56 protein-coding genes, 1 other RNA gene and 3 other annotated features (2 of these 60 only partly in view) are annotated in these 57,671 nt (G+C 39.0%); of the genes, 51 read left to right on the forward strand and 6 right to left on the reverse strand.

Features of this window, described 5'->3' with window-relative positions; genetic code table 11:
* The 22 genes from V1L66_RS07265 to V1L66_RS07370 all read left to right on the forward strand — a co-directional run.
* On the forward strand, window positions 1-894 hold the 3' portion of the coding sequence (locus V1L66_RS07265; protein WP_333004861.1) for a valine--tRNA ligase. The gene continues 1,746 nt to the left of window position 1, outside the view; the window shows 894 of its 2,640 coding nt (coding positions 1,747-2,640); its start codon lies beyond the left edge, outside the window; the stop codon is at window positions 892-894.
* 265 nt (window positions 895-1,159) lie between these two features.
* On the forward strand, window positions 1,160-1,558 hold the full coding sequence (locus V1L66_RS07270; protein WP_016991882.1) for a hypothetical protein: 399 nt from the start codon (window positions 1,160-1,162) through the stop codon (window positions 1,556-1,558).
* A 134-nt stretch (window positions 1,559-1,692) separates the two neighbouring features.
* Window positions 1,693-2,973: a folylpolyglutamate synthase/dihydrofolate synthase family protein gene (locus V1L66_RS07275; RefSeq protein ID WP_333004889.1), complete on the forward strand. Its 1,281-nt coding sequence runs from the start codon at window positions 1,693-1,695 to the stop codon at window positions 2,971-2,973.
* On the forward strand, window positions 2,970-4,220 hold the full coding sequence (locus tag V1L66_RS07280; protein ID WP_333004859.1) for a folylpolyglutamate synthase/dihydrofolate synthase family protein: 1,251 nt from the start codon (window positions 2,970-2,972) through the stop codon (window positions 4,218-4,220). The genes V1L66_RS07275 and V1L66_RS07280 overlap by 4 nt, the downstream gene beginning before the upstream one ends.
* A gap of 166 nt (window positions 4,221-4,386) precedes the next feature.
* Complete coding sequence (locus tag V1L66_RS07285; RefSeq protein WP_333004857.1) at window positions 4,387-5,031, forward strand: hypothetical protein; 645 nt, start codon at window positions 4,387-4,389, stop codon at window positions 5,029-5,031.
* A 98-nt stretch (window positions 5,032-5,129) separates the two neighbouring features.
* Entirely contained in the window at window positions 5,130-5,723 is a 594-nt protein-coding gene (locus V1L66_RS07290; RefSeq protein ID WP_036075793.1) for a nucleoside triphosphate pyrophosphatase, read from the forward strand.
* A 33-nt stretch (window positions 5,724-5,756) separates the two neighbouring features.
* Window positions 5,757-6,428 carry a RadC family protein gene (radC, locus tag V1L66_RS07295; protein WP_176408531.1) on the forward strand — a complete coding sequence of 224 codons (672 nt, stop codon included), beginning with the start codon at window positions 5,757-5,759 and terminating at the stop codon, window positions 6,426-6,428.
* Between the two features lie 581 nt (window positions 6,429-7,009).
* On the forward strand, window positions 7,010-8,029 hold the full coding sequence (locus tag V1L66_RS07300) for a rod shape-determining protein (RefSeq protein WP_004226654.1): 1,020 nt from the start codon (window positions 7,010-7,012) through the stop codon (window positions 8,027-8,029).
* A gap of 13 nt (window positions 8,030-8,042) precedes the next feature.
* Window positions 8,043-8,957 carry a rod shape-determining protein MreC gene (gene mreC / locus V1L66_RS07305; protein ID WP_258859794.1) on the forward strand — a complete coding sequence of 305 codons (915 nt, stop codon included), beginning with the start codon at window positions 8,043-8,045 and terminating at the stop codon, window positions 8,955-8,957.
* Window positions 8,957-9,481, forward strand: coding sequence for a rod shape-determining protein MreD (gene mreD, locus V1L66_RS07310; protein WP_004226656.1), 525 nt, complete (start codon window positions 8,957-8,959; stop codon window positions 9,479-9,481). The genes mreC and mreD overlap by 1 nt, the downstream gene beginning before the upstream one ends.
* Window positions 9,482-9,508: 27 nt before the next feature.
* Window positions 9,509-10,177 carry a septum site-determining protein MinC gene (minC, locus tag V1L66_RS07315; protein ID WP_036075798.1) on the forward strand — a complete coding sequence of 223 codons (669 nt, stop codon included), beginning with the start codon at window positions 9,509-9,511 and terminating at the stop codon, window positions 10,175-10,177.
* 1 nt (window position 10,178) lies between these two features.
* Window positions 10,179-10,976, forward strand: a complete 798-nt coding sequence (minD, locus tag V1L66_RS07320; protein WP_004226660.1) for a septum site-determining protein MinD — start codon at window positions 10,179-10,181, stop codon at window positions 10,974-10,976.
* Between the two features lie 94 nt (window positions 10,977-11,070).
* Window positions 11,071-11,625: a peptidoglycan DD-metalloendopeptidase family protein gene (locus tag V1L66_RS07325; RefSeq protein WP_036075799.1), complete on the forward strand. Its 555-nt coding sequence runs from the start codon at window positions 11,071-11,073 to the stop codon at window positions 11,623-11,625.
* Window positions 11,615-12,226: a stage IV sporulation protein FB gene (locus tag V1L66_RS07330; protein WP_333004850.1), complete on the forward strand. Its 612-nt coding sequence runs from the start codon at window positions 11,615-11,617 to the stop codon at window positions 12,224-12,226. Before V1L66_RS07325 ends, V1L66_RS07330 begins: the two co-directional genes overlap by 11 nt.
* A gap of 45 nt (window positions 12,227-12,271) precedes the next feature.
* Window positions 12,272-12,349: a sequence feature (ribosomal protein L21 leader region), on the forward strand.
* 14 nt (window positions 12,350-12,363) lie between these two features.
* Window positions 12,364-12,672 (forward strand): 50S ribosomal protein L21, encoded by a 309-nt coding sequence (rplU, locus tag V1L66_RS07335; protein ID WP_004226667.1) that lies wholly within the window; start codon window positions 12,364-12,366, stop codon window positions 12,670-12,672.
* Window positions 12,673-12,688: 16 nt separating this feature from the next.
* A complete protein-coding gene (locus V1L66_RS07340) occupies window positions 12,689-13,045 on the forward strand; it encodes a ribosomal-processing cysteine protease Prp (protein ID WP_333004847.1) in 357 nt (118 codons plus the stop codon).
* Window positions 13,042-13,341: a 50S ribosomal protein L27 gene (gene rpmA, locus V1L66_RS07345; RefSeq protein WP_024363181.1), complete on the forward strand. Its 300-nt coding sequence runs from the start codon at window positions 13,042-13,044 to the stop codon at window positions 13,339-13,341. The genes V1L66_RS07340 and rpmA overlap by 4 nt, the downstream gene beginning before the upstream one ends.
* A gap of 179 nt (window positions 13,342-13,520) precedes the next feature.
* Window positions 13,521-14,048: a Spo0B domain-containing protein gene (locus tag V1L66_RS07350; RefSeq protein WP_016991893.1), complete on the forward strand. Its 528-nt coding sequence runs from the start codon at window positions 13,521-13,523 to the stop codon at window positions 14,046-14,048.
* 5 nt (window positions 14,049-14,053) lie between these two features.
* Window positions 14,054-15,343 (forward strand): GTPase ObgE, encoded by a 1,290-nt coding sequence (gene obgE / locus V1L66_RS07355; protein WP_016991894.1) that lies wholly within the window; start codon window positions 14,054-14,056, stop codon window positions 15,341-15,343.
* A gap of 24 nt (window positions 15,344-15,367) precedes the next feature.
* Window positions 15,368-15,823: an ACT domain-containing protein gene (locus tag V1L66_RS07360; RefSeq protein ID WP_004226679.1), complete on the forward strand. Its 456-nt coding sequence runs from the start codon at window positions 15,368-15,370 to the stop codon at window positions 15,821-15,823.
* Between the two features lie 165 nt (window positions 15,824-15,988).
* Entirely contained in the window at window positions 15,989-16,867 is an 879-nt protein-coding gene (pheA, locus tag V1L66_RS07365; RefSeq protein ID WP_036075807.1) for a prephenate dehydratase, read from the forward strand.
* A gap of 24 nt (window positions 16,868-16,891) precedes the next feature.
* Entirely contained in the window at window positions 16,892-17,284 is a 393-nt protein-coding gene (locus V1L66_RS07370; protein ID WP_036075808.1) for a thiol-disulfide oxidoreductase DCC family protein, read from the forward strand.
* Between the two features lie 132 nt (window positions 17,285-17,416).
* Here V1L66_RS07370 and V1L66_RS07375 read toward each other — a convergent pair whose 3' ends face one another.
* On the reverse strand, window positions 17,417-17,950 hold the full coding sequence (locus V1L66_RS07375; RefSeq protein WP_333004833.1) for a transcription repressor NadR: 534 nt from the start codon (window positions 17,948-17,950) through the stop codon (window positions 17,417-17,419).
* Window positions 17,951-18,091: 141 nt separating this feature from the next.
* Here V1L66_RS07375 and V1L66_RS07380 point away from each other — a divergent pair, with 141 nt between their 5' ends.
* The 7 genes from V1L66_RS07380 to yajC all read left to right on the forward strand — a co-directional run bounded on the left by V1L66_RS07380 (window position 18,092) and on the right by yajC (window position 24,537).
* Window positions 18,092-19,138, forward strand: coding sequence for a LysM domain-containing protein (locus V1L66_RS07380; protein ID WP_312124301.1), 1,047 nt, complete (start codon window positions 18,092-18,094; stop codon window positions 19,136-19,138).
* A 34-nt stretch (window positions 19,139-19,172) separates the two neighbouring features.
* Window positions 19,173-20,006: a phosphotransferase gene (locus V1L66_RS07385; RefSeq protein ID WP_081977449.1), complete on the forward strand. Its 834-nt coding sequence runs from the start codon at window positions 19,173-19,175 to the stop codon at window positions 20,004-20,006.
* Window positions 20,007-20,117: 111 nt separating this feature from the next.
* A complete protein-coding gene (gene ruvA, locus V1L66_RS07390; RefSeq protein WP_004226690.1) occupies window positions 20,118-20,738 on the forward strand; it encodes a Holliday junction branch migration protein RuvA in 621 nt (206 codons plus the stop codon).
* A gap of 18 nt (window positions 20,739-20,756) precedes the next feature.
* Window positions 20,757-21,761 carry a Holliday junction branch migration DNA helicase RuvB gene (ruvB, locus tag V1L66_RS07395; RefSeq protein ID WP_016991899.1) on the forward strand — a complete coding sequence of 335 codons (1,005 nt, stop codon included), beginning with the start codon at window positions 20,757-20,759 and terminating at the stop codon, window positions 21,759-21,761.
* A gap of 17 nt (window positions 21,762-21,778) precedes the next feature.
* Window positions 21,779-22,819 (forward strand): tRNA preQ1(34) S-adenosylmethionine ribosyltransferase-isomerase QueA, encoded by a 1,041-nt coding sequence (gene queA, locus V1L66_RS07400; RefSeq protein ID WP_016991900.1) that lies wholly within the window; start codon window positions 21,779-21,781, stop codon window positions 22,817-22,819.
* A 56-nt stretch (window positions 22,820-22,875) separates the two neighbouring features.
* On the forward strand, window positions 22,876-24,021 hold the full coding sequence (gene tgt / locus V1L66_RS07405) for a tRNA guanosine(34) transglycosylase Tgt (RefSeq protein WP_036075815.1): 1,146 nt from the start codon (window positions 22,876-22,878) through the stop codon (window positions 24,019-24,021).
* Window positions 24,022-24,270: 249 nt separating this feature from the next.
* Window positions 24,271-24,537 (forward strand): preprotein translocase subunit YajC, encoded by a 267-nt coding sequence (gene yajC, locus V1L66_RS07410; protein WP_004226696.1) that lies wholly within the window; start codon window positions 24,271-24,273, stop codon window positions 24,535-24,537.
* A 73-nt stretch (window positions 24,538-24,610) separates the two neighbouring features.
* Here yajC and V1L66_RS07415 read toward each other — a convergent pair whose 3' ends face one another.
* Window positions 24,611-25,456 carry a polysaccharide deacetylase family protein gene (locus tag V1L66_RS07415; RefSeq protein WP_333004829.1) on the reverse strand — a complete coding sequence of 282 codons (846 nt, stop codon included), beginning with the start codon at window positions 25,454-25,456 and terminating at the stop codon, window positions 24,611-24,613.
* Window positions 25,457-25,593: 137 nt separating this feature from the next.
* Between V1L66_RS07415 and V1L66_RS07420 the strand changes: the two genes are divergently transcribed.
* Complete coding sequence (locus V1L66_RS07420) at window positions 25,594-26,229, forward strand: DUF421 domain-containing protein (RefSeq protein ID WP_036075818.1); 636 nt, start codon at window positions 25,594-25,596, stop codon at window positions 26,227-26,229.
* On the opposite strand, the gene V1L66_RS07425 is transcribed toward V1L66_RS07420, so the two are convergent.
* Window positions 26,226-27,743: an oligosaccharide flippase family protein gene (locus V1L66_RS07425; protein ID WP_016991903.1), complete on the reverse strand. Its 1,518-nt coding sequence runs from the start codon at window positions 27,741-27,743 to the stop codon at window positions 26,226-26,228. The two genes, V1L66_RS07420 and V1L66_RS07425, sit on opposite strands and share 4 nt — an antisense overlap.
* A gap of 93 nt (window positions 27,744-27,836) precedes the next feature.
* On the opposite strand from V1L66_RS07425, the gene V1L66_RS07430 reads away from it, so the two are divergent.
* On the forward strand, window positions 27,837-28,145 hold the full coding sequence (locus tag V1L66_RS07430; protein WP_036075819.1) for a post-transcriptional regulator: 309 nt from the start codon (window positions 27,837-27,839) through the stop codon (window positions 28,143-28,145).
* Between the two features lie 344 nt (window positions 28,146-28,489).
* Window positions 28,490-30,757: a protein translocase subunit SecDF gene (gene secDF, locus V1L66_RS07435; protein ID WP_333004825.1), complete on the forward strand. Its 2,268-nt coding sequence runs from the start codon at window positions 28,490-28,492 to the stop codon at window positions 30,755-30,757.
* Window positions 30,758-30,862: 105 nt separating this feature from the next.
* On the opposite strand, the gene V1L66_RS07440 is transcribed toward secDF, so the two are convergent.
* Window positions 30,863-32,551, reverse strand: a complete 1,689-nt coding sequence (locus V1L66_RS07440; protein ID WP_333004824.1) for a methyl-accepting chemotaxis protein — start codon at window positions 32,549-32,551, stop codon at window positions 30,863-30,865.
* 320 nt (window positions 32,552-32,871) lie between these two features.
* Window positions 32,872-33,112 (forward strand) — a binding site (T-box leader).
* 99 nt (window positions 33,113-33,211) lie between these two features.
* On the opposite strand from V1L66_RS07440, the gene V1L66_RS07445 reads away from it, so the two are divergent.
* The 8 genes from V1L66_RS07445 to V1L66_RS07480 all read left to right on the forward strand — a co-directional run bounded on the left by V1L66_RS07445 (window position 33,212) and on the right by V1L66_RS07480 (window position 41,993).
* Complete coding sequence (locus V1L66_RS07445; RefSeq protein ID WP_333004822.1) at window positions 33,212-34,540, forward strand: chorismate-binding protein; 1,329 nt, start codon at window positions 33,212-33,214, stop codon at window positions 34,538-34,540.
* Window positions 34,540-35,568, forward strand: coding sequence for an anthranilate phosphoribosyltransferase (gene trpD / locus V1L66_RS07450; RefSeq protein WP_333004821.1), 1,029 nt, complete (start codon window positions 34,540-34,542; stop codon window positions 35,566-35,568). The genes V1L66_RS07445 and trpD overlap by 1 nt, the downstream gene beginning before the upstream one ends.
* Entirely contained in the window at window positions 35,568-36,359 is a 792-nt protein-coding gene (trpC, locus tag V1L66_RS07455) for an indole-3-glycerol phosphate synthase TrpC (RefSeq protein ID WP_333004820.1), read from the forward strand. Before trpD ends, trpC begins: the two co-directional genes overlap by 1 nt.
* Window positions 36,356-36,970 carry a phosphoribosylanthranilate isomerase gene (locus V1L66_RS07460; RefSeq protein ID WP_333004819.1) on the forward strand — a complete coding sequence of 205 codons (615 nt, stop codon included), beginning with the start codon at window positions 36,356-36,358 and terminating at the stop codon, window positions 36,968-36,970. Before trpC ends, V1L66_RS07460 begins: the two co-directional genes overlap by 4 nt.
* On the forward strand, window positions 36,970-38,181 hold the full coding sequence (gene trpB / locus V1L66_RS07465; protein WP_004226717.1) for a tryptophan synthase subunit beta: 1,212 nt from the start codon (window positions 36,970-36,972) through the stop codon (window positions 38,179-38,181). The genes V1L66_RS07460 and trpB overlap by 1 nt, the downstream gene beginning before the upstream one ends.
* On the forward strand, window positions 38,178-38,969 hold the full coding sequence (gene trpA / locus V1L66_RS07470; protein WP_333004817.1) for a tryptophan synthase subunit alpha: 792 nt from the start codon (window positions 38,178-38,180) through the stop codon (window positions 38,967-38,969). Before trpB ends, trpA begins: the two co-directional genes overlap by 4 nt.
* 157 nt (window positions 38,970-39,126) lie before the next feature.
* Window positions 39,127-41,445, forward strand: a complete 2,319-nt coding sequence (recJ, locus tag V1L66_RS07475; RefSeq protein ID WP_333004815.1) for a single-stranded-DNA-specific exonuclease RecJ — start codon at window positions 39,127-39,129, stop codon at window positions 41,443-41,445.
* Window positions 41,446-41,480: 35 nt separating this feature from the next.
* On the forward strand, window positions 41,481-41,993 hold the full coding sequence (locus tag V1L66_RS07480; RefSeq protein ID WP_016991635.1) for an adenine phosphoribosyltransferase: 513 nt from the start codon (window positions 41,481-41,483) through the stop codon (window positions 41,991-41,993).
* 36 nt (window positions 41,994-42,029) lie between these two features.
* Here V1L66_RS07480 and V1L66_RS07485 read toward each other — a convergent pair whose 3' ends face one another.
* On the reverse strand, window positions 42,030-42,488 hold the full coding sequence (locus V1L66_RS07485) for a MarR family winged helix-turn-helix transcriptional regulator (RefSeq protein ID WP_036075828.1): 459 nt from the start codon (window positions 42,486-42,488) through the stop codon (window positions 42,030-42,032).
* Window positions 42,489-42,672: 184 nt separating this feature from the next.
* On the opposite strand from V1L66_RS07485, the gene V1L66_RS07490 reads away from it, so the two are divergent.
* The 7 genes from V1L66_RS07490 to V1L66_RS07520 all read left to right on the forward strand — a co-directional run bounded on the left by V1L66_RS07490 (window position 42,673) and on the right by V1L66_RS07520 (window position 51,211).
* A complete protein-coding gene (locus tag V1L66_RS07490) occupies window positions 42,673-43,923 on the forward strand; it encodes an MFS transporter (RefSeq protein ID WP_333004814.1) in 1,251 nt (416 codons plus the stop codon).
* Between the two features lie 113 nt (window positions 43,924-44,036).
* A complete protein-coding gene (locus V1L66_RS07495) occupies window positions 44,037-45,128 on the forward strand; it encodes a carbohydrate kinase (RefSeq protein WP_016991634.1) in 1,092 nt (363 codons plus the stop codon).
* A 4-nt stretch (window positions 45,129-45,132) separates the two neighbouring features.
* The gene (locus V1L66_RS07500) at window positions 45,133-46,047 is read left to right on the forward strand and encodes a pseudouridine-5'-phosphate glycosidase (protein WP_333004813.1); all 915 of its coding nucleotides are present in this window, start codon (window positions 45,133-45,135) and stop codon (window positions 46,045-46,047) included.
* Window positions 46,048-46,252: 205 nt separating this feature from the next.
* Window positions 46,253-48,448, forward strand: coding sequence for a bifunctional (p)ppGpp synthetase/guanosine-3',5'-bis(diphosphate) 3'-pyrophosphohydrolase (locus tag V1L66_RS07505; protein ID WP_016991633.1), 2,196 nt, complete (start codon window positions 46,253-46,255; stop codon window positions 48,446-48,448).
* Between the two features lie 32 nt (window positions 48,449-48,480).
* On the forward strand, window positions 48,481-48,921 hold the full coding sequence (dtd, locus tag V1L66_RS07510; RefSeq protein ID WP_333004809.1) for a D-aminoacyl-tRNA deacylase: 441 nt from the start codon (window positions 48,481-48,483) through the stop codon (window positions 48,919-48,921).
* Between the two features lie 71 nt (window positions 48,922-48,992).
* On the forward strand, window positions 48,993-49,208 hold the full coding sequence (locus tag V1L66_RS07515; protein WP_016991632.1) for a DUF2642 domain-containing protein: 216 nt from the start codon (window positions 48,993-48,995) through the stop codon (window positions 49,206-49,208).
* A gap of 596 nt (window positions 49,209-49,804) precedes the next feature.
* Window positions 49,805-51,211, forward strand: coding sequence for a YfcC family protein (locus tag V1L66_RS07520; RefSeq protein ID WP_036075835.1), 1,407 nt, complete (start codon window positions 49,805-49,807; stop codon window positions 51,209-51,211).
* Window positions 51,212-51,254: 43 nt separating this feature from the next.
* Here the strand turns inward: V1L66_RS07520 and V1L66_RS07525 are convergent, their stop codons facing one another.
* Entirely contained in the window at window positions 51,255-52,841 is a 1,587-nt protein-coding gene (locus tag V1L66_RS07525) for an SH3 domain-containing protein (protein ID WP_036076239.1), read from the reverse strand.
* Between the two features lie 164 nt (window positions 52,842-53,005).
* Window positions 53,006-53,249 (forward strand) — a binding site (T-box leader).
* A gap of 233 nt (window positions 53,250-53,482) precedes the next feature.
* Between V1L66_RS07525 and hisS the strand changes: the two genes are divergently transcribed.
* The 4 genes from hisS to V1L66_RS07545 all read left to right on the forward strand — a co-directional run.
* Window positions 53,483-54,751 carry a histidine--tRNA ligase gene (gene hisS, locus V1L66_RS07530; protein ID WP_258859807.1) on the forward strand — a complete coding sequence of 423 codons (1,269 nt, stop codon included), beginning with the start codon at window positions 53,483-53,485 and terminating at the stop codon, window positions 54,749-54,751.
* 65 nt (window positions 54,752-54,816) lie between these two features.
* Window positions 54,817-56,586, forward strand: coding sequence for an aspartate--tRNA ligase (gene aspS, locus V1L66_RS07535; protein ID WP_004226768.1), 1,770 nt, complete (start codon window positions 54,817-54,819; stop codon window positions 56,584-56,586).
* 139 nt (window positions 56,587-56,725) lie between these two features.
* Window positions 56,726-56,925, forward strand: a non-coding RNA gene (gene ssrS, locus V1L66_RS07540) — 6S RNA.
* A gap of 584 nt (window positions 56,926-57,509) precedes the next feature.
* Window positions 57,510-57,671 carry the 5' portion of a GntR family transcriptional regulator gene (locus V1L66_RS07545; RefSeq protein ID WP_016991628.1) on the forward strand. The gene runs 561 nt beyond the window's last position, so only the first 162 of its 723 coding nucleotides appear in the window; its start codon is at window positions 57,510-57,512; the stop codon falls past the right edge of the window.

Raw genomic sequence — 57,671 nt, forward strand, 5'->3', positions numbered from 1 at the left:
TCACGTTTTGCGCTTATGAATATGGATGGTATGACATATGATGAGATCGATTTAACTGGTGAAAAATCAGTAGCTGACAAATGGATTTTAACGCGCTTAAATGAAACGATTGAACGCGTTACCTCTCTTGCAGAGCGTTATGAATTCGGTGAAGTTGGCCGTGAATTATACAATTTCATTTGGGATGATTTCTGTTCTTGGTATATTGAAATGGCAAAATTACCTCTTTACGGTGAGGATGAAGCAGCTAAAAAGACAACTCGCTCTATTTTAGCTTACGTACTAGATCAAACAATGCGTCTATTACATCCATTTATGCCTTTCATTACAGAAGAAATTTGGCAGCATTTACCACATGAAGGTGAATCTATTACAGTGGCAGCATGGCCAACAGTACGTAAAGATCTTCATTTTGCTGATGAAGCAGATAATATGAAGCTCCTAATGGATATTATACGTTCAGTACGTAATATTCGTGCGGAAGTAAATACCCCAATGAGCAAAAAAGTACCGTTGTTTATTTCAGCGAAAGATGCAGCAACAGCAGCTGTACTTGAAGAGAATCAAGCATATTTAGAAAAATTCTGTAATCCTGATACTTTAACAATTGGTGAAGGTTTAGAGGCTCCAGGACAATCAATGACGGCTGTTGTGACAGGAGCACAGGTTTTCCTACCTCTTGTTGGACTGATCAATCTAGAGGAAGAAATTGCTCGCCTTGAAAAAGAATTAGAGAAATGGGCAAAAGAAGTGAAGCTTGTTACAGGTAAGTTATCGAATGAAAAGTTTGTATCGAAAGCGCCGGAAGCGTTAGTTAACGCAGAACGTGAGAAATTAGCAGATTATGAAAGCAAGCATGCAGTTGTGTTAAAACGTTTAGAAGAATTGAAATAAATGTAAAGTTGAAGCAGTGGATGACGAAAAAGTCATCCATTGCTTTTTTTTTTATAGATCTAAAGATATGCATTGTATTAGGAAAAAATATATAGTATTATTTAAAATAAATCAGACTAATAGATGTCGTGCAGGGTTGATTTGGTAGGAAACAAAACCTAATTCCGTATTATTTAGCCGTGAAAAAAGCTTGGGAGAATGGACGGTTTTTTTAGATAGACAGTCTTTTTCATTAAAAAAATAAGAGCCAATGGGGGTGTTGGGAATGTCAGGAAATATTGCAACCATTATTACAAAAGTCAACAAAGCATGTGATGAACTAGACTTTGTAAGCGCGAGAGTATTGATCGAAACGAATCTCTTAAAATTATCCGAAGCAAAGTATTATCGTTTATTGAATACAAGTGGCCGTGTCCTTATTAAGCACATATTAGCAAATAGTAATCCTCAGCAGGATAGCATTAAATTATCAAGGACTGATTTATTAACAATCCAAAAAATTAATGAGTATTGCTCAGACTTTGATATATCTATGCTAAAAAGAACGTTAAAAAACGCTTTTGAATTAGTGCAACGTCCAGATGTACATCCGTTATTAAATAGTGATGCAAAAACTATTTTAAACAATATGGGTGCTTTATTAGGTGCTCACAAGGTACACTAATATAATATTAATATGAACACGCAGTCGCTAGCTGCGTGTTTTTTGTATTTTACCATTTTGCTATGTTATTAAACGTTACTTGTACTAAAATAAAGATATTGCAGTAAGAGGGAGTGTTTATTTTGTTTCACACAATGAACGAATGTACAAAATTTATTTTTACATTAAAAGCAGTTGATCATAAACGTGCACCACTTGTCCTTATGCGTGAAGTACTAGGACATTTAGATGAGCCTCACAACAAGCTAAGAGTAATCCATGTAGCAGGTTCAAACGGTAAAGGCTCTACGGTGAACGCATTAAGAGAAATGCTACAACATGCAGACTACACAGTAGGGGCATTTACGTCTCCGCATTTAGAGCGAGTCAATGAACGTATGACCATTAACGGCCGCCAAATTTCAGATGAGCAATTTCTCTACTATTTCAATAAACTTGCGAAAATTATAGAAGAGCACTACAATGGCGATTTTCCAAGCTTTTTTGAGGTAGTTACATTGATTATGTTTCAATATTTTGCACATGAAGGAGTAGATATAGCACTTATTGAGACAGGGCTTGGAGGACGTTTGGATGCGACAAACGTCGTAAGGCCGCTTTTATCTATTATTACAACGATTTCGCTAGAGCATACAGCCTTTTTAGGTGACACCTTCGCAAAGGTTGCCACTGAAAAAGCTGGTATCATCAAAGAAGGCATCCCAGTTGTTGTAGGCGTTCAAAATGAGGAGGCATTGGCTGTCATTAAAGCTACTGCAGAGGAACGACATGCATCATGCTTTGTTTTAGGACAAGGCTTCACGGTGACAAATAGTTGGCAGAGCACTGACTATCAGCACTTTACATATGAAAAGGCTCATGTCTTGATGAGGGATGTACCATTAAAAATGGCTGGTCAACATCAAATAAATAATGCAAGTTTGGCCATCACAGCCATGCTAACATTACGTGAACAGGGGGCAATTGCCATTGCTGATGATTCTATTTGTCAGGGTCTACAGTGTGCGCAATGGGCAGGTCGCTTCGAGCAATGGCCGAATCAAATTGTGCTAGATGGTGCTCATAATTCCGAGGGTACAGCTGCTCTTATCCAAACACTAAAAAACGTCTATCCAAGAAACAATTATCACTTTATTTATGCGGCATTAGCAGACAAGGATCATGCCAACAGTATAGAACTAATGGATGCTGTTGCCACCTCGATCACTTTTACACAAATAGACCTACCGAATGCAATGCCTGCTGAAAGCTTAGCGAAGTTGTCGACACATGCCAATAAAACATATCATACAGAGTGGCTAAAAAGCCTTCAAACTATATTACAAGGACGCCATAAAGAGGATATTATTGTCATAACAGGCTCTTTATACTTTATAGCACAAGCTCGACAGTGGCTACAGGAGGAAGGACAATGATCCCAAACTTTGATCATTATAAAGAGAAATGGCAGGTTAAAAGTGATGATGTAATTAAACCAGGTCTTACAGCGATTGAAGAGGCTTTATCATTAGTGGGTAATCCTGAACAAACTTTGCATGTCGTCCACTTAGCAGGCACAAATGGCAAAGGCTCTACGTTAACGTTTCTAGAGGCTATTGCACAAGAACATGGCTTACGTGTGGGCAAATTTATGTCACCCTGTATCGTAGATGTTCATGACCAAATTCAAATAGCTGGTCAACCTATTAAAGAAGCTGAAATGGATCGAGTTTTTCAACAGATGCATGAGGCTGGGCTTAGTAGTAAACTAACCGATTTTGAATTGCTGACGGTGGCGGCATTTTTACATTTTGTGAATGGCAGGGTGGATATAGCACTGATTGAAGCGGGAATGGGTGGCTTATTGGATAGCACAAATGTGGTAACACCCATTGTCTCTGTTATCCCAAGTATTGCTTTAGAACACACAAAGTTTTTAGGGAATACGCTTGAAAGCATTGCTCACCATAAAGCAGGTATTATTAAGCAACAACGTCCAGTTATTATTGGTGATTTGCCAGATGAGGCGATGCGTGTTGTGGATGAAGTAGCCAATCAAAAAAAAGCCACGCTATTTGCATTAGGTAAGCATTTTGCCATAAAGCCGACAACTGATGGAGAAAGCTATACGAATGACGTACAGCAGTTCCAAATTGCGAACCTAACTCGTTCTATGAAGGGAGCACATCAGGGGAACAATATGGCACTCGCCATTACAGCCTTTTTCGAAGTGGCGTCAGTATTAGGCGTGTCTATGGATAAAACAGCTATTCGTCAAGCTGTGCAAAAGGCCTCTATTTTGGGACGCTTTGAAGAAATAATGCCTTTCGTTATTTTGGATGGTGCACATAATCCTGCAAGTGCCGAAAAATTAGTAGAAACGATCCAGTGTGAATATCCAAATGAGCAGATAACATTTGTCATTGGCATACTAGCAGATAAAGATGTTCAGCAGATTCTCAGGCTTTTAGAGCAGGTGAGTGATGATTTTTACTTCGTTGATTTTGCTAATTCACGAGCAATGCCAGCCCATCAAATGGTCAAACTTTCTCATGCAGCATCGAAAACAACCTTGGTTGACTATGCATCCTTTATACAGGCACAATCATATAGACAGCAAAGAACCATTGTATCAGGCTCGTTATATTTATTAACAGAGGTTCGTAATAGATTAAAACAATGAAACGACTAGGACTCTTGATAGTGAGTCCTAGTTTTTTTTATAAAGGAGCCTTTATCAAAAAATAATAAATTCGCATTTACCCTTCGGAATCTACATATACTTATACCATATGAAGTTGGCAACGTTACTAGTGCATAGATAGGTGGAAGGATGAGGTGATAGTTGAATGAAAATTGTAAGTCATGTGATGAAAAAACAAATATTTCGAGCAATGATTATTGGTGGATTTGTTGGTCTATTAGGTGTAGCCATTTTTTTGGGCGTTTTACAAGCCAGTACACAGTTACCATTAAAGAAAAATGGCAGTGAAGTGGCAAATAATCAATCACAAACAGAAACGATTCCAACTGCCGGTGAGACAACCAATACATCTAATGCATCAATGTTTTATGCTAGCCAGGCTGGCGTGTATTCAAACTATGAGAGCGCTAGTTCATTTGTTGCTGAGTATCCTGCCTTAAAAGAGAGCGCGATTGTTCAAGTTGATGACAAGTTTTATGTTTGGACAAGCATGGTGACGGAGGAAAGTCAGCTCCAATTTTTACAGGACCCTGCTACCTTTAAAAAGGCATTTAGCATCAGTGGTGAAAGCTGTAAAGAGCCGACCCTTGCAGAAATCCCAACTGCTTTAGCAGATAAAAATGCAGCAAAATTAAATTTTAAGGAAAATGGCAAGGACTCAACACTACCAGAGGATTGGCAGTCCATTGGAGCAGCGGCCTCTACTATTTCCAACGATATCAACATCATTCGTCTGCATGTTTTTGCACATTATCAATCTAAAAATACGTGTCTTCAGGTGAAATTTTAACGTCAAATAATAGCGAAATCATCATTATCTTGTTTTTTTGAAAATTTTCAAATTGTCCATTCTTCTGTATCATAAGGATAAGGAGGAATGATCAGATAATGTTGAAAACAAATCATAAGCTTGTCCTTGCTTCTGCTTCCCCTAGGCGCAAGGAATTGCTAAGCATGCTAGCGCTTCCCTTTGAAGTCTTGACAAGTGAAGTGGAAGAAACAAGTGTACAAGCTAATACAATGCAGGATTATGTAAAAGAAGTAGCTTTATTGAAGACGCGTGATGTAGCCAAAAAAGCAGCTAATGCCACGATTATTGGTGCAGATACGATTGTTGTTTACAATCAAGAGCTACTACATAAACCAAAGACGCGTGAGGAAGCTATTTCTCACTTATTACGTTTGTCAAATAACAAACATAGTGTGATGACAGCCGTCGCCATAATCGAACCGAATGGAAAGGAAACGACCTTTGTGGAAGAAACCACAGTTGTTTTCCACCGCCTATCGCAGGAATTAATCGAAGCTTATGTAGATTCAGGAGATCCTTTTGATAAAGCGGGTGGTTATGGCATTCAAACGATTGGCACACTATTAGTTAAACGAATTGAAGGAGATTATAACAATGTTGTAGGTCTACCACTTGCAGCTTTGTTTTCGCAATTGGTGGATCTACAGATAGTCCAATTTGCGAAGGAGTGAATATTTTTGCTGGAAGACGCTTTACCAACTTTGATGATACGTGATGTCAATATAGAGGATCGCCCCCGTGAACGGCTATTACGACAAGGGGCTGAAAGTTTATCCAATCAAGAGCTACTCGCTATTTTATTGAGGACAGGTACAAAGGAAGAATCTGTGCTTGTTCTTGCAAACAGGGTATTAAATGTTTTTGAACGACTCCATCATTTGAAGCACGCAACCATCGAAGAAATGGTGGCTATTAAAGGAATCGGTGAGGTGAAAGCCATTCAATTAATAGCTGCCATTGAACTTGGTAGAAGACTGGCTCAAAAACATAATGATGAGAAATTCACAATACGTTCTCCTCAAGATGCAGCAACTTACTTAATGCCTGATATGACTTCGCTTAATCAGGAGCATTTTGTTGTGCTTTTTTTGAATATTAAAAACCAAATTATTCATAAGCAGACGATTTTTATTGGCAGTTTAAACGCCTCCATCGTTCATCCAAGGGAAATTTATCGAGAAGCTGTCAAAAGGTCTGCCGCTTCCATTATATGTGCCCACAACCATCCAAGTGGGGTACCAACACCAAGCACAGAGGACATTGAAGTAACAAAGCGAATTGTTGAAGCAGGCTATATTATAGGGATAGAGTTAATTGATCACGTTATTATCGGCGATCATCAATATATTAGTTTAAAGGAAAAAGGATATTTTTAACTCTGCATACAATATGCAGAGTTTTTTATGATGAATTCATTTTGTTGTATTGAAGATTTTATTGCTATAATGACCTTATTTACAATCAGTCATAAAAATTTTGTATTTTTTTGTGGTATATTGGAGAACCTTTTTTCTTACATAACGTTAATGTATTCATAGAAAAGCAATTATCTTCACAAAAATTGGTAGCCTGATACACATTGTCTTATGAGAATAAAAATTATATGCTAATCTATACGTACTATTTTTAGTTTAAGAGGGAATTAAAATAGTATCTTTTCTGTGAGATGAAGTATGTGATACTACAAATTCTTGCGTTTTTCCGTTATAATGAACGGTATGAATTTTATCTTTATTTCAGGGAGGACTCCCATCGAAATTGGTGGTGAGGTGAATGAGTGTGTAGTTTTTTCAAGGGTGTAAACCACCAACTGATGAAGATGAAAAAACTTTGACAGATGTTATGGACTTTGAAAGGAGTCAATTGTGTATTTACACAATTCAATTTCCTATACATTGTCGTCAAATATATTGGATGTCAACGAAAGTATGGCTTATATAGAAAGGGAGTACACAATTTGTTTGGACTAGGAAGCAAAGATGTCGGGATTGACCTCGGCACAGCGAATACATTAGTGTTTATTAAAGGAAAGGGAATCGTATTACGTGAACCTTCAGTTGTAGCAAAAAATACAAAAACAGGGGATATCGTTGCCGTTGGTAATGATGCGAAAAATATGATTGGTCGTACACCTGGCTCAATCGTAGCGATTCGTCCAATGAAAGATGGGGTTATTGCTGACTTCGATATTACAACAGCAATGATCGAGTATTATTTAAAAGAAGCATGTAAAAACTCGGGAGGCAATTGGAAAAAGCCGAATGTGATGATTTGTGTGCCTTATGGCATTACATCCGTTGAACAGCGTGCTGTTATTGATGCAGCACGACAAGCAGGTGCAAAAGAGGCATTCACAATCGAAGAGCCATTTGCAGCAGCAATCGGTTCAAATCTTCCAGTGTGGGATCCTACTGGTTCAATGGTTGTTGATATCGGTGGTGGTACAACAGAAGTAGCCGTTATTTCTTTAGGTGGTATTGTAACAAGTGAATCTGTACGTGTTGGTGGGGATGCGATGGATCAATCCATCATCTCGTATATTCGTAAAACGTATAATTTAACAATTGGTGAACGTACAGCGGAAGCCGTAAAAATGGAAATCGGTACAGCATTGGCAGAAGGACCAGAAGCACGAATGGATATTAGAGGACGTGACCTGTTAACAGGTCTACCGAAAACAATCGAAATCTCTTCACAGGAAATTTCTGAATCATTGCGTGAAGCGGTTGCCTCTATTATTGACGGTGTTCGTAAAACATTAGAACAAACACCTCCAGAATTATCTGCTGACGTAATGGAGCGCGGTATTGTATTAACTGGTGGTGGTGCACTGTTAACAAACTTAGACAAAGTAATCAGCCAAGAGACAAATATGCCAGTATTCATCGCAGAAGATCCTTTAGACTGTGTTGCAATTGGTACAGGTAAGGCATTAGATCATATCGACTTAATTCGTCAACAACAAGTTAAAGGGTAAGGAGGTTTAGGCAATGCCACACTTTTTTTTCAATAAGAAAGTAATTTTGCTGCTCGTAGGCATGGTTTTTCTTGTGGCATTGATTAGCTTCTCATTACGTGATCGGACGAATGCAACTTTACCAGAGCAAATTATTAAAGATACGGTCGGCGTCGCGCAATCCATTGTTGCGAAGCCGGCGAATTATATTAATGGTATTTTTAATAGTATTGACTCCCTCTTAAACACGTACGAAGAAAATAAACGTTTAAAAGCACGCTTAGAAGATTTTGCAGTTGTACAAGCTGAAGCAACGGATTTAAAATCAGAAAATAACAAGCTTCGAGAGCTATTGGATAAAACCGAGAGCTTGAAGGCATTTAATCCAATTCATGCAACAGTGATTGCTAGAAATCCTGATCAGTGGGAAGAGAAAATTATTTTAGATAAAGGATCTTCTCATGGTGTCCAAAAAAATATGGCAGTTATGACGGCGAAAGGGTTAGTGGGAAAAATTACACTAGTAACACCTTTCACATCTGAGGTAGAGCTTTTAAATACAAATAATCCAAACTATCGTGTATCTGCGATGGTGCTAGGAGAAAAAGAAGCATACGGTTTAATCGAGGGCTTTGATGAAGAACGTAATGATCTCATTATGAAGCGAATCGATTCTAGCTTGAAGGTGAAAGAAGGCGAGCTAGTAGTTTCTTCAGGGCTAGGTGGTATTTTCCCTAAAGGTGTCCCAATCGGAGAAATTACAGAGGTTAGTACAGATGATTATGGCTTAACAAAAATGGCTTATGTCAAACCATCAGCTGATTTTTCAATTTTAGAACATGTTGTGATTGCTAAGCGCACATCAACAGTTATTGATGGCTCAGATGGCAACGCAACGAATGAGGATTTATCGAATCCGCAAGAGGCGAGTAAAGAGGAGGCGGAGTGATGGTTCGATTTCTCATTCCCTCTGTGGCGGTTTTACTATTCCTGTTAGAACCAGAATTTGCTATGCTTTCCCCGATTGAAATTAAAGGGGAAGTCTATTTTTTGGTACCGCGTTTTTTAATCTTATACCTAATTTTTATATCCATCTATTACAGCCGTCAACGAGCGGTAATGTATGGACTTTTTTTTGGTGTCTTGTATGATGTGTTTTACATTGATATTATTGGATTATATTCCGTACTTTATCCACTTATATGTTTTTTGGCAGGGTCTATCGTGAAAGTTATACATCAGCACTTAGTTGTAACAACTACAATTTCAGTTGTACTAGTAGCGATTTTAGAATTTATTCTCTATCAATTCTTTTTCCTAATCGATTTTACAGCAATTCCTTTAGCGGATTTCTTACGTTCACGACTACTCCCAACAATCATTGCGAATGCTTTATTTTTAATGATTCTTGGTTGGGCCTTCAAGTATCTAATTAATGCGCGTGTCTTACAGAGAGCACGTGAGGTTTCTTAACAAAGAACAACGTGAGGTGAGGCATTCATGAAAAAACAGTTAGTTAATATGAAGGGAACGAAGGACGGTTTTGTACTACGCCTAGACGACCAATGTGCGTATGGTGAACTAGTGGAAGAATTAAAGAATAAGGTTTTAGAGGGCGGTATCGATGGTAAAGTTGATGTACAATTATACTTAGGCTATCGATACTGTACTGAAGAACAATTAAATGAACTTATAAAAATTATTGAAGAAACAGAGCAGCTTATTGTATCGAAGGTGCAAAGTGAAGTACTGACTGTCCACGAAAGCAACCAGAAGATGTTTGAAAGCCAACAAGATACATATATAGGAGTGGTCAGATCAGGACAAATTCTGCGTTCATCAGGAGACATTACCATCATAGGAAATGTGAATCCAAACGGTCGTGTTGAGGCTGGAGGTAATGTATATGTCCTAGGTAGACTTAAAGGGATTGCACATGCGGGTGTGCAAGGCAATAAAGAAGCAATCATTGCAGCATCTCGATTTGAAGCTACGCATATCATGATTGCCGATCAAGTTCAGGTAATGTCAGATGAACATGTAAAAGCGATAAATCAAGTAGAAATGACTTGTGCATTTATTGGCTACGATGGACGCATTACGTACGATCAAATTCATGCCTTAAAAAATATTCGACCATTGTTAAATGTGTCTAAGGGAGGAAGCTAGTGTGGGAGAAGCGATCGTCATAACTTCTGGTAAGGGCGGTGTCGGTAAAACAACGACAACGGCTAACCTTGGGACTGCATTGGCTCTACAAGGTAAAAAAGTATGTTTAGTGGATACAGATATTGGCCTACGTAATTTAGATGTGATTTTAGGCCTTGAAAATCGTATTATTTATGACCTGGTTGATGTGGTGGAGGGACGCTGTAAAATTCATCAAGCATTGATTAAGGATAAACGCGTAGACGAAAAACTATTTTTATTACCTGCTGCTCAAACAACAGATAAAAATGCTGTTACCCCTGAGCAAATGAAGAGCTTAGTAGAGGAATTGAAAAGAGACTATGATTATGTATTAATCGATTGCCCTGCGGGAATTGAACAAGGCTATCGTAACGCTGTTGCAGGTGCAGATCATGCGATTGTAGTCACAACACCTGAAATTTCTGCTGTTCGTGATGCTGATCGAATTATCGGTTTACTGGAGCAGGAGGAGATCACAGCACCTAAGCTCATCATTAATCGTATTCGACAACATATGATGAAGAGCGGTGACACGCTGGATGTCAATGAAATTACAACTCATTTATCAATTGATTTATTAGGCATTATTATAGACAGTGAAGGCGTTATCTCATCTTCTAATAAAGGTGAACCAATTGTGATGGACCCTTCAAATAAAGCGTCATTGGGCTATCGAAATATTGCCCGTCGTATCCTTGGTGAGTCCGTGCCATTAATGGCTATTCAAGATGAGCAAAGAGGGATGTTTTCCAAACTTAAAGCGCTTTTCTCAAAATAAATTAAAACCTTTTCGTGCGAGTGTACGAGAAGGTTTTTTTCTTGTGCATGTTTGGACATGCAGTCACATATAGTGAGGAAAAAAGGATGAGGGCTTGTTTAAAAAATGGAAATGGTTCGTCACGATACTTCTTGTGGCAGCAATTATGCTTGTAATTCGTTTAGAGGATCAGGGCGTAGTGGATACCCCTGTTCGGAAGCTTGTAACAACCTCTGCTGATTTAACGTATTTAAGTGAGCTCGGTCAAAGCTGGTTCGAGAAAGAAAAAGAGACCATCATGGTTTCTAGTGATGTAGGGCAAGCAGATCTTTTAACATTTGCGAATGCCCAAGTATTTAAAGAAGGCTATCTTTTGCAATATGATGTAGGCTTACCCATCTATGCTGGTCAGAATGGGTTAGTCGTTTTTACTGGCCATACAAAATACACAGGTAAGACCATGACCATCAGCTATGAAGATGGTACAACTGTTTCCTATGGTATGTTAGATAGTTTAGCTCAACTACCCTACACATCTATTCAAGCAAATGATTTAATTGGCATGAAAGAAGCGGGTCAACTTTATGTGTCCATCGAAAAGGGAGATGCCCATTTTGATTTAGAGCAAATTGTACAATGGCTTGAGACCTCGGAGACCAATGAGGATTAAATTACATCTTTTGTGTATCCCTCTCGTATTTGTCATGATTTTTAGTGGTCAATTAGCATATTACGCGATTATTCTATTTTCATTACTGTGGCATGAGGCAGGTCACTTAGTTGCGGCAGTAATGTGCGGAGTAAAGGTGAAATCCTGCGTAATTACACCATACGGGGGAGAAATTCAATTTGAAAATCCAGCGGTTGTGCAAGCTTCGTCACTCCTATGGATTGCATTAGGAGGACCAATCGCTACGATTATTGGGATTGGCCTCGCTTTTTTTATGCCTAATTTACTCGCTACTAAGCTTATAAATGTACAATTCGTGTTATTGGCTGTAAATCTTGTACCCATCATACCGTTAGATGGTGGAAGGATATTGTTAGCCGGGCTATTTTTAAAATATCCAAGAGCTCCTATTGTTGAGCTTTATTATTGGTTATCTTTCATCATAGCTACTATACTATTACTAGTTACTTTCAAGTTCTTGCCACAATCTATTTTTTTAGCCATCATAAATTTATTCATTTGGTTGCAAGTATTGAAAGAATGGCGTTATCGAAAATATCGAGTGGCCTTTGAAAAATATGTTATGAATAGATTGACTTGAAAAAAATCATGTGGTAATATTTTAATGTTATTGTTTGTAGCACCCGTGCTACTACAACCGCTCTGTAAAGGTTTAAGTGTCTAGTAAGATCACCTTATGAAACAGGCGAGTCTGAGTCTAAGAGGAGGTGCAGTAAAATGTACGCAATTATTGAAACTGGTGGTAAACAAGTCAAAGTAGAAGCTGGTCAAGAAATCTATGTTGAAAAATTAGGCGTAGAAGCTGACGAGGTTGTAACTTTTGATAAAGTATTATTCGTAGGTGGCGAAAACGTTAAAGTTGGCGCTCCATTCGTAGAAGGCGCTACTGTAACAGCTAAAGTTGTTAAAGAAGGCCGTGCGAAAAAAATCGTTGTTTTCAAATTGAAAGCTAAAAAGAACTACCGTCGTAAACAAGGTCACCGTCAACCTTACACAAAATTAGTTGTTGAAGCAATCAACGCTTAATTGTGAGGTATAGCGAATGATACAAGTTACGATTCATCACGATGAAAATAGACATGTGTCAGCATTCGAATTTTCAGGACATGCTGGTTATGATGAATCTGGTAAGGATTTAGTATGTGCAGGAGCATCAACTGTTGCCATTGGTACAGTAAATGCTATTTATGCATTATTACAAATTCAACCAGAAATCGAACAAGCTGCTGAAGGTGGAGGCTATCTCAAGGTAGATTTACCATCAGATTTAGAGCCTGAAGTAGATGCAAAACTACAGTTAATTGTTCAAGTAATGACTGCCCAAGTGTATTCTATGGTGCAAAATTACGGACAATACATCCAAATCAACTACAACCAAGTAGGAGGTGGAACTCGATGAAATTATTATTAGCATTAGATCTTCAACTTTTCGCATCGAAAAAAGGGGTAGGTTCTACTAAAAACGGACGTGACTCTGAGTCTAAACGACTTGGTGCTAAACGTGCTGATGGCCAATTCGTAACTGGTGGTTCAATTCTTTACCGTCAACGCGGTACAAAAATTTACCCAGGTACAAACGTAGGTCGTGGTGGTGACGATACACTATTTGCTAAAGTTGACGGCGTTGTTAAATTCGAACGTTTAGGTCGCGATCGCAAACAAGTATCTGTATACCCAGCAACACAAGAAGCTTAATCTTTTATAAGATAACATAAAGCGGAGGACTGCATTTATTGCAGTCCTTTTTTTGGCTAAATTTCAACACAGCCGATTTTGGACGCAATGACACCAAGGTATAATTGATTAAAGAATTAAGGGAAAAATACAGCAAAACTTGTTATACTAGTAAGGATAACTTTATTGGAGTGAATGGGATGAACAATCAATCACTAACCATTAGTGAAGTATTACGTTTTGCAAATCATGATTATGTGAATCAACTGCAACTGATTCGCATGAATTTAGATTTAGGTAGAATCGAGGAATCGAAAAAACTTATTCAACATTATTCAGAACAATTACGAGTGTTTTCTATCCTCAATCGACTACAATTACCACAAACAATTGAATGGCTTCAAACAGCAGGATGGCGTTACCCATCATTAGCGTGGAAGCTAAACGGTGAGATAAAAAAGCCTGTGACCAATGATATTGATCAGGAAGTTGTAGATTATTTAAACAAAACAGTTATGCATGTTTATGATACATTAGATCCATTTACAGAGCAGATCCTAACGCTTGATGTACGTGTTGACGATCATACATTTGCCGTGACATTCACGCTAAATGGGTTATGGAGTGCTGATGCATTCACCGAAAAAGGTTTGAAACAATTCGACATTCAAACAATTGAGCAGACAACTACACGCTGGCAATATGTCTTGAGTGCAAATAGGGAGTGAATTAAATGTTTGTCGATCACGTAAAGATTTATGTTAAAGGTGGCGACGGCGGAGATGGTATGGTTGCCTTTCGTCGAGAAAAATATGTACCCAATGGTGGTCCAGCTGGTGGAGATGGTGGACATGGCGGTAACGTCGTATTTGAAGTAGAAGAGGGCTTAAGAACATTAATGGATTTCCGCTATAAACGCCATTTTAAAGCACCTCGTGGCGAGCATGGGATGAGTAAAGGCATGCATGGTAAAAATGCGGAGGATTTAATTGTTAAAGTACCACCAGGCACAGTGGTTATGAATGAAGAAACAAATGCCGTTATTGCAGACTTAGTCGAGCATGGGCAAAGAGCAGTTATTGCGAAAGCAGGCCGAGGTGGACGAGGTAATTCTCGCTTTGCTACACCTGCCAACCCGGCGCCAGAACTTTCTGAAAAAGGTGAGCCAGGACAAGAATTAAATGTTATATTAGAGTTAAAAGTATTAGCAGATGTAGGGTTAGTTGGTTTCCCAAGTGTTGGTAAATCAACACTTTTATCTGTTGTTTCCGCAGCTAAGCCAAAAATTGGTGCTTATCATTTCACAACAATTGTACCGAACTTAGGCATGATTGAAACGGATGATCATCGAAGCTTTGCGATGGCTGATTTACCTGGGCTTATTGAAGGAGCACATCAAGGAGTTGGATTAGGTCACCAATTTTTACGACATATCGAACGTACACGTGTAATCGTTCATGTCATTGATATGTCAGGGATGGAAGGTCGAGATCCATATGAAGATTATTTAACAATTAATGAAGAGCTAAAACAATATAATCTTCGTTTAACAGAGCGTCCACAAATTATAGTAGCCAATAAAATGGATATGCCAGAAGCAGAAGAGAACTTAACAGCATTCCGTCAGAAGGTAGGAGAAGATGTACAAATTTTCCCAATTTCTGCTGTTTCACGTCAAGGATTAAAAGAGCTTCTGTTTGCCATTGCTGATCTATTAGAAGTAACGCCTGAATTCCCGCTATATGATGATCTAGAGGAGCAATCAGACGCAACCGTAATGTACAAGCATGAGGCAAAAGGTGAAGATTTCGAAATCACACGTGATGATGACGGTACATTTATTATTAGTGGTTATGCAATTGAGCGTTTATTTAAAATGACAGACTTCAGCCGTGAAGATGGTATACGTCGTTTTGCTCGTCAATTGCGTGCAATGGGTGTGGATGAGGCTCTACGTGAGCGTGGAGCACAGGACGGCGATACAGTACGCCTACAAGAGTTTGAATTTGAATTTGTCGATTAAGACATGAGTTTTAGGGGGAAGCGTATGAAGAATGTTGCGAATCAGCGATATTATTTAGTTCGTGAGGATGTTTTAACGGATGCAATGCAAAAAACTTTGGAGGCGAAACACTTACTATCAAGTGGTTCAGTATCTTCCATTTGGGATGCGGTAAAGCAGGTGGATTTATCGCGAAGTGCGTTTTACAAATATCGTGATGCGGTTTTTCCTTTTCATTCAATTGTGCAGGAACGCATTTTAACAGTCTTTTTACAGCTTCAAGATAGAAAAGGAACACTTGCCAAGCTTTTAGAAACTGTGACAATTACACATTGTAATGTCTTAACGATTCATCAAACAATCCCTATTCAGGGACGTGCAAATGTTACATTGTCATTAGATGTAACAAGCATGACCTGTGATCTTGATGATCTTATCCAGCAATTAAAACGCTTAGATTTTGTAGAATCTGCGGAAGTGATTAGTTCTGGAGCATTATAATCACAGTGAGTGTTCAATCCTTTAATTTTTGACAAAATGACAAACATCGTGTTGTATAAGCCCAATGGTTAAAGATACGATAACAAAGCTCAAATAAGGAGCTGTCCCAAAAGAGATTCATCACGAGGGACTGCTCCTTATTGTGCCATAAAGGAGGTATTTGCAATGACAAAGCAACAATGGGAAAATCGAATCGCCTATCTAGGACCAGAAGCATCATTTACATACTTAGCAACAAAGGCTACTTTTCCAAATGAGTGGCTCGTACCGTGTGCCACGATTCCAGAATGTATAGAGGCTGTTGCAGAGGGAAAGGTAGATTTAGCTGTCGTGCCGCTAGAAAATGCTCTAGAGGGCTCTGTATCATTAACATTAGATTACTTATTCCATGAGGCAACACTTTATGTAACTGGAGAGTTATTGCTGAAAATTCAGCAGCATTTAATGGTCAATAAAGCGCAAAAGGATCATTGGCAGTCAATCGAAGGCGTTTATTCTCATCCGCACGCACTAGCTCAATGTCATAAATATTTATTTTATCGTTTTAGCCATGTACCATTACATCAAACAACTTCAACTGCAGCAGCAGCAAAATATGTATCAGAGAATCCACAAGAGTGTATAGCAGCAGTCGGCAATGCAGCAGCAGCGGAAAAGTATGGCCTTGAAATAGTTGAGCAAAATATCCATGATTTCCATTTTAATCATACACGTTTCTTTGTACTTTCTAAGCAAAATAAACGGTTGCCACAAGAACTGTCAGACGGGCAAGCAAAAACAACGTTTATGATTACCCTACCAACAGATCGTTCAGGTGCTTTACATCAGGTGCTTTCTGTTTTTGCATGGCGTCAGCTGAATTTAAGTAAAATCGAATCACGTCCATTAAAAACAGGTTTAGGCGATTATTTCTTTATGATTGATGTATTAGCAGATGAAAAGGAACCAATGATGCGTGGTGCAATGGAAGAATTAGCTGCGCTAGGCTGCAAAGTAAAGTCATTGGGTACCTATTTTACGTATGTAACATCAGACGAAGCATAATAACTTGAAAGTGGAGGGATTGTAATGGGTGGTATTATTTTATTTGATGGTGTATGTAATTTTTGTGATAGCACTGTTCAATTTATCATCAAACATGATCAAGCTGGCTATTTTCAATTTGCATCGTTGCAAAGCGAGATTGGTCAATCGCTTCTCGCTCAATATCATATACCAAAGAATATAGATAGTGTAATTCTTATTGAACAAGGGAAAGTGTCTGTTGAATCTACAGCTGCGTTAAACATATGCCGTAAATTTGATGGATTGTGGCCTTGCTTCTATGCCCTCATCCTTGTACCACCATTTATTCGCAATGCGTTGTATCGCTTATTTGCAAAGCAACGCTATCGTTTGTTTGGGAAAAAAAGTGAATGCCTATTGCCTACGCCCGATCAACGACAAAGATTTCTATCCTGATAGGGAAATTGCCGCCTTTAAGGGAGCAATAGCTGCGGTGAAAAGAGAAATACCCATGCTTAACGACACAATACCTGCATTAAAAACAGAAAGCACCGTTTGAAATTAATTTTCAGACGGTGCTTTTGCTATTCATTGATCTGTCACTAAGTAACCCTTTTTTTGTAAAGCTCGCTCAATTAATGTTAAAACTTCAACAGAGGGTGCTGTGATGACATGTAAATGAATGCCACCAGTGAGAGCAGATAAATAATTGGCCTGTGTTGCATTTACACGTTCGATAAATTGTTTCACTTCATGACGGTTGGATACCATGATTGAGGCTGTCAGTTCACTATATATCGGATGTTCAACAATGACATTTTTGACGGTTCCACCACAGTCTACAATCGTCATTAATTCATCTTCTGTCTGCTCTGATGTATGCAAGCAAGGGAATGTTCGTTCAACGGTTTGCTGTATTTGTTCTTGATGCATATAAAGATAGCCCTGGCTTGTGGCAATAATAGGCTCATTTCTTGCCTTTAATAAAGTCATATCATTGACGATTACTTGTCTAGAAACATTGGCGAACTTAGCTAAGTCTGTCCCAGTTATAGGTGCTTTATTTTTTTTTAATTGCGCTAATAGTTGCAGTCGGCGTTCTTCGCCTAACATTTTTTTCATAAGAGATCACCCCTGCTCGTAATAAAGGAATCCGTATTCCTTATGAATTAGTGTACCATGAAGCTTTTCGAACTTGCTGAAATTTTTGTATCCAAATGAAACATTGAACATATGATACGTAGAGAGGAAGGGAGGAAAAAATTGCGTATTCATATTGTTCAAAAGGGAGATACATTGTGGAAGATTGCGAAGGAGTACGGCATTTCGTTTGAAGATTTGAAGCGGCTCAATGTCCATCTTGCCAACCCAGATTATATTGTTCCAGGTATGGAAATTATATTGCCTGAAAAAATAAACAAAGAGCCGCATAGAGATTCACATAAAGAAATGCCGAAAAAGGAAACACAAGTGCATAAGGAGGCACCGAAGGAAAGTCCTAGAAAAGAGGTACAGCGACCAATGCCACCACCGCCGCCAATTGTACCGCCACCACCAGCTCCTATGCCGATGCCAGAACCACAAATGATTCCGATACCTATACCGATGCCGATGCCAATGCAGATGCCACAACAACCGATGTGGGTACCGCAGCCTGTGGAAATGAATTGGCACCAGCAATTGGTGATGCCACAAATGGAGCAAAATGTTACAACACCGCCTATACAAATACAGCCACCACCACCGCCAGCACCTACACCGCCACCACCACCTGTAGCTAAACCGAAGCCAATGCCAATGCCACAACCAGCACCACATCCACCAATGCATATCATGCCACAAATGCCTGCCGTACCACATTGTTCAAGTTGCCATCAGCCAATCTATCATCAGATGTGGTGGCCAATGCCAATGCAGCCGCAGGTCGAGCATTATACGATGCCACAGCAGCCAATGTCCTATGACATGCCAGATCATAAAGTAGGTGGAATGGAAGACTTTTTAGAGTCCACATCACCATTCTTCCATACGCAAGATCAACAAAAGCCACAAATGGATATGATGCCTGATATGAATATGGGGCAATCCTGTGGCTGTGGAACACAACCAATGATGATGCCTGATATGAACATGGGTCAATCTTGTGGCTGTGGCACACAACCAATGATGATGCCAAATTGGCAAATGGACCCTTGTCATTGCCCGCCACCACCATGTCCGACACATTGTCCACCACCATGCCCATCAGCAGCAGGTCCTTGGATGTCACCGCATTATTTCCCAGGCGGGATGACGCCTTATCGATGGTGAAAAAGCGTATATTGTAGAAGAAGTAAAGCCAAATATTTGGAAATATAAGTATCAATCGAAAAATTATTTTGTCAAACGTGCAAAGCAAGTGGAAATTGCAGAGAAGGTAAAAACCATTCATCGCCAATTAGGACGTATGGAGCCTTCGTTGATCTTACCTTTAGTTCAGAGCGATGATGAGCAGTTAATTGTGCAAATGTGGCAAGAAGGAAGCCACGGTGCTAACTTCGCACATAAAAAAGATCGTAAGGAATCTCTAAGACTATTAATTGCTTTACACGACACACATAAAAAAATTGCTTGGCAGCGAATGCCAGGCTTGCATACCTACTCACAGCTTTTAAAATGGCAAATGCGTCATATGCGTTTTAAAAGTAGAAGAAATGAATTTCGAACATTTTTAACAAAAGAAGAAATTGATCAAATACTGCATTATAGTGATAAATCATTACAATTGATTGCATTGGAAGATGCACCTGAAAAAGAGATTACGCTATTGCATGGGGATGTAGTCCATCATAATTTTTTATGGTGCTCTGATGGACAATTACGTTTAATTGATTTTGATTTAGCACACCTTGGTGAAGCGGATGACGAGTATATTTTATGGTTACATCGTGTGTTGCCTGCTGTAGATTATGATCTTGGAAAGATTTTTGCAGAGTTACCTGAGCTGAAACGACTAGATAAAAGAAAGCTTCATCGCTTGAAATATCCGAATGAGTTATTACGAGAATGGCTGTTTGCTATAGATTTACCACTCGAGCAGCAGCTAGTATTTTTAGATTATTTAGTGCCATTTACAAAACGAGCCCTCACCTATTGGCCAAAACTGTGGTACGATATTGATAGATTTGTCAAGAAATGACCGTCAATTGGCGGTCATTTTTGTCTGCGAACGGCGTTTCGGCGCTACTTTTTGTCGAGCATTCGTTCGCTATATGCTATAATCGAAGACGATGATTGTGAGGGATTATAGATGTATGATTATTTAAAAGGACAAATTACTCGTATTACGCCTGAATTTATTGTGCTAGAACAACAGGGGATTGGTTGGCAACTTAATACGCCCAATCCGTTTGCTTTTCGGACATCTGCCCTTGAACAACAGATATATGTTCATTTGCATGTGCGAGAGGATGCACAAGTTTTATATGGTTTCCCTAATTTAGATCAGCGTGAGTTATTCCGTAAGCTTATTTTAGTGTCGGGTATAGGACCAAAGGGCGCATTAGCTATTTTAGCGACAGGGAATCCACAGCAGGTTATTAGCGCAATTGAACGGGAGGACGAAGCATTTTTAGTGAAGTTCCCCGGAGTTGGTAAAAAAACAGCACGTCAAATGATCCTCGATTTGAAAGGCAAGCTTGGTTCATTATTAGATACATTGGAGTTACCTAGTGCAGAAGATGAGTTACCTTTGTTTGGTGTGAATGCTTATAAACATGAATTAGAAGAAGCCTTACTTGCCTTAATGGCACTTGGCTATTCTGAAAAAGAGCTCGAAAAAATTAAACCACAGCTAGAAGATAACGACAAACTAGAAACGACAGATGCCTTTATGAAACAAGCATTGCAACTACTGCTAAAACTAAAATAAGGAAAGGAGGGAAGGTACATGTCTGAACGTATGATGGCAAGTGAGGCAGGTAGCTATGATGAGCAGTTTGAGTTATCTTTACGTCCTCAAAAATTAGCACAGTATATTGGGCAACATAAAGTAAAGGAAAACTTACAAATATTCATTGAAGCAGCAAAGCTTCGCCAAGAAAGTTTAGATCATGTGTTGTTATACGGACCTCCAGGACTTGGTAAAACGACCTTAGCTGCTGTTATTGCGAATGAGATGAATGTCAACGTACGGATGACAAGTGGCCCTGCGATTGAGCGTCCAGGAGATTTGGCAGCTATTTTAAGTTCACTAGAGCCTGGGGATGTTTTATTTATTGATGAAATTCATCGACTTCCCCGTGCTATTGAAGAAGTATTATATCCAGCAATGGAAGACTTCTGTTTAGATATTGTGGTAGGGAAGGGTCCTGAAGCACGTTCTGTACGACTTGATTTACCTCCCTTTACCCTTGTAGGTGCAACGACAAGAGCGGGTGCCTTATCAGCTCCTCTAAGAGATCGCTTTGGTGTGTTGCTGCGCCTAGAATATTACGATGACCAATCACTTGCTGAAATTGTTGTCAGAAGTGCTCATTTATTTGAGGTGCAAATTGAGCAAGTAGCAGCAATGGAAATGGCGAGACGCTCACGTGGAACCCCCCGTATTGCCAATCGTTTATTGAAACGAGTGCGAGATTATGCACAGGTGCTTGGAGATGGTATGATAACGGAGGGCCTTGCACAGCAAGCATTAGAGCTGCTACAAGTAGATCCTAGAGGGCTTGATCATATTGATCATAAACTTGTAACTAATATGATTGAGCGATTCCGAGGAGGTCCAGTAGGCTTAGATACGCTTGCTGCATCGATTGGTGAGGAACGGGTTACGATAGAAGATGTATACGAGCCTTATTTGATGCAAATTGGCCTTATCCAACGTACACCGAGAGGAAGAGTAGCCACACATTTAGCCTACGAACATTTTGGATATGAGTATCCCCAACAAACATAAAGAAGGAAGTTTTTTTCATGCGTGTAGAAGATTTTGATTTTGAATTACCAGAGGAGCTTATTGCCCAAACACCATTAGTCGATCGTACAGCGAGTCGATTAATGGTCGTAACACCAGGCTCAAATAAAGTGGAGCACCACCATTTTGCCCATGTACTAGAGGAGCTACATGCTGGAGACTGTCTTGTACTAAATGATACAAGAGTCTTACCTGCTCGTTTAATGGGTGTAAAAGAAGAAACTGGTGCACATATAGAAGTATTGCTATTGAAGCAATTGGCTGGTACAGATGAGTGGGAAACACTTGTAAAACCAGCAAAGCGTGTAAAGGTAGGAACAGTCATCACATTTGGAGATGGTTTATTAACAGCTACTTGCACAGGTGAGCTTGAACATGGCGGACGTACATTTGAATTTCAGTATGATGGTATCTTTTATGAAATATTAGAGCAGCTTGGTGAAATGCCATTACCTCCATATATTCGGGAAAAACTAGAGGATAAAGATCGTTATCAAACCGTTTATGCCAAAGAGCGTGGTTCGGCTGCAGCGCCTACAGCAGGACTGCATTTTACAGAGGAGCTATTAGCACAAGTGAAGGCTAAAGGCGTAGAGGTTGTTTTTATTACGCTACATGTAGGTCTCGGCACTTTCCGTCCCGTTAGTGTTGACTCGATTGAGAATCATGAAATGCATGCGGAATTCTATAGTGTTACAGAACAAGCAGCAGATACGATTAATCGAGTAAAACGTAATGGTGGCAAGGTAATAGCTGTTGGGACAACCTCTACTCGCACATTAGAGACAATTGGTTCTAAATATGGGGGAGAAGTGCGAGCAGAACAAGGTTGGACGTCTATTTTCATTTATCCAGGCTACAATTTTACGGTGGTTGATGGGTTAATCACAAACTTCCATTTACCAAAATCAACATTGGTCATGCTTGTTAGTACGCTAGCCACTCGAGAGACCATTTTAAGTGCTTATCAGCAAGCCGTAGAGGAAAGATATCGCTTCTTTAGTTTTGGTGATGCTATGTTTATACGTCCAAAAAAATAATAGGGATAAAATCGGAGTACTGTTTTTACTTCAGATAAGAGAGGATTATTTATTTTATGACACAACCAGCAATTCGATATGAACTACTTCATACATGTAAACAAACAGGAGCACGCCTTGGCATCGTGCATACACCGCACGGCTCCTTTGAAACACCCGCATTTATGCCTGTTGGCACACAAGCAACGGTTAAGACCATGTCGCCAGAAGAATTAAAAGAGATGAATGCAGGTATTATTTTGTCCAATACGTACCATTTATGGCTACGTCCTGGTAATGATATTGTCAAAGAAGCAGGCGGACTTCATAAATTTATGAACTGGGATCGTCCAATTTTAACGGATTCAGGTGGTTTCCAAGTATTTTCACTTAGTCAATTCCGAAAAATTGAGGAGGAAGGTGTTCATTTCCGTAATCACCTCAATGGAGATAAATTATTTTTGAGCCCAGAAAAGGCAATGGAAATTCAAAATGATTTAGGCTCTGATATTATGATGGCCTTTGATGAATGTCCACCATATCCTGCGACACATGACTATATGCTGCAATCAGTTGATCGTACAACACGTTGGGCAAAACGCTGTAAGGAAGCACATCAGCGTCCAGAAGAGCAAGGTTTATTTGGGATTATTCAAGGCGGAGAGTACGAGGATTTACGCCGCCGCTCAGCAGAAGCGTTAGTAGAACTAGATTTCCCAGGCTATGCCATTGGTGGATTATCTGTTGGAGAACCGAAAGATGTGATGAACCGCGTTTTAGAATTTACTACGCCAATGATGCCTGAAAATAAACCACGTTATTTAATGGGTGTAGGCTCACCAGATTCTTTAATTGACGGGGCAATTCGAGGTATTGATATGTTTGACTGTGTATTGCCAACACGTATTGCACGTAATGGAACACTGATGACATCAGAAGGACGTCTAGTGGTGAAAAATGCAAAATATGCACGTGACTTTGGTCCAATTGATCCGAACTGTGATTGCTATACATGTAAAAATTATTCTCGTGCCTATGTTCGTCACCTTATTCGCACGGAAGAAACGTTCGGTATTCGTTTAACATCTTATCATAATCTACACTTCCTATTAAAATTGATGGAGCAAGTACGTGAGGCAATTCGTCAAGATCGTCTTGGTGATTTCCGTGAAGAGTTCTTTGAAAAGTACGGCTTTAATGGGCCAGATGCAAAAAACTTTTAATCTAGACGGATTATTACATGCGCATAATTAAAAAAGGACATTAGGCATCCCCTAATGTCCCATCATCAATAGCAATTGTTTTGCAAATCATTCAAAACTTTGTAAAAAGTGAATATTTCTAGCAAAATATTGTCAATCATAGAAAAAATATTAGTAATTGAGAAAATTTTTGGGCTTGTCCATCGCTTTTTAATGGTGGAATAGTCTATACTAAAAAAGTGAGATTTGGAAAGGGGGCAAGATGCTATTATGGATCAATTATTAGGATTAGCACCAATATTATTAATGTTCGTTGCAATGTGGTTTATCTTAATCCGTCCAGCTAAAAAAAGACAGCAGGAAACACAAAATATGCAAAGTAGTTTGCAACGTGGAGATAAAGTCATTACAATTGGTGGTTTACACGGCGTTATTGATGCAATTGAAGACACAGCAGTGACATTAAAAATTGCTGACAATGTACGAGTGAAATTTGACCGTCAAGCAATTGGACGAATTGTCAATGACAATCAGTAATACAGAAGAAAAGGCTTACAATAGGCAATAGCTATATTGTAGGCCTTTTTTATACAATATTGGATGGCTGTGCTTACGTGTTTTTGGCAGTTTTTAATTTTTGAATAAATGCCTCACCAGTATCATTGCCATTAATAGTGATTCTACTTAACGTAAATATGGAATCGCCCTTTTTCACATGCTTATTTTGTATGACAAAGGCCATCTTAAAACCAGCTTCCTTGGCTAATTTGATGGTGGAGGGTGAATAAATCCCATAAGGATAGCTTATTGCTATTGGCTCATACCCTAACTCTTCTTTGATTCGTTTTCTTGAATGAATAAAATCATTTCTTACCCTTTCTTCATACTCAGCCTGACTCTCTAGTTGCCCATTCACAAAACTAGGGCCAAATACTGCGCCAATAGGTTGACCGCTTTTTGAAGGTAATTTATAATGTAAATCCCAAGTATGACTCTGGATTGTAATATAATCCTTCATTTCCTTCAATTGATCCCAACTCATCTTTACTGTTTCATTTGGATAATAATTGTTACCATTCTTCTCTAGGATTCGGCTTGCAATAACAAAGATTTCTGCATGCATATTATATTTTTTCAATATCGGGTAAGCTTTTTCATAATTACTAAAATACCCATCGTCAAAGGTAATTAAAACAGGCTTTGGAGGTAACGGCGCTTGGTCGTTTAAGTAATCATATAATTGCTGAACAGAAATGGCCTGGTAACCTTCCATTTTAAGTAATTTCATTTGGCTTTCGAAGTTCTCGGGTGAAATAACTGTAGTATTGTTTATATTGTCCTCTAAATGATGGTACATAAGAATAGGTATTTCCTGTTCTTGATACCCGTAAATAGGATAAGGCCTAATAAGAAAAAGGATATAAACAAAAACGAAAACAATTATTTTCCTTGTCATGTTCTCACCTTGTTTGCATTTTATAGTGGTAAGCATCTAGCTCCTTGTTAGTGTGTACGAACTATTTGGGACTATTCCTTGTAAATTGTATAAAAAACAATAAGTAAGGTCACCTTGATAGTATGGGGGTGTTTTTTATGGAAGAATATTACCATATTATTTTTAGAACTTGCTTTTTGTATGTGTTTATCATCATCGTTTTCCGTTTAATGGGTAAACGAGAAGTGGGTGAATTATCTGTCATCGATTTAGTCGTTTTTGTATTAATTGCAGAAGTGGCAGCCTTTGCCCTAGACGATTATAAAAATCCTCTCTTTAATGCCATACTACCTATCATTATTTTGCTCTTTATTCAAATTTTAAGTGCCTTTTTGTCTTTAAAGTTCAAAAAAATACGTGACCTAGTAGATGGTGACCCTGCTTTATTAGTAAAAGACGGTGTTATTTTAGAGAGTGAGATGAGAAAACACCGCTATAATTTAGATGATTTATGTCAGCAATTACGAGAAAACGGAATCGCATCTGTGACAGATGTAGCCTTTGCGTATTTAGAGCCTTCAGGCAATCTTTCTGTCTTTAAAAAAGATGAAAAAGCCTTTGTGTATCCATTGATTATCGACGGTGATATTCAAGAAAGACATCTATTTACCATGCATAAAGATGTAGATTGGCTAATGGGTGAGCTAGCGAAAAATAATATTACTGACAGTGAAACGGTATTTTTTTGTATTTGGGAAGACAGTAAACTGCATATCCAATTAAAGGAATCTTAAACTTTCTTCGCCAATTTTTTGATGTAACGGAAATCTGTAATGCGCAACTGATTGGTAAATAATAAAAAGGTAAATAGTAAAAATAATGTGACACCACTACTTAAAATAAATGGTAGTGATAATAAGGGAATAAGGAAATACTGGGCGACGCAAACGGCAATAAAGCAACTATATGGTACGACAAACATTCTGAAGCCTGCACGCAGGTTTTTTCGTTGTCTAACTGTTGCAATATGCAAGAAGGACGTTAGTAAAACCCCAAAGCCAATGGCTACAACAGCTCCTTTTTCCTGGATACCTGGCTGAGAGGCAAGTACAAACATCACAAATAGTTTACCTAGTCCACCATAGATGGAGTTCATCATGGCAGCTCTTGCCTCACCAATCGCCTGTAAGATGGAGTGTAGAGGGCTTTGAATATAATAAAAATAAAAAATAGGTGCTAAAATTTTAACGTACCCACGATTTTCTTCTAAATGGAAAAGCTTCATAGCTAATTCATCACCGTGCACAAAGAAATACGTAGCAGCAAAGCAACCCACTAGGGAAGACAATCTTAGGGACACCGAAATTCTTTCCTGCAATAGGGGGATGTGCTGACGAGCGACGGCATCACTAACCGCTGGAATGAGCACAATCGATAAGGCTGTTGATACAAACGCAGGAAATAATAATAATGGCACCAAAACACCTGAGATGACACCGTATAAAATAGTGGCAGCAGAAGCGGTTAAACCGGCTACAGTCAAGGCTTTTAAAAAGATAATCGGCTCTAAAAACCAAGTGAAAGAGCCAAAAAGCTTACTGCCAGCAGAGGGAAGGGCAACACGCAACATTGGTGATGCAGGATACCCTTCAATTTTAGTTTTTCGTGTCAGTAATTTCTTTTTCGAGACAATATAATGTAGCCATAAATATAAGAATGCTACAACTTCAGCAAGAAGCGTAATACCCATTGCTGCAGCAGCTGTTACAGCGGCATTATTGTAATTAGCCACATAAGGAAGCATTAAAGTAATGAAGCTAATACGTACAATTTGTTCGATCATTTGTGCCCAAGCAGTCGGTGTAATTTTAGCGACACCTTGTAAATAAGCACGTAATAAGCCAGATCCAACTGATACTGGTACAGCAAAGAGTGCAATCCATAGTGTAAATGTTGTCTGTTCATTATGTAATAGCGTTGTTGAAATATATGGTATTGTTAATGCAACGAGTGGCATAAAAACGATCATGCCAATGAATGACCAAAGAATGGCTGTACGCATGACACCAAAGATGTTTTCACGTTTATTTTTTGCTAGTAATTCAGCCACTATTTTAGCCACAGCGATAGGTAGTCCTAGTTGAATAAGTGAGATGAAGAAAATAAATGCTGGATAGACGGTCATATAAATACCGACAGCCTCTTCACCAGCAATTCGCATAAATTGCATTCTATAGAAGAAGCCAAAAAGTTTAGATAAAAAAATCACAAACATTAAAAATAATGTACCTCGTACAAAAGAACTCATGCCATCCGTCCCTTCTCAAGCCGCAAAAATTCATTTACACTATTTGTATGCAAGCATGTCTTACGTTACGACTTTGATTGGAGATGATTCAAAATGAGTATGCAATATGAGCAACTATTTGAAAAGATTCGTCCGGCAATTGATAGTAAGATAGCAGAGTTCCATCATTATCAATACAATGCTATTACAGCAGAAGAACTCTGGCGCTACTGTATTGAAAAAAAATGGCGTAAAAAGAAAATTGAACAACTACGATTACATGAAGTCATTTCTACCATTTTTTCCGTTTCACCATCTGATATCGTCTCATTTAATCAAGTAGAGTTTTTACAAAGTAATAATTGGTTTGGAGAAGTCAATACAGAAGAGTTACAATTACTGCTTGGTCCAGTCAGAACGTAAAATGATGTGTCAAATTTTACAATAATTCAAAGAATCCTATACGTGTTGAATTGACACCAAGCGCAACCTGTTTCATAATAAGTGTGTTGCGCTTTTTTTATTTTGAATAAGTTCTTACTTACATAAGTCTTCTATGCTTTTATTGACATTTAGAAGGCTAGTACCTAATAATACAAAGATAAACTTGCGCGTTATGAACGATTGAAATAAGTAAAGCAACCTTTTTGAAGCACAGGTAACACGATTCTAAATGAAAAGGAGGATTAAACGTTTCAAAAGGTATTGCTAGTTACTTGTTTGGCGTGTAAGGACAGCCCTTACACCAATTCGAGGAGGATTTATTGATGAAACTAAAAAGTCGTATAGTTGCATTCCTACTGATTATCGTGCTATTGGCAGCAGGTATTAGTACGACTGTAAACGGCGTCTTAAAGGACATCAAGCTTGGTCTTGATTTACAGGGCGGGTTTGAAGTGCTTTACGAGGTAAATGAATTAAAAGAAGGACAAAAAATTACACCAGAAATTGTCACAGCAACATCCACTGCACTTGGTGAACGTGTAAATACGATGGGGGTTAGTGAACCGAGTATTCAGGTTGAGGACAAAAATCGTATTCGTGTGCAATTAGCTGGTGTTGAGGATCAGGAATCGGCACGTAAGTTATTGTCTACTTCTGCGAATTTAACATTCCGTGATGTGGATGATAATTTATTATTAGATGGAGACGATTTGAAAGCCAACGGTGCTAAAGGCTCTTTTGACCAACAAAATCGTCCGATTGTATCCTTAACTTTAAAAGATGCGAAAAAATTTGCTGACATCACAAGTAAAATTGCGGCAAAACCCGCAGGTCAAAATTTACTAGTTGTATGGTTAGACTTTGAAGAGGGTGTCGATTCCTATAAAGCGGAATCACAAAAAGCAAAGCCTCGCTATGCATCTGCAGCAACAGTTAGTCAAACGTTAAATACAACAGATGTTATGATTAGCGGTAATTTCTCTGTTGAAGAAACAAAAAATTTAGCAGATATTTTAAATGCTGGGGCATTACCTGTAAAGCTAGATGAAATTTATTCAACTTCTGTTGGTGCTCAATTTGGTGATGCAGCACTGAAAAGTACTATTTTTGCTGGTATTGTCGGCGTAGTAGTTATTTTCTTATTTATGCTATTCTACTATCGTTTACCAGGCTTTATTTCCATCATTACACTGGTTGTGTTTACATTCCTAGTATTGGTGGTCTTTGACTGGATTAATGCGGTATTAACGCTACCAGGTATTGCGGCCATTGTCCTTGGTATAGGGATGGCAGTAGATGCCAATATTTTAGCGGCAGAACGTATACGTGAAGAGCTGCGAGTGGGCTATTCCGCTAAACAAGCCTTCCAAATTGGATCTAAACAATCTTTATCAGCCATTGTCGATGCACAGTTGACAACTTTATTAGCTGCAGCAGTATTGTTCCAATGGGGAACAAGCTCTGTTAAAGGATTTGCTACAACATTAATTATTAGTATTTTATTGAGCTTCTTAACAGCTGTATGGGGTTCACGTGTCCTATTAGGACTACTTGTTAACAGTGGGTATTTCAACAATCCAGCATGGTTTGGTATCGCAAAATCAAAACAGCATAGTCTCGATGAAAATATTGGTACATTAGATTTATCAACGAAATTCGATCGATTTGACTTTGTTCACAACCGTAAGAAATTCTATATGTTCTCTTTAGCCATTTTAGTGGCTGGTTTAGTGGTTATTGGTATTTTCCGCCTAAACCTAGGCATTGATTTCTCAAGCGGTACTCGTGTCCAAATTGAATCTGACCAAACATTAACAAAAGAAGAAGTTTCCAAATATCTAGATAGCATTGATTTTTCATCAGAAGATATCATACTCTCTGGTGAGAAAAGTAATACAGCAGTCATTCGCTATAAAGATGACCTTACACAAGCAGAAATTTTAGAATTTAAAAAAGAAGCTGGCGAAAAATATGGTCATGAACCAGCTGTAAGTACTGTATCGCCTACAGTTGGTAAGGAACTTGTAAAAAATGCAATTAAGGCTTTATCTCTTGCAGCAATAGGGATTATCATTTATGTAGCAGTTCGTTTTGAATGGCGCATGGGTATTGGTGCAATTGTTTCATTATTGCATGATGTATTCTTAATTGTTGCCGTCTTTAGCTTTATGCGTTTAGAAGTAGATATTACGTTTATTGCGGCTGTATTAACAATTGTTGGTTATTCCATCAATGATACGATCGTTACCTTTGACCGTATGCGTGAAAACTTAGATCGATATGATACAATTAATGACCGTGAAGTATTGGCGAATATCGTGAATAAATCGCTACGCCAAACAATGGGTCGTTCGGTTAATACAGTATTAACGGTTATTATAGTTGTTGTAGCCCTATTAATTTTTGGTGCACCATCTATTCAAAACTTCTCAATCGCGTTATTGATTGGTTTGATTACAGGTATGTATTCTTCAATCTGTATCGCAGCTCAAATCTGGTATTCATTAAAAATTCGTGAAATGAAAAAATCAGATGGAAAGCTACGCAAAAAAGAGAAAAAACAATGGGGTACAGACGAACCTACTGTATAATCTAGTGAGCAGGGAATGGAAAACGAATGGTTTTCTATTCTCTGCTTTTTTTATGCAAAAAATCTGCTACCTTTTATAAAAAGCAGCAGATTTTTCATATAGTATTTACAATTTAAATTGCTGAATTAAGCCTTGTAGCTGTTGCGCATTTTCACTTAATTCTTCAGCAACAGTATTTACTTGCTGCATCGTCGCAACTTGCTCGTCAACGGATTCTGCAATCATTTGAGAATTAGTTGCTGATTGATGAGAGACATTTGCGATTTCCGTGACAGAGGCAGCAACCTGCTCAGCACTGGCAGGGATTTCTTCAGATGTGGCAGAAATTTCTTCAATTTGCTCTGTGAATGCTGCAACTGCAGAGGTGATGGAATAGAAAGCATCTCCAGCCTCATGAATTTTGGCTACACCATCCTTTACAGAGGCTAAACCATTGTCTACTGATGCTGCAACATTTTGCGTATCTGTTAGAATTTCTTTTGTAATAGCAACGATTTGATTGGCAGATTGATTTGATTCCTCAGCAAGTTTTCGTACCTCATCCGCTACAACTGCAAAGCCTTTCCCGTGTTCTCCAGCTCTTGCTGCTTCAATGGCAGCATTCAGTGCCAGTAAATTTGTTTGTTCTGAGATAGCTGTAATCACTGTTGTAATTTGTCCGATTTCTTCCGATTGCTTACTTAGTTTTTGCGTTAGTGTTGCAATGTCAGAAGTTGAGAGTGCAATTAAATCCATCTGTTCTTTTGCGGTTGTAATCGTTGCACTACCTATATGGGCAAGTTGAGTCAGATTTTCAGCATTGTGATGAAGACTTTGTGTCGCCTCCGCAATGCGTTGGACACCTGATGCGGTTTCATCCATTGCCACAGCACTTTGCTGAGAGGCACTAGCAGAAGAAGTGATATGTGTTACATTATCTTGAATTCTTTGCGCAATATTATCAGAGGTTGCCGTTACTTCCTCTGTACTAGCGGAAAGCTCTTCTGAGACAGCCGATAAATGGGATGCGCTATCTTGAATGTTAGTCATTAAACCAGCTAGGTTTTGTTTTAATGTATTGACTGCATTTGCAAGTGTACCGATCTCATCTTTTGATTGATGGTCAAGCTTAGCGATTGTTAAATCACCTGTTGCTAATGTATCTGCTGCTCCGATGGCCTTACGTAGTGGTAGAACAATGGAGTTTTTGACAAAATGCATAAAATATAAACCGATAATGATACTAGCAATTAGAAGGCTAATAGCAATGACAATAGCTCGTGAAACGGTTTGATTAACAGATTGGTCAACCTTTTGAAGCTGTTCATCGTGATAAGCTAATAATTCGGTTGTTAACTTAAAAATGTCTTTATTGTATTTTGTAACATCATTATTGATGATAGAGAGTGCTAGATTCGTGTTGCCACTATTAAACGCTTGTATTGCTTTCTGTGAATTTGAAAGTAACTCTTTTTGCAATTCCGTGATTTGCTGCATAATATTTTTTGTATAATCTGATCGAACAATAGTAGAAAGTTCATTAACTGTTTCAGGTAACAACTTTTCATAGCGCTCTAAATTGGCCTTAGCTGCTTCATCCTTATTATTTAAAATATAGGAGCGTAAAAATAAACCTTGGGACGCAAGTTGTTGTTGGATTTTATCTGTTAATTGGATTTGCACCATCCGATGCTTCAGTACTTCTTCTAAATCATTCTGTGTTGTTTTAAATTGAATAAATGAAACGATGCTTGAGATAAGTAGTAAACATGTTAAGGAAATGAAACCAATATTTAATTTTTTGCGAACGGACATAAACTTCCTACTTTCTTTTATTATATGGAAAAATTGATGTTCTGAAATTACTATAACTTGATATATTTACATGGTCAATACTCCAGGAATTTTCAATAGTAGGAAATCTTATTCTCCAATAAGATTTTATAGAAGGATAATATACCTACTTTTAATTCTTCAAAATAAAATAGGAATATTAACTTTTTTCGTCAGAATTGATTGACAATAGTATTGGATTGGCTTAGAATTAAGGCTAACTTTTTGTTCGGTCAAGGTAGAAGGTCTCGGGAGCGAGGTCAGCCGAAGAACAGATGAGCTGAGTTTAGATGAGAATAGCTGAGAAATTGTTGAATAAGAGTAGTAGCATAAGTGTGTAATAAAGAGAGTCAGTGGATGGTGTAAACTGATTTACAGCTTATGTGAATGGACTTATGAGAGTCGCTTATAAAAAGCGAACGTAATTCCCCACGTTATAGGGGTGCTTTCAAGGTGTGGTTTACCATACCCATAATGAAAAGCACAAAAGTGAGAGCATATGCTCTAATATGAGGTGGCAACGCGGTCATAATCGTCCTCTGCAATTAGGAATAATCCTTTTTGCAGAGGGCTTTTTTATTTTCAGTCAGCATTCGTCTAGACATTAGCTAAAGGAATCTTTGAAAAAGGAGCAAAATAGCTATGCAAACAACGAGTTCAAGAACAAAAATGAAAACGATCAATGGCGATTCTTTAACACCTATTTTGATTTTCAGACGTTTACAGGGAAAACATAAATTTTTATTGGAAAGTTCTGCTCAACATGAAGGAACGGGAAGGTTTTCCTTTATTGGGGCTAATCCACGAAAAACATATAAAGGTGTGGGCCAAGAAATTCAGGAGGTTTCCTATAAAACTGGAAAAACATATGTGCATCAAGGAGAACTCTTTGTTCTTCTTAAACGCCTTATGCCACGTATTTCCAATACGACACAATTTCCTTTTTCAGGTGGTGCCGTTGGGTATATAGGCTTTGGCGGTACAACGATGTTCGTAGATAAAAAAATAGAATTACCTGATGCTTATTTTCATGTCTATGAAACGATTATTGTCTTCGATCATCAAACAGATGAAGTGACATTGATTCATACAAATATTGATGCAGAAAAGCAAGAACCTGATTTGGAAGAATTGGCTCAACAAATAGTAAACGGGCATATCAGTGACGAAGCATCTTATCGTTATCAACCGCTTGATGCTACAACAAATGAATCATTTGCAAAGGTTTTACAGACAATGCAAGCTAACTTACCTGATGATATAACAAGGGTAGTTTTGCCGAATCATTATGTAGCAAATTTTCAAGGTGATACGTTGGCTTTGTATCGGCAGCTACGCAAAAAAAGGCCTGCAGCCTATATGTATTATATAGAATTTGAGGAGCATGTTGTGTTAGGTACTTCTCCTGAAAGTCTAATTCAAGTAAAAGGTGAAAGAGTTATTGCGACTCCTACAGAGGGAACATATCCGCGAGGGGAAACAAAAAATGAAGACCTAGAAAATGAACACAAATTATACAACCATGAAAGCATTAGACAATCCCATGCACTTCTTGTTAGTGCTGTTCAGCAAGAATTACAGTCGGTTTGTTTCCGAGATTCTGTTCAGGTCATGGAGGCAATGCGTATCCAGCGGTCCAAAAAGGCACTGCACATGACGACTAGGGTTGAAGGAAAGCTTTTACCAATGCTTCATGCCCTTGATGTTTTAGCAGCAACCATATCTCCACTTTCAGCTACGAAGCTTCCGCATACAGCTGGTAATTTTGGTGCCCTTGGCTTTATTGGATTTAATGGTCATTTGGATTTTGCTTTAACAGGGAAATCTATTGTAGTTAAACAGGATAGCATGACTTTACAAGCAACAATAACTGTTACCAAATATACAAATGTGCAAGACGTTTTACACCAAGTGCAAGAGGAAGAACAGGCATTTTTACAGTTACTGGTGAACAATGGGGGGCAAAGCTAATGGAACGATTACAAAGGAAAGTACTGCAGGGAACACATCTCATGTACGAAGAAATGTTACAGGCAGCGCAATGGTTATTTCAAGATGATACACCTAAAGAAGAAATAGCAAGCTTTTTAACAGCTTTATCGGCGAAGGGAGAAACTGCACATGAAGTAGCCGCATTAGCAACTATTATGCGATCTTTTGCTCTTGATATAGCCGTAAAAGAAGATAGCTATATGGATAATTGCGGTACAGGTGGAGATGGTCTTCATACCTTTAACATCAGTACAGCTTCTGCTTTTGTGTTAGCTGGAGCGGGTGTCAAAATTGCCAAGCATGGGAACCGTAAAATCTCTTCCTCCTCTGGTAGCTCAGATGTGCTAGAGGCACTAGGTATTCATACAGCTATTTCTATCCCACAAACAGCTCATTTGCTAGAGAGAGAGGGGATCGCTTTTATTTATGCACCGAATGTCCATCCCAAATTAAAGAGGATTGGTGAAATTCGCCGTTCATTAGGTAAACCGACAATCTTTAATCTTGTTGGTCCTTTAACAAATCCGGTCCCATTATCCACACAATTTACAGGTATTAATCGTCCGAATTTTGTCATGGAATATGCCTCAGTATTACAAATGCTTGGACGTGAGCGGGCGATTGTCGTTTCAGGACCACAGGGCTTGGACGAGGCTTCATTAGCAGGACAAAATACATTGGTTTTAGTAGATAAAGGTGATTTAATTCCATTTTCCCTAACTGCCGAAGATGTTGGTCTTCAAACGGCACCTTTAGAGGCCATCCGTGGTGGCAATGCAGATGAAAATGCGGTGATTATGCAAAAAATATTGGCTGGGGAACAGAGTCCTTATTTAGATACAGTAGTATTAAATGCTGGTATCGGCTTATTTGGTTATGGTCAAGCGGAAACCATCAAAGAGGGTGTAGCCATGGCAAAGGAAAGTGTTTTTAGTGGGAGAGCACAACAAAAATTAGAGGCGGTTGTTACGTATAGCAAGCAAATTAAAGAAGTGGAGGTAGGATAATGAATATACTCAATAAAATTTTGCAGCAAAAAAAGATTGAGGTGGGCGCTTTGTTAGAGCAGCCAGACCCTTTAGCAAACTTTACAGATACGCCACGTCGCTCGTTAATTGAGTCATTGCGACAAGCCCATACACTGCAAGTCATTGCTGAGATGAAGCGTGCTTCGCCTTCCAAAGGGTTAATAGCTGGCGGGGCAGACCCAGTTGCACAAGCACAAATCTATGCACGAGCAGGGGCAGCAGCTATTTCGGTCTTAACCGATAAGGAATTTTTTAAAGGCTCCTTTGAAGATTTAGCAGCAGTTGCTGGTGCAGTCGATACACCCCTTCTTTGTAAGGATTTTATGATCGATCGGGTACAAATTCGATTTGCCAAGGCAGCAGGTGCATCCATTATTTTATTAATTGTGGCTGCTTTAACGGACGATGCCTTACGTGATTTATATAGCTATGCAACGGGCTTAGGCCTAGAAGTTTTAGTGGAAGTACATGATAGTGAGGAGCTTGCACGCGCTCTTGCAGTAGATGCAAAGTTAATTGGCGTTAATAATCGAGATTTACGTACCTTTGAAGTAAGCCTAGAGCGTACAAAAGAAATTGCTAATACGTTTCCATTTGATGAGAATCGAGTATTAATTAGTGAGAGTGGCATATGGACACGAGAAGATGCGAAGCAAGTAGCCTCGATGGGGGTTAGTGGTGTCCTTGTAGGTGAAGCTTTAATGCGGAGTGGAGATGCGGGGCAAGCACTACGAGATTTGAAAGTAAGTAAAGAGGGTGCGTCGGTATGACAAAGGTCAAAATTTGTGGTCTACAGGAACAAGAACATGTCAAAACAGCTATTCATGCGGGTGCAGATGCGATAGGGTTTGTTTTTGCACCGAGTAAACGCCGTGTATCCATTGAGCAGGCCCAACAATTAGCGAAGCATGTACCACAAGGCGTTTTGAAAATAGGAGTCTTTGTCAATCCAACGCCAGCTGAATTAAAGGAAGCGGTTGAGCGAGTGCCCTTAGATTACGTGCAATATCATGGAGAGGAAACGCCAGCATTTATTCAGGAGCAAGGTTATCCTGCCATTAAGGCATTATCGATACGAGGAACAGAGGACGTTCAAGCAGCTGCTAACTATCAAGTAGATTATTATTTGTTCGACGCGCCTGGTACAGAGTTTAAAGGCGGTAGTGGTCACACTTTTGATTGGACACTGCTTGAGCAAGTAGGTATTCCTAAAGCAAAATTATTATTAGCGGGTGGTCTCAATGTAGACAATATTGAAGCAGCCATTACAGATGTAGGTCCTTTTATGGTCGATGTATCAAGTGGTGTGGAAACAGATGGAATCAAGGATTCTAGCAAAATACAAGCTTTTTTACAGGCAGTAAAGAGGGGGAGCAGATGATGGGAATATCAATAGCAAATAGTGTACCGACAAAAGAAGGGCGTTTTGGACAATTTGGTGGTCGGTTTGTGCCCGAAACATTAATGACAGCCTTGCTTGAATTAGAAGCTGCTTATGAGCAAGCATTACTAGACCCTGCATTTACAGAGGAGCTGTCCTATTATTTAGAAGACTATGTTGGCCGTGAAACACCGCTCTATTACGCAGAAAATTTAACGAAGGCGCTAGATGGAGCAAAGATTTATTTAAAGCGTGAAGATTTAAACCATACAGGTGCACATAAAATTAATAATGCGATTGGGCAAGCACTTCTAGCCAAACGTATGGGTAAAAAGAAAATCGTTGCTGAAACAGGAGCTGGGCAGCATGGTGTGGCAACAGCTACTGCATGTGCATTATTAAATCTAGAATGTGTTGTATTTATGGGAGCAGAAGATATAAAACGTCAGCAGTTAAATGTCTTTCGTATGGAGTTGCTTGGCACAAAGGTTCAATCGGTGGAAAGTGGTTCTAAAACATTAAAGGATGCTGTGAACGCTGCCCTACGTTACTGGGTGACAAATGTTGAGGATACCCACTATATTTTAGGCTCTGCCTTAGGTCCTCACCCATTCCCAAAAATTGTTCGGGACTTTCAGCGTGTCATTGGAGTAGAAACAAGAAGGCAAATCGTGCAAAAAGAGGGGCGTTTACCTGATGCAGTTGTTGCCTGTATTGGAGGTGGCAGTAACGCAATCGGTATGTTTCACCCATTCGTTGATGATGAATCAGTTGCCTTATACGGTGTTGAAGCAGCAGGAAGTGGTCTTGAAACTGGGAAGCATGCTGCGGCCATCGCAGGTGGACAATTAGGTGTATTACATGGCGCCTACATGTATTTATTACAGGATGAAAACGGCTTTGTCCAAGAAGCACATTCTATTTCAGCTGGGTTAGATTATCCAGGGAAAGGACCAGAGCATTGTTATTTACATGATATTGGTCGAGCGCAATTTGACTCCATCACAGATGCTGAAGCACTGGAGGCACTACAATTATTAAGCCGAACGGAAGGGATACTACCTGCACTTGAAAGTTCTCATGCCATTGCTTATACGGCAAAACTTGCAAAGACTATGGCGAAAGATCAGATCATTGTTGTGTGCTTATCTGGTCGAGGAGATAAAGATGTTCACACAGTTCGAGCAGCACTAGGGGGGGATGTAAAATGACAACTTTACAGCAAGCGATCGAACAGGCAAATGCTGCAGGTCATAAGGCTTTCATACCATATATCATGGCAGGTGACGGAGGGCTAGAGACCATTAAGCCAATTATCTTAAAACTGCAGCAATTAGAGGTAACAGCTATTGAAGTAGGAATTCCTTTTACAGATCCTGTTGCTGATGGTCCAACGATCGAACGAGCAGGAGAACGTGCTCTCATAGCTGGTGTGACATTAAGAAACGTGTTGCAAACACTCGCGTCATTTAAAGATGAAATAACAGTGCCTCTCGTAGTCATGACTTATTTCAATCCAGTATTAGCATATGGCTTAAAGTCTTTTGCGCAAGCCTGTGTAGCTGGAGGAGTTAAGGGGTTAATTGTACCAGATGTCCCTTTGGAAGAGAGCGAGTTGTTACGTGATGCATTAAATCCATATGGCATTGATGTGGTACAGCTTATCTCATTGACAAGCCCTCCAGAGCGTATAGCACGCATCGCAGCAGCTAGTCAGGGCTTTGTTTATGCAGTGACCGTTAATGGGATCACAGGAGCAAGATCACGTTTTGCCGATAATTTAGAACAGCATTTTGCCAGCTTACGTCAAGCAAGTCCAATCCCTGTGCTTGCAGGCTTTGGTATTTCAACACCTGAGCAAGTGAAAAAGATGGGGGCTTTGGGAGATGGTGTAATTGTCGGTAGTGCCATTGTGACGGCATTGCATCAAGGAGATTTGGCAATGGTGGAAGCATTAGTAGCCGCCTCGAAAGGTTTGTTAGAAAAGTCTACTCTTTAGAAGAGTAGGCTTTTTTTGATGAAGTGCTTTAATTGGCGGAAAGAAATGGAAAAGTGACGGATAGAAATTAAAAACCCATGGATAAAACTATCAATCTAACGGATAGTGCGCAACCAATAGAAATTCGGTATAATAGCTTTCGTAAGGAAGTGAGCAGATGATTCTATCGAAAAAAAGATGGCAGGTGGAGCGTCCTGACGCAACACTTGTACAAGCATTACAAAATGACTTACAACTTTCTGCGATTGCAGCAAAAATTTTAGCAGCACGAGGCTGCGAAACAACGGCTGAGGCAGAAAGCTTATTAAATATGACTGAGGCAAATATCCATGACCCATTTCTTATGCATGGTATGGCTGAAGCGGTAGCACGAATTGAACAAGCACTAGAAAATGGTGAGAAAATTTTAGTGTATGGTGATTATGATGCGGATGGTGTGACAAGCACAACCGTTATGTTACATGTTTTACTAGATCTTGGAGCAGACGTCTCCTTTAAAATTCCGAATCGTTTTATCCATGGCTATGGTCCGCATGAAGCCCTATTTCGGGAGGCCTATGAAGATGGTGTACAGTTAATCATTACAGTGGATAATGGTATATCTGGTATTGAGCCTATTCGAGTAGCAAAGGAGCTTGGTATGGATGTCATTGTGACAGATCACCATGAACCAGGTGAGGAGCTACCACCAGCAGATATTATTCTTCATCCCCGAATACCAGAAGGGCAATATCCATTTGGCGAGCTAGCAGGAGTAGGGGTAGCCTTTAAGCTGGCACATGCTCTTTATGGTGAACTACCAAGCCATCTAATAGAATTTGTGGCGATTGGCACTGTAGCAGATTTAGTTCCGTTGGTGGATGAAAATCGCTATCTCGTGAAGAGGGGCATACAAGAAATGCGTCGTTCCCTTAGTCCATGGGTACAAGCGATGTGTGACATAGCCAGTACAGAGCAGACGAAAATTACAGAAGAAACGATTGGCTTTTATTTTGGTCCACGATTGAATGCTGTTGGTCGTCTAGGTGAAGCAGCTCCTGGTGTTGAATTATTAATGGCGGAGGATAATGCTAAAGCAACCGCATTGGCAAAAAAGCTAAATGCCTGCAATACCGAGCGCAAAGATATTGTGAAAAGTATTACAGATGAAGCCATCGCACTGATTGAAGCAGATGAAAAAATCGGCAATTCCTTAGTTCTTGTTGTTGCTGGCGAGGGCTGGAACGCAGGTGTTGTAGGAATTGTAGCCTCACGTCTCGTTGAACTGTATTACCGTCCAACGATTGTGCTGTCACTCGATCCAGAAAAGGGCATAGCAAAAGGTTCTGCTCGAAGTATTGAAGGTTTTCATCTATATAATGAACTAGCTAAAAATCGAGATATTTTACCACATTTTGGTGGACATCCTATGGCTGCAGGTATGACCTTATCATTAGAGCATGTGGATGAACTACGTACTCGCTTAGATGCTCAGGCAAGAGCCTGTTTAACAGAGGAGCAATTAACACCTGTAGTGCATATTGATATACCGCTCAGCATAGATGAAATTTCAGCGGATGCTATTGAGGAAATTTCAACACTAGGACCATTTGGCACAGATTTCCCTAAGCCTGTGTATGTGCTGGAGGATGTAGAAATCGCCTCCATGCGTAAAATTGGAGCGGGCGAGAATCATATTAAAATGGAAATAACAAACGGCTATGATAAATTGGATAGTGTTGGTTTTAACAAAGGGCATTTACATGATGAATTAACGTATGGCATCAAAGTTTCCTTTATAGGCGATTTGCAAATTAACGAATGGCAGGGGCGTAAAAAAGCCCAATTTATGATCGAGGATGTCCAAACTACAGAATGGCAGTTATTTGATATTCGTGGTATCCGTCAAACAGCTCGATGGCTGAATACCGTACCGAAGGACGTGGCCCGGTTTATCGCCTTTCGTCCAGAAACGATGACCTATTATCAATCATTAATAGGTGCATCTATTACACTGGTTGACCCAGCCCTTTCAAATATTGAACAAAGTGATTACATCGTGCTCTTAGACTTGCCACACAATGTTCAAAAGCTAGAGGACGTTTTACAGAAGACAGCCCCTTCACGTATTTATGCTCATTTTTATATGCCTGACTCACAATACTTCAGTGGTCTACCTACTCGTGAGCAATTTGCTTGGTATTACAAGTTCTTAAAAAATCGACCAGCCTTTCCGCTTGATATGCATATCGCAGATTTAGCGAAGCATACGGGGTGGCCATTAGATACATTAAAATTTATGACACAGGTGTTTTTTGAGCTTGGTTTTGTTAAAATGGAGAGTGGACTGACGACTGTCAACGTGAATGCGCCAAAACAAGCACTAACAGAGGCACCGTCTTACAAACAACGTTCAGAACAGATTGAAATGGAGCAAAAGCTTGTCTATGCTCCTTATATAGAATTAAAACAATGGTTTGATGAACGATTAACATAAACGGACGAATAACGTTTCGTAGAAGGAGCAAGAATATGGATTTAAAGCAATACGTTACAACGGTTGAAAACTGGCCAAAAGAAGGCATTACCTTCAGAGATATTACGACAATTATGGATAATGGACCTGCCTACAAATATGCGACAGATCAAATTGTAGAATATGCAAAAGAAGTAGGAGCAGAAATTGTAGTTGGCCCTGAGGCTCGTGGGTTTATTATCGGTTGTCCAGTAGCTTATGCACTTGAAATTGGCTTTGCACCTGTTCGTAAACCAGGTAAATTACCGCGTGAGGTGATTAGTGCGGACTATGGTCTAGAGTATGGAAAAGATACATTAACAATGCATCACGATGCAATTAAGCCTGGTCAAAAGGTGTTAATCTGTGATGATTTATTAGCAACTGGGGGAACAGTTGAAGCAACAGTGCGTTTAGTGGAACAATTAGGTGGTCAGGTAGTAGGCTGTGCATTCCTAATTGAACTTTTAGAATTAAATGGTCGAGACAAGCTTGGCGATTTAAATATTAAAACACTTATTCAATATTAAGAGCATTGCAAAAGCGCCCTACAATGAGGGCGCTTTTTATACTTCATCATAGGATTGAATGATTTGTTGCATTGTTCGCAAGGTATCATAGAAATCTGCGTATTTCTCCATTCCAATGTCCTCAATGATTCTATCTTGAATTCCTTGCCAAATAGGTGCTGCTTCATGCAGTTTTTCTAATCCTTTTTCAGTAAGTGTAATTTTTTTGGTACGAGCATCATTTGTATCTCGTCTTAATTCAACATAGCCATGTTGCTTTAATAGATTAATATTACGTGTTACAGTGGTTTGATCCAGCTGTAAAATTTCACCTAAACGGCTGATTGAGACAGCTTGTTGAAGGTCGATATGTGCAAGCATTGAATATTGTGTAACCTTTAAACCAGTAGGCTGTAGCAGCTTATCATATAATTGTGTGACGACCCTTGTTTTTTTTCTAAGGTTTGCACAAACACAAATTTGTGTATAATCAATATTTTTAAGTTGATTCTTCATCGACAGTACTCCTTTAAGGGGATTCTACTAATTATCAGTATACACCCAATAACTAGAAATTCCTTCTTGACAGCTTTATGAACGATTACTATGATTATACATGTATATACATATAAATGAAATAAGCAGACTTAAACATGTATATACATGTTTTGTAGTCTATCAAAGAAAAGAAGGTGTTGAGGTGAAGCGTGTTCATTATAGTTGGTTTATTTTAATCGTCACATTTTTCTCGATAATTGTCGCAGGGATTACAATGTCATCATCTGGCGTGTTTATCGATCCTCTTGAAAAAGAATTTCACTGGGATCGTTCAACCATTGCTTTAGCTTTTGCTGTAAGTTTGTTTTTATATGGCATATCTGGTCCATTTATGGCTGCATTGCTTGAAGTCATTGGCCTAAAGAAAATGATGCTAGGTGCCATGGCAACTTTAGTATTAGGAATGACTTTAACATTTTTGATGAATCAATCCTGGCAGCTAATCGTTATTTGGGGTGGAATTATTGGTCTTGGTGCGAGTCTTTTTTTAACTGTCCTTAGTCCATATGTGGCGAATCATTGGTTTGTAAAGCGCAGAGGGTTAGCGGTTGGTATTTTAACGGCAAGTACAGCTACAGGCCAGTTAATTTTATTACCAGTTCTAGCTATCATTATTGAACACTATTCTTGGCGATGGGCTATCACATTAATGCTACTCCTTAGTATTATAATGTTTTTCATGATTGCGCTTTTTATAAAAAATAGACCCCAGGATATGGGGTTAACTCCTTATGGACAAGAGGAGGCTATAGAGGAACAACAAATACAACAAAAGAAGAATCCAATAGCTATGGCTTTTAAAGGTTTATATGAGGCGATTAAGGTTAAAGCATTTTGGCTCTTAGCAGGCAGCTTTTTTATTTGTGGGCTATCGACAAGCGGATTAATTGGTACTCATTTTGTTTCTTATTGTATTAGCTTTGGCGTTCCTTTAGTCACAGCAGCATCATTTCTTTCTTTTATGGGCATTTTTAATTTATTAGGCACGACTGCCTCTGGGTGGTTATCTGATCGCTTCGATAATCGATGGTTATTGTTTTGGTATTACCTGTTAAGAGGCGCATCTCTTTTATTGCTTCCTTACGCACTCGCACAAGGATCATTTGTTTTATTAACGATTTTCACCATCTTTTACGGACTAGATTGGATTGCTACAGTGCCACCAACTATCAGTATGACGCGACAAATTTTTGGTATGCAAAAAAGCAGTATTATCTACGGCTGGATATTTGCCTCACATCAAGCAGGAGCGGCGGTTGCTGCGTATGGTGGAGGGCTAATTTATAAATTTTTTAATTCCTATACATGGGCATTTTTCCTTGCAGGAATGTTTTGTGCAATGGCCAGTTTATTCGTCATCATTGTTAAAAAACAAACACCTCAGCAAACATAAACAAAAAAAGTTGAGCCTCAGTAAGATGAGGTTCAACTTTTTTAATAAAGAATCTTTTGACATAATGTAAACAAAAGTTTATAATATAAACAAATATAATAAAAGGTGATGCTATGAATGAAAGAGAACAGGCGGTGCTTGCTTTAATTCGCCAGAATCCGTTTATGTCTCAGCAAGAAATGGCAGATGCAATGAATCTGTCGCGTCCCGTGCTTGCTAATTTAGTGTCTAGTTTAACGAAGCAAGGAAAAATTGTAGGTCGTGCTTATATATTACCCGAGGAAAATGAAATTATTTGCATCGGTGGAGCTAATTTAGACCGCAAATTCCATGTTAAGGGCAATGTTCAATTTGGAACATCTAACCCTGCCAGTTCTTCTTTTAGCGTAGGTGGCGTTGGTCGAAATATTGCTGAAAACTTAGGCAGATTAAATCATCAAGTGACGTTACTAACAACGGCAGGTAAGGATGCTGATTGGCAAGTGATCCAAGAGGCTTCGGAATCCTTTATGAATCTACGTTATGTAGAGCAGCTTGCAGAGGCTTCTACAGGTTCTTATACTGCCATCATGGATGAACAAGGAGAGCTAGCACTAGCTGTAGCAAATATGGAGGTTTATGACCTTCTGTTACCTAGCTTGTTGAAAAAACATGAAACGATGCTTGTAAACGCAGGCTGTTTTATTTTGGATTTAAACTGTCCAAAAGAAACAGTGGCGTATATCCAGCAAGTAGCCATTGCTCGTGATATTCCACTCGTCATTGTGCCAGTATCTTCGCCAAAAATGAATCGACTACCTGAAACATTACAAGGCGTAACTTGGTTTATTTGTAACACAGATGAAGCGGAAACAATTGTTGGACATAAAATTGAAAACGCTACCCATTATGAAAAAGCATTACAACAGCTCCTACAACTAGGTGCGGAGCATGTCATTATCACAGCTGGCAGCAAGGGTGTTTATGCAGCATCTGCAACGATTGCACCTCGTCATGTTGCCGCTAAAGTGATTGACAAAATTGAAGATGTGACAGGAGCAGGAGATGCCTTTGTCAGCGCTGTCATTCACAGTTGGCTGACGGGACAATCTTTTGAGACATGTATTGATGCTGGATTAACCAATGCAAAAAATACATTGGCATCTCCTTATACAGTAAGACCTGAGTTATCAGTAGATTTGTTGAAACATGAAATGGAGGAATAACAACATGAAAGATTTCATCGTATTATCAGAAGAAGTAAAAGCAGGACAAGCAAAAGGTCTACCAATCGTTGCATTAGAATCAACAATTATTTCACACGGTATGCCATATCCACAAAACGTGCAAACTGCGCTTGAAGTTGAGCAAATTATTCGCGATAATGGTGCAGTCCCTGCGACAATTGCATTAATTGATGGGAAAATTAAAATTGGTCTATCAGATGAAGAGCTAGAAATGTTCGGTAATGCTCAAGGTGTTGCGAAAGCTTCACGTCGTGACTTAGGCTACTTATTAGCAACGAAAAAATTAGGAGCTACAACAGTTGCAGCGACAATGATCTGTGCAGAGCTTGCAGGTATTGAAATCTTTGTTACAGGTGGTATTGGTGGTGTACACCGCGGTGCAGAAACAACAATGGATGTCTCTGCTGACCTAGAAGAATTAGCTCAAACAAATGTTGCCGTTATCTGTGCAGGTGCAAAATCTATTTTAGACATCGGTCTTACATTAGAATATCTTGAAACAAAAGGTGTGCCAGTGGTTGGTTATGGTACGGATGAATTACCAGCGTTCTACACACGTCAAAGTGGATTCGATGTAAACTTCCAGTTAGATACGCCGGAAGAAATTGCAGCAATGCTATCTGCGAAATGGCAATTAGGCTTAAAAGGTGGCGCTGTCATTGCAAATCCAATTCCTGAGGCGGAAGCATTAGAGCATGCATTTATTACAAACATTATTGAAAAAGCTTTAGTTGAAGCTGAAGAGAATGGCATTCAAGGTAAAAACGTTACACCATTCTTACTTGGCAAAGTTAAAGAATTAACAGAAGGTAAAAGTCTTGATGCCAACATTGCATTAGTGAAAAACAATGCAGTTGTCGGCGCGAAAATTGCTGTAGCTTACAATCAATTACACTAATCCATTTGTCGAAACAAGGACTCTTTGTGACGTGAAGTCGCAAAGGGTCTTTTTTATTAAAAAGAAGGATATTTTTTCCGTTTTTCGATCTGTTCACGAGATTAACTAAACTAAATGATACAGTCTCTTTACAATAGGCCACAATATTTTATACAATTAAGTTTATATCTAATCTGAAAAATTTGACGAGCAAGGTGGACATGTTATGGCGAAAGAGCAAATTTTGACTCCTGAGGACGTTTTTGAGTTAGTCAAATCCTACATGAATGATGAAAATGTCGCATTCGTGAAAAAAGCATATGAATTAGCAAGGGATGCCCATATTGAGCAATTCCGTAGCTCTGGTGAACCGTATATTATTCACCCAGTACAAGTAGCAGGTATTCTAGCTGAATTACAAATGGACCCGGAAACTGTAGCAGCAGGTTTTTTACATGATGTTGTCGAAGATACGGATTTTACGCGGGATGATTTGGTACGTGAATTTGGCGAAGAGGTAGCCGTGCTTGTTGATGGTGTTACCAAACTAGGGAAAATTAAATATTTATCAAAAGAGGCGCAGCAGGCAGAAAATCATCGAAAAATGTTTGTGGCTATGGCGCAAGATATCCGTGTTATTCTCATTAAGCTAGCAGACCGTCTTCATAATATGCGTACGTTAAAGCATTTACCTGCTGAGAAGCAACGACGCATTTCGAAAGAGACGCTCGAGATTTTTGCACCACTTGCTCATCGTCTTGGAATTTCGACTGTAAAATGGGAGCTTGAAGATACAGCACTGCGCTATTTAAACCCACAACAATATTATCGTATTGTCAGTCTGATGAAGAAAAAACGTGATGAACGTGAAGCTTATTTAGAAAATGTGATGGCTGAGATGAAATCACAACTGAATGAGGTTGAAATTGACGCAGATGTCTATGGTCGACCAAAGCATATTTACAGTATCTATCGAAAAATGGTGTTACAAAAGAAACAGTTTAATGAAATTTATGATTTATTAGCCATTCGTGTTCTTGTCGATAGTATTAAAGATTGCTATGCCGTATTAGGAATCGTGCATACACTATGGAAACCAATGCCAGGACGCTTTAAAGACTATATTGCTATGCCAAAACAAAACCTGTACCAGTCTCTACATACGACTGTTATTGGGCCTTATGGTGACCCGTTGGAGGTACAGATTCGTACAAAGGAAATGCACAAAATTGCAGAGTACGGGATTGCGGCGCACTGGGCGTATAAAGAAGGCAAAAACGTCGATCATCAAAAGCAGAATGTCGATCAAAAATTAACGTGGTTCCGTGAAATTTTAGAGTTCCAAAATGAATCTTCCAACGCAGAGGAATTTATGGAATCCTTAAAATTTGATTTATTCTCTGATATGGTTTATGTCTTTACACCTGAAGGCGATGTCATTGAACTGCCAGCAGGTTCTGTTCCTATTGATTTTGCCTATCGCGTTCATTCCGAAGTGGGAAATCGTACGATTGGAGCGAAAATTAATGGGAAGATGGTACCGCTTGATACGCCATTAAAAACGGGTGATATCATTGAAATTTTAACTTCGAAACAATCCTTTGGTCCGAGTCGCGATTGGCTAAAAATAGCTCAATCCTCGCAGGCGAAGAATAAGATAAAGCAATTCTTTAAACGACACCTGCGTGAAGAAAATATTGTCAAAGGTAAAGAAATGATTGAAAAAGAAATCCGTGCTCAGGATTTCGATTTAAAGGAAACGCTGTCCTCTGAAAACCTAAAACGGGTATGCGACAAATTTAACTATACGAATGAAGAAGATTTGTATGCGGCAGTTGGTGTGAATGGGATTACTGCACAGCAGGTTGTGAATCGTTTAGCTGAAAAACGTCGTAAAGAACGTGAGCAGGAAGAAGCACTAGAAAAAATCGAACAAAAAATGAAAAATCCAATTCCACAAAAACGTACGGAATCGGGCGTTATTGTAAAGGGTATTGATAATATGCTCATTCGACTTTCTCGCTGCTGTACGCCCGTTCCTGGCGATGATATTGTAGGCTTTATTACGAAGGGTAGAGGTGTTTCTGTCCATCGTGAGGACTGTCCAAATATTCAAATTGAGGATGAGCAGGAACGCTTAATTGAAGTGGAATGGGAGCATGGTGTCATTCCTGAGAAAAAGGAATACCCTGTTGATATTGAAGTTTCAGCCTTTGACAGACCTGGCATTTTAAATGAAATCATGCAAATTGTTAGTGAAACGAAAACAAATATTTTAGCAGTAAGTGGTCGTGCTGACCGTGATAAAATGGCAACAATTCATTTAACAATTTCTATTTCAAATATTTCACATTTGCATAAAGTTGTTGAGCGAATTAAACAAACACCTGATATTTATTCGGTACAGCGTGTCATTAACTAATTGATAGGCAATATAGAATTGGGGTTTAGTACATGAAAGTAGTATTACAGCGCAGTAAAGCTGCCTCTGTAACAGTGGACGGAACGGTTACAGGAGCAATTGATTATGGCTATGTTCTTTTAGTGGGAATCACACATGAAGACACACAAGAGGATGTTGCCTATTTAGCAAAAAAAGTAGCTAACTTACGTCTTTGGGAAGATGCAGATGGAAAAATGAATCATTCGATCTTAGAGCATGGGGGCGCTATTTTATCCGTCTCACAATTTACTTTGTATGGGGATGCAAAAAAAGGGAATCGTCCAAGTTTTATCAACGCAGCTAGACCAGAAGCAGCTGAGCCACTGTGGGAGGCTTTTAATCAGGCATTACGCGAGCATGGCTTACATGTGGAAACAGGTATTTTTGGTGCAATGATGGATGTAGCACTAATTAATGATGGTCCAGTCACAATTCTTCTAGAGTCAAAATAATGGAACATTTCCTATAATTCCTTCATATACTAAAGAGTATGGTTAGTTTTATAGGAAGGAGTGTCTTAAACATGACGCAGACGAGAAGTATAACCAATCCATATTTATACGAAACTCTTAGCATGATGATTGGTCAGGCAGTAGTGGTGCAAACAGCAAAAAATATTCAACAAGGTATTTTATTATCCATACTACCTGACCATATGGTTCTTGAGATGAATCGTACGCCTTTCTTCATTCGAATGGAGGAAATTGTATGGGTTACATTGGAAACTACAAAAAAATGAAAAAATATGAGCCTTCAAATCATAATAAATGATAGAAGGTTCTTTTTCTTTTTTTATCTGTTTATTGCAAATAGTAATCTCATAATAGTAAATGTAGTTCCAGAAACTAAAAATTATCAAACAGTTGAATATTATTTTCTAAAAATAATAAATCATTTGATTCCTCATGGATAGCTAACCTCCAATTTTTTCATCCTACATACAACCTTTGATGCCTTTCATGATTGATTTTTCTCATGAAGTTCATGGTTGAAAAATCGAAGGACAATCATATCAACTCTATCTTCTCCAACACCACTGCACATTGCTTCTGTCTTAATAAGAAACAATTTGTGTCATCGAGATATAATTATTATTTTAGAAAACAAAATATGACGATGGAAATGCACATTAGTATTCGATTATGTGTATATAACTTTCTGTGTTTGTAGGAGAGGAATAAGAGGTTTAATAAGGAACGGCAGCGTGTGCTTTCTGAAATAATAGAAAATTAATACTTTACAATAAATTTAAACTCATGTATATTTATTTTCAATTAGCGACAAATAGCGACAATATACTGCTAATGTCTAAATCAGAAAAAGGAGCGTGATTTAATGGAAAATGAGCAGGGGGTAAAGAAGAAAAGCTGGTTGAAAGTACCTCATACATATACGATTATTTTTGCTATTATTTTTTTAGCAGGTATTGCAAGCTATATCATACCAGCGGGTGAGTTTGAACGTGTAGAGGATGAAGAAGGGCGAATGCTCGTTGTAGATGGAAGCTATCATCATATTGAGAGTGAACCAGTTTCCTTTTTTGAAATGTTTACAGCGATTCCAATGGGTCTCGAAAAAGGGGCTCAAATTATTTTCTACATTTTTTTAGTCAGTGGTGTTTTTGGTATTATTCGTTCTACAGGTGCTATTGAGGCAGGTGTCTATAAAGGAGTAAAAGCTTTAGAGGGCAGAGAGAAATTACTGATTCCTTTATCGATGATTTTATTCTCTGTTGGTGGTTTTACAATGGGGATGGCGGAAGAAACAATTATTTTCGTACCGATTGGTGTGGCCATTGCACGTGCGATGGGCTTTGATGCTGTAACAGGAACAGCTATGATTACACTTGGTGCCGCCAGTGGATTTTTCGGAGGAATGCTTAATCCCTTTACGGTAGGTGTTGCACAATCATTAGCTGATGTACCATTATTCTCAGGGATTGGCTTCCGTGCTGTTGTCTATGTTTTTGTGTTGGGTTTTGCTATTTTCTATGTATCTCGCTATGCTTTTAAGGTGAAAAAGAACCCACAGGCAAGTGTCATTTATGATATTGAGCAAAAAGCTAAATCCAATGTTTCTGCGATTGACATTCCTACATTAACTGGAAAGCATAAATTTGTATTTATTGTTATGGCTTGTGGAATTGGCTTTAATATTTATGGTGTCTTTAATTGGGGCTGGTTCTTAACACAGCTAACGGCATCCTTTTTAATTATGGGATTAGTTGCAGGATTAATTGGTGGTTTAAAACCTGCTACTATCTTTGATTCCTTTATTGAGGGAGCCAAGGCTGTAACATTTGGTGCTTTAATTGTAGGTTTTGCCCGTGCTATTACGGTTGTTTTAGAGCAGGGGAAAATTATTGATACAATCGTTTATGCAGCCTCAGAAACAATTGGACATTTGCCACATGCTATTAGTGCAATCGGTATGTTATTTATCCAAGCTCTTTTAAATTTATTTATTTCATCTGGTAGTGGACAGGCAGCAGCAACAATGCCAATTATGATTCCAATCACTGATTTATTAGGATTAGAGCGACAAGTGGCTGTTTTAGCCTTCCAATATGGAGATTCCTTAACGAACTCTATTATTCCTACCTCGTCTGCATTAATGGCGTATTTAGCTGTTGCAGGTATCCCTTATGAAAAGTGGATTAAGTTTATCTGGAAGATGATTCTTGGGTGGGCAGTGATTGCCTGTCTGGCGCTAATTGCTGCGGTAGCATTAGGAATATCTTAAATATGAAAAAGCTGTGGATGTTATCATCCACAGCTTTTTTTGCTTATTCATCTTGTTCATTAAAGTAGTTGAGAATTCCCTGATAAATACCAAGAGTCGCTTGTTCACGGAATTTAGCTGTTGTAATAACGCGCTCCTCACTTGAATTACTTAAAAAGCCTAACTCAATAAGGACGGCCTTTTGACGATTTTCTCGTAATACTAAATAATTCCCTTGTTGTGTACCACGGTCTCTTAAATCTAGTTTACTGGAAAGGCCGTCATGAATTGCTTCAGCAAGCCCTTTTTGATTGCTATTCATATAATAGGACGTGAAGCCGTTAATGGAGCTATCATCTGTTGCATCGTAATGAAGGCTAATAAAGGCATCTGCCTCATATTGATGGGCAATCGATACACGCTTACGCAATGCCACATATTCATCCGATTCTCTTGTCATGACAACGTTTGCGCCAGCAGCACTTAGCTTGGAAGCTAGCAAAGTGGCCGTTTTTAAAGTAATGCCCTTTTCCTCAGTACCACGTTGACCAGTTGTACCATGGTCATTTCCACCATGACCAGCATCAACAACGATCGTTAATCCACTTAAAGTACCTTTTTTACGGGGTTCTTCTATTTCTTTCTGTGGATTTGTCGCTTTATTGGAACTTGTTGTGACCACCCAGTTCGCGACAAAGGCTGTTTTTTCGTCGTCTATTTGTATTTCATAAAAATCATTTTTAACGCCTACTATCGGGTAATTCCCACCAGCATCTACACGTTCAACCACCTCTGCTGCTGTTGAGGCATCCGTTCGTAGGTTTGTCCCATTATAGATAATCGTAACAGACTCTAACTCTTTGGAAGATGATGTTTTTGAGGTACTTTTTACTTTATTGGAGAATGTACCATAAAAACTATAGACCCAACCAACTTTTTTATCATTGTACTGAATTTGTACCCAATTATGCTCATGTGCGAGTACTTTAAAGGCTTGTCCTTTTGTTGCGGTGCCGATTTTTTTAGCGTTCAAATCTGGCTTCTTACGAACATTAAGGGTGTCCACTAAAATGGTGAAGGTTGCATCTTTATTAGCGGATGCCGTGGTTGTAGTAGTTACTTCTACAGCATCTTCCTTGGGTTCCGTTTCTTTTTTAGGGTTATCGTTGATCGTGACATAATCCTTCGACACCCATCCTGTTAGTCCATTCCAATCGATTTTTGCCCATTCTCCATTTTCTTCAACGAGGTTTGCTTGGTTACCTGTAGAAAGTTGACCAAGAACAGCTGAAGAGATATCTGGTTCTGTTCGAATATTTAAACGGTCAACTTGTGAAATGACGGTTTTGTCGATCACTTGTTTAGCATTAGTAGGTGCTGTCAGCCAAGAGGCAACCCATCCTTCGTAATTACCTGCTTTGACTTGGTACCAATCACCTTCTCGACCGATTGAGGTTAAAGGGTCACCTTCTTCTAAAGTCGTAATAATGGGATAAGACAATCCAGGACCCTCACGCAAATGAAGAATCGTTCCAGCGACTTTTAGATCACTGGTGTCAGCGGAAGCTCTTTGAACAAAGTTCTTATTTGGAATCGCCATCGTTACCATTAGTACGAAGATGATTATACTATGTAAAATTTTTGTCCTCATCAGATTCCTCCTATTCCTTGTGCTATTTTACCATGCTTTTATCATAAAATTCGTGGTAAAATGGTAACAGAATTAGTTATTTTCAAGATAGACGGGTGAAAAATACAAAAATAGTTGACATTGCTTTGGCTAGTGACTAACATAAAGGGTAATCGAAAAATGATTAATCGCTTATGACCAAGCAAGTAGCGTATACCACTATTGGAAAAGAGAGGGAAAGACTTAGGCTGCAATCTTTCCTACAAAAATGTATCACGTGAATAACACTTGAGAGGCTTTTTTCTGAAAAGCAGTGCCTAGTAGGAAAAAACGGAATCGGCCGTTATCCGATTAAGAGGAGGACACATGTAATTATTTTGTGTCAACTAGGGTGGAACCGCGGAAGCTTATACAGCTCTCGTCCCTTGCATTAGCAAGGTGACGAGGGCTTTTTTTGTTGCCCAAAAAGTAATGAGTTTTTTCGAGGGATTGCTGTTTTTGCTAAGAGAAGAGGGGAAGGCGCTCCAACTAGTGTGAAAAGCGCTCATCAGAGGTTGTAACCCGCTCAGAACGGACAGAAATCCGCTCAATCAAAGCATGCATTCGCTCAAAGTGGTACAACAGCTGCTCTATCATAAGCAATCAATATAGGAGGGAATTACATGAGTTTTAAAGTGCCACGAGGGACACAAGATATTTTGCCAGGTCAATCTGAAAAATGGCAAAAGGTTGAAGCGATTATTCGTGATATTTGTCGTGTTTATCGCTATAACGAAATTCGCACACCAATTTTCGAGCAAACGGATCTATTTGCACGTGGGGTTGGGGAAACAACTGATGTTGTACAAAAGGAAATGTATACATTTGAAGATCGTGGAGGGCGTTCATTAACACTACGTCCAGAAAATACGGCTGGTGTCGTACGTGCCTATGTGGAGCATAAAATGTTTGGTGCTCCAGATCAGCCAGTTAAGCTTTCTTACTTAGGACCAATGTTCCGCTATGAGCGTCAACAAGCGGGTCGTTATCGTCAATTTGTACAGTTTGGAGTAGAAGCAATTGGTTCAGCAGATCCTGCGATTGATGCAGAAGTCATTGCTCTTGCTATGGACGTCTATGAATCAGCTGGTTTAAAGGATTTAAAATTAGTGATTAATTCACTTGGCGACAAAGAAACACGTGATACACATCGTACTGCTTTATTACAGCATTTTGAGCCACATATTCATGAGTTTTGCTCAGACTGTCAAAATCGTTTGCAAAAAAATCCATTGCGCATTTTAGATTGTAAGGTAGATCGTGAGCATCCGTTAATGCAAACGGCTCCAGCGTTAACTGATTTCTTAACAGAAGAATCAGCTGCTTATTTTGCTCAAGTGAAATCGTACTTAGATACATTGGGTATTTCATACGAGGTTGATCCAAATCTCGTGCGAGGACTTGATTATTATAATCACACAACATTTGAAATTATGTCCACAGCATCAGGCTTTGGAGCGATTACAACACTATGTGGTGGTGGACGCTACAATGGATTAGTGCAAGAAATTGGCGGTCCTGATGTACCAGGTATAGGTTTTGCATTAAGTATTGAGCGATTGTTGCTGGCACTTGAAGCAGAGGGTGTTGAATTAGACACAGCTTCAGGGCTAGATGTTTACATTATTGCAATGGGCGATGAGGCGAAGCAAAAGGCTGTTGAGCTGACAAGCACTTTCCGAGCGAAGGGACTTGCGACAGAGATGGATTATTTAGACCGTAAAATGAAGGCTCAAATGAAATCAGCGGATCGTCTAGGTGCAAAATATACCCTTGTTCTTGGTGAAACGGAACTTGAAGAGCAGGCAGCAGCTGTCAAACATATGGAATCTGGGGAGCAGCACAAAGTGGCATTCTCAGAGCTAGTGAACTATTTAACACAACAGGCATAAATCAGACAGAGGGCATTCCTAGTGAAATGCTACATAAATTGAAGATATTTTGGAGGAATTTAACAATGGCTACAAGAACACATGCGAGTAACGAGCTTTCAGAAGCGTTACAAGGCGAAAAAGTCGTATTAAAAGGTTGGGTACAGCGTCGTCGTGACCTTGGTGGTTTAATTTTCATTGATTTGCGTGACCGTACAGGTATTACGCAAGTTGTTTTTAGTCCAGACGTTGCAGAAGCACATGCATTAGCGGATAAAGTGCGTAGTGAATATGTGATCGAAGTGGAAGGCACTGTCATCCTTCGTACAGAAGATCAAATCAATCCAAATGTGCCAAACGGTAAAATCGAAGTGGAAGCAACAAAATTAGTGGTGATTAATACAGCAAAAACAACACCATTCCAAATCGAAGATCGCACGGACGTATCAGAAGATTTACGTTTAAAATATCGTTATCTAGACTTACGCCGTCCCGTAATGTTCGATACATTCAAAATGCGTTCTGATGTCACACGTACAATTCGTAACTTCCTACAAAATGAAGGATTCTTAGAAGTTGAAACACCAATTTTAACAAAATCAACGCCAGAGGGTGCTCGTGACTATTTAGTCCCTTCACGTGTTCATGAAGGTGAATTTTACGCTTTACCACAGTCACCTCAATTATTTAAACAATTATTAATGGTTGCTGGTTTTGAGAAGTACTTCCAAATTGCGCGTTGCTTCCGTGACGAAGACTTACGTGCTGACCGTCAACCAGAGTTTACACAGGTGGATATTGAAACGAGCTTCTTAACACAAGAAGAAGTATTAGAAATGAACGAGCGCTTGATTCAAGCGGTTATGAAAGAAGTAAAAGGAATCGACATTCCTGCACCGTTCCAGCGCATGAAATACCAAGAAGCGATGGATCGTTATGGTTCAGATAAGCCAGATGTACGTTTTGGATTAGAGCTAGTGGCGTTAAATGATATTTTTGAAGGCTGTAACTTCAAAGTATTTGCGGATACGGTTGCACAAGGAAAACAAGTGAAAAGTATCAATATTAAAGGTGCAGCTGACAAATATTCTCGTAAAGACATGGACGAGTTAACAAAATTCGTTGGGATTTATGGAGCAAAAGGTCTTGCTTGGTTAAAGGTAACAGAAGAAGGCTTAAATGGTCCTATCGCTAAATTCTTTGATGAAGCATTAGCTGCAGCCTTAATCGAGCGTATGGGAGCGGAAGTTGGCGATATTCTAGTATTTGTAGCAGATAAAGCCGCTGTTGTAGCAGCTTCTTTAGGTGCTCTACGTACGAAATTAGGACAAGATTTAAATCTAATCGATGAATCACAATTTGCCTTCCTATGGATTACTGACTGGCCGTTATTCGAATACTCTGAGGAAGATGGACGCTACTATGCAGCACATCATCCATTCACACGTCCGTTTGATGAAGATATAGCGTTAATGGACACAGATCCTGCAGCAGTACGTGCACAAGCATATGATATCGTTTTAAACGGCTACGAACTTGGTGGTGGTTCATTACGTATTTACGAACGTGACCTACAAGAGAAAATGTTTGAATTACTTGGCTTCTCAGAAGAAGAAGCACAAGCACAATTCGGCTTCCTATTAGAAGCGTTTGAATACGGCGTACCACCACATGCAGGTCTTGCATTTGGTCTTGATCGCTTCGTTATGCTATTAGCAGGTCGTACTAATTTACGTGATACAATTGCATTCCCGAAAACTGCTAGTGCAAGCTGTTTGATGACAGAAGCACCAAGTGAAGTATCTCCTGAGCAACTAAGTGAATTAAGCCTGGCCATCAAACCATTTAGAAAATAATGTGTAATACAAAATACCTGGAATTCCTAGCAAATACTGTTGGGAATCTAGGTATTTTTTGCGTTTTCTTAAGAAATTATAGATTATTAGAGAAAATCGTTTGAATTATCAGAAAAGTGGTGGTATGATAACTGTAATACGAATCCTGATGTGTTTGTCTAACTGCTAACTCTACTTCACAGTTTTGACCGAACATTATAGAATCGGGAGCCTTCATTTTGTAGTCGCAAACATGCCCCTAACGGAGCGGGACGTTTAAAGTTGCAAAGCGGGCACCCACCTGCGAATTGCGGGTTCAAAACGAATGTTTCTTGGCATTACGGCACAATTGGGATTCGTCCTATACATAGGATTGAAAGGAGCTTATCATAGCTCCTTTTTTATATCAAATTAAACAGGATCAAGGTTGCTAAGAACGAGTATAGAATTTTAAATAAATATTTAGAAAATACAAAAGATTACTTTTTATTTCTGATGAAGCATCATATAATTGGTATAGACAACTATACCTTTATGAAGAGGCTATCTGTTCTTAAGATTAATAATCTTCTAAGTTCTGGTTATCCTATAGGTGGATAATACTTGGATGAACTTTTTTGAAAGCGTTTTAATTATGGATGATGGAAGTAACTGTTTAAGAGAAAGTAAATTGTATCAATATTACGAGTCGATGATTTGTCAGTAGAGAACATAATGGGTACAACGATTGAACGCAGATGCTACAATGATAGAGGGGCGCTCAGTATGCCATCATTAGCATACAACAAGCAACGATGTAAATATGTCCCTTTCACACTGTCATGCAGATGTTGTTAGTGGACAATATTGAGCTTTACTTAATCAACAATGCGATATACAAAATGCGATCTGAAGAGGTAAAGTTGTATGGAGAAATCATAAAGGCGATAAGGAAGGTGCAAGAATTGTTAGAGAAAAATTCTCATATACCTATTTATATACAAATAGAAGAGATTATTAAACAACGAATTTATTTAGAAGAATACAGAATTGGTGAGACCATCCCATCAGAACGAGAACTTTCTGCACAATTTGATGTAAGTAGAATGACTGTTCGTCAATCCATT

The sequence above is a fragment of the Lysinibacillus sp. IITD104 genome (assembly GCF_036698265.2).
GTDB classification, from domain to species: Bacteria; Bacillota; Bacilli; order Bacillales_A; family Planococcaceae; genus Lysinibacillus; species Lysinibacillus boronitolerans.

Excerpts from the sequence above, each read along its gene's own strand:
- V1L66_RS07270 (WP_016991882.1), top strand. The coding sequence starts at position 1,160 with ATGTCAGGAAATATTGCAACCATTATTACAAAAGTCAACAAAGCATGT.
- V1L66_RS07275 (WP_333004889.1), top strand. The coding sequence starts at position 1,693 with ATGAACGAATGTACAAAATTTATTTTTACATTAAAAGCAGTTGATCAT.
- V1L66_RS07280 (WP_333004859.1), top strand. The coding sequence starts at position 2,970 with ATGATCCCAAACTTTGATCATTATAAAGAGAAATGGCAGGTTAAAAGT.
- V1L66_RS07285 (WP_333004857.1), top strand. The coding sequence starts at position 4,387 with ATGAAAATTGTAAGTCATGTGATGAAAAAACAAATATTTCGAGCAATG.
- V1L66_RS07290 (WP_036075793.1), top strand. The coding sequence starts at position 5,130 with ATGTTGAAAACAAATCATAAGCTTGTCCTTGCTTCTGCTTCCCCTAGG.
- radC (WP_176408531.1), top strand. The coding sequence starts at position 5,757 with ATGATACGTGATGTCAATATAGAGGATCGCCCCCGTGAACGGCTATTA.
- mreC (WP_258859794.1), top strand. The coding sequence starts at position 8,043 with ATGCCACACTTTTTTTTCAATAAGAAAGTAATTTTGCTGCTCGTAGGC.
- mreD (WP_004226656.1), top strand. The coding sequence starts at position 8,957 with ATGGTTCGATTTCTCATTCCCTCTGTGGCGGTTTTACTATTCCTGTTA.
- minC (WP_036075798.1), top strand. The coding sequence starts at position 9,509 with ATGAAAAAACAGTTAGTTAATATGAAGGGAACGAAGGACGGTTTTGTA.
- V1L66_RS07330 (WP_333004850.1), top strand. The coding sequence starts at position 11,615 with ATGAGGATTAAATTACATCTTTTGTGTATCCCTCTCGTATTTGTCATG.
- rplU (WP_004226667.1), top strand. The coding sequence starts at position 12,364 with ATGTACGCAATTATTGAAACTGGTGGTAAACAAGTCAAAGTAGAAGCT.
- V1L66_RS07340 (WP_333004847.1), top strand. The coding sequence starts at position 12,689 with ATGATACAAGTTACGATTCATCACGATGAAAATAGACATGTGTCAGCA.
- rpmA (WP_024363181.1), top strand. The coding sequence starts at position 13,042 with ATGAAATTATTATTAGCATTAGATCTTCAACTTTTCGCATCGAAAAAA.
- V1L66_RS07350 (WP_016991893.1), top strand. The coding sequence starts at position 13,521 with ATGAACAATCAATCACTAACCATTAGTGAAGTATTACGTTTTGCAAAT.
- obgE (WP_016991894.1), top strand. The coding sequence starts at position 14,054 with ATGTTTGTCGATCACGTAAAGATTTATGTTAAAGGTGGCGACGGCGGA.
- V1L66_RS07360 (WP_004226679.1), top strand. The coding sequence starts at position 15,368 with ATGAAGAATGTTGCGAATCAGCGATATTATTTAGTTCGTGAGGATGTT.
- pheA (WP_036075807.1), top strand. The coding sequence starts at position 15,989 with ATGACAAAGCAACAATGGGAAAATCGAATCGCCTATCTAGGACCAGAA.
- V1L66_RS07370 (WP_036075808.1), top strand. The coding sequence starts at position 16,892 with ATGGGTGGTATTATTTTATTTGATGGTGTATGTAATTTTTGTGATAGC.
- V1L66_RS07375 (WP_333004833.1), bottom strand. The coding sequence starts at position 17,950 with ATGAAAAAAATGTTAGGCGAAGAACGCCGACTGCAACTATTAGCGCAA.
- ruvA (WP_004226690.1), top strand. The coding sequence starts at position 20,118 with ATGTATGATTATTTAAAAGGACAAATTACTCGTATTACGCCTGAATTT.
- ruvB (WP_016991899.1), top strand. The coding sequence starts at position 20,757 with ATGTCTGAACGTATGATGGCAAGTGAGGCAGGTAGCTATGATGAGCAG.
- queA (WP_016991900.1), top strand. The coding sequence starts at position 21,779 with ATGCGTGTAGAAGATTTTGATTTTGAATTACCAGAGGAGCTTATTGCC.
- tgt (WP_036075815.1), top strand. The coding sequence starts at position 22,876 with ATGACACAACCAGCAATTCGATATGAACTACTTCATACATGTAAACAA.
- yajC (WP_004226696.1), top strand. The coding sequence starts at position 24,271 with ATGGATCAATTATTAGGATTAGCACCAATATTATTAATGTTCGTTGCA.
- V1L66_RS07415 (WP_333004829.1), bottom strand. The coding sequence starts at position 25,456 with ATGACAAGGAAAATAATTGTTTTCGTTTTTGTTTATATCCTTTTTCTT.
- V1L66_RS07420 (WP_036075818.1), top strand. The coding sequence starts at position 25,594 with ATGGAAGAATATTACCATATTATTTTTAGAACTTGCTTTTTGTATGTG.
- V1L66_RS07425 (WP_016991903.1), bottom strand. The coding sequence starts at position 27,743 with ATGAGTTCTTTTGTACGAGGTACATTATTTTTAATGTTTGTGATTTTT.
- V1L66_RS07430 (WP_036075819.1), top strand. The coding sequence starts at position 27,837 with ATGAGTATGCAATATGAGCAACTATTTGAAAAGATTCGTCCGGCAATT.
- secDF (WP_333004825.1), top strand. The coding sequence starts at position 28,490 with ATGAAACTAAAAAGTCGTATAGTTGCATTCCTACTGATTATCGTGCTA.
- V1L66_RS07440 (WP_333004824.1), bottom strand. The coding sequence starts at position 32,551 with ATGTCCGTTCGCAAAAAATTAAATATTGGTTTCATTTCCTTAACATGT.
- V1L66_RS07445 (WP_333004822.1), top strand. The coding sequence starts at position 33,212 with ATGCAAACAACGAGTTCAAGAACAAAAATGAAAACGATCAATGGCGAT.
- trpD (WP_333004821.1), top strand. The coding sequence starts at position 34,540 with ATGGAACGATTACAAAGGAAAGTACTGCAGGGAACACATCTCATGTAC.
- trpC (WP_333004820.1), top strand. The coding sequence starts at position 35,568 with ATGAATATACTCAATAAAATTTTGCAGCAAAAAAAGATTGAGGTGGGC.
- V1L66_RS07460 (WP_333004819.1), top strand. The coding sequence starts at position 36,356 with ATGACAAAGGTCAAAATTTGTGGTCTACAGGAACAAGAACATGTCAAA.
- trpB (WP_004226717.1), top strand. The coding sequence starts at position 36,970 with ATGGGAATATCAATAGCAAATAGTGTACCGACAAAAGAAGGGCGTTTT.
- trpA (WP_333004817.1), top strand. The coding sequence starts at position 38,178 with ATGACAACTTTACAGCAAGCGATCGAACAGGCAAATGCTGCAGGTCAT.
- recJ (WP_333004815.1), top strand. The coding sequence starts at position 39,127 with ATGATTCTATCGAAAAAAAGATGGCAGGTGGAGCGTCCTGACGCAACA.
- V1L66_RS07480 (WP_016991635.1), top strand. The coding sequence starts at position 41,481 with ATGGATTTAAAGCAATACGTTACAACGGTTGAAAACTGGCCAAAAGAA.
- V1L66_RS07485 (WP_036075828.1), bottom strand. The coding sequence starts at position 42,488 with ATGAAGAATCAACTTAAAAATATTGATTATACACAAATTTGTGTTTGT.
- V1L66_RS07495 (WP_016991634.1), top strand. The coding sequence starts at position 44,037 with ATGAATGAAAGAGAACAGGCGGTGCTTGCTTTAATTCGCCAGAATCCG.
- V1L66_RS07500 (WP_333004813.1), top strand. The coding sequence starts at position 45,133 with ATGAAAGATTTCATCGTATTATCAGAAGAAGTAAAAGCAGGACAAGCA.
- V1L66_RS07505 (WP_016991633.1), top strand. The coding sequence starts at position 46,253 with ATGGCGAAAGAGCAAATTTTGACTCCTGAGGACGTTTTTGAGTTAGTC.
- dtd (WP_333004809.1), top strand. The coding sequence starts at position 48,481 with ATGAAAGTAGTATTACAGCGCAGTAAAGCTGCCTCTGTAACAGTGGAC.
- V1L66_RS07515 (WP_016991632.1), top strand. The coding sequence starts at position 48,993 with ATGACGCAGACGAGAAGTATAACCAATCCATATTTATACGAAACTCTT.
- V1L66_RS07520 (WP_036075835.1), top strand. The coding sequence starts at position 49,805 with ATGGAAAATGAGCAGGGGGTAAAGAAGAAAAGCTGGTTGAAAGTACCT.
- V1L66_RS07525 (WP_036076239.1), bottom strand. The coding sequence starts at position 52,841 with ATGAGGACAAAAATTTTACATAGTATAATCATCTTCGTACTAATGGTA.
- hisS (WP_258859807.1), top strand. The coding sequence starts at position 53,483 with ATGAGTTTTAAAGTGCCACGAGGGACACAAGATATTTTGCCAGGTCAA.
- aspS (WP_004226768.1), top strand. The coding sequence starts at position 54,817 with ATGGCTACAAGAACACATGCGAGTAACGAGCTTTCAGAAGCGTTACAA.